Annotated in this window: 51 protein-coding genes (1 of these 51 cut by a window edge); 26 read left to right on the top strand and 25 right to left on the bottom strand. The window is 39.6% G+C overall.

What is annotated here, in order from left to right:
- Positions 1 to 81 precede the first annotated feature (81 nt).
- From AOG26_RS10580 to AOG26_RS10630, 12 genes are all read right to left on the bottom strand, one after another.
- Entirely contained in the window at positions 82 to 564 is a 483-nt protein-coding gene (locus tag AOG26_RS10580) for a hypothetical protein (protein WP_054562447.1), read from the bottom strand.
- Between the two features lie 396 nt (positions 565 to 960).
- On the bottom strand, positions 961 to 1,458 hold the full coding sequence (locus tag AOG26_RS10585) for a CC0125/CC1285 family lipoprotein (protein ID WP_054562448.1): 498 nt from the start codon (positions 1,456 to 1,458) through the stop codon (positions 961 to 963).
- 70 nt (positions 1,459 to 1,528) lie between these two features.
- Positions 1,529 to 2,368, bottom strand: coding sequence for a hypothetical protein (locus tag AOG26_RS10590; RefSeq protein WP_054562449.1), 840 nt, complete (start codon positions 2,366 to 2,368; stop codon positions 1,529 to 1,531).
- Positions 2,365 to 2,610, bottom strand: coding sequence for a hypothetical protein (locus AOG26_RS10595; protein ID WP_054562450.1), 246 nt, complete (start codon positions 2,608 to 2,610; stop codon positions 2,365 to 2,367). Before AOG26_RS10595 ends, AOG26_RS10590 begins: the two co-directional genes overlap by 4 nt.
- A 343-nt stretch (positions 2,611 to 2,953) precedes the next feature.
- Positions 2,954 to 3,457 (bottom strand): hypothetical protein, encoded by a 504-nt coding sequence (locus AOG26_RS10600; RefSeq protein ID WP_152966956.1) that lies wholly within the window; start codon positions 3,455 to 3,457, stop codon positions 2,954 to 2,956.
- Positions 3,458 to 3,831: 374 nt separating this feature from the next.
- Positions 3,832 to 4,752 (bottom strand): hypothetical protein, encoded by a 921-nt coding sequence (locus tag AOG26_RS10605; RefSeq protein WP_054562452.1) that lies wholly within the window; start codon positions 4,750 to 4,752, stop codon positions 3,832 to 3,834.
- A gap of 350 nt (positions 4,753 to 5,102) precedes the next feature.
- Positions 5,103 to 6,023: a hypothetical protein gene (locus tag AOG26_RS10610; RefSeq protein ID WP_054562453.1), complete on the bottom strand. Its 921-nt coding sequence runs from the start codon at positions 6,021 to 6,023 to the stop codon at positions 5,103 to 5,105.
- Positions 6,024 to 6,106: 83 nt separating this feature from the next.
- Positions 6,107 to 6,247 carry a hypothetical protein gene (locus tag AOG26_RS20785; RefSeq protein WP_235575481.1) on the bottom strand — a complete coding sequence of 47 codons (141 nt, stop codon included), beginning with the start codon at positions 6,245 to 6,247 and terminating at the stop codon, positions 6,107 to 6,109.
- A 129-nt stretch (positions 6,248 to 6,376) separates the two neighbouring features.
- Positions 6,377 to 6,880, bottom strand: a complete 504-nt coding sequence (locus tag AOG26_RS10615; protein WP_054562454.1) for a hypothetical protein — start codon at positions 6,878 to 6,880, stop codon at positions 6,377 to 6,379.
- Positions 6,881 to 7,330: 450 nt separating this feature from the next.
- A complete protein-coding gene (locus tag AOG26_RS10620) occupies positions 7,331 to 7,669 on the bottom strand; it encodes a hypothetical protein (protein WP_054562455.1) in 339 nt (112 codons plus the stop codon).
- Positions 7,670 to 7,864: 195 nt separating this feature from the next.
- A complete protein-coding gene (locus AOG26_RS10625; protein ID WP_054562456.1) occupies positions 7,865 to 8,290 on the bottom strand; it encodes a hypothetical protein in 426 nt (141 codons plus the stop codon).
- Positions 8,291 to 8,472: 182 nt separating this feature from the next.
- Positions 8,473 to 9,069, bottom strand: a complete 597-nt coding sequence (locus tag AOG26_RS10630; protein ID WP_054562457.1) for a hypothetical protein — start codon at positions 9,067 to 9,069, stop codon at positions 8,473 to 8,475.
- A 557-nt stretch (positions 9,070 to 9,626) separates the two neighbouring features.
- Here AOG26_RS10630 and AOG26_RS10640 point away from each other — a divergent pair.
- Positions 9,627 to 10,325 (top strand): hypothetical protein, encoded by a 699-nt coding sequence (locus AOG26_RS10640; protein ID WP_054562459.1) that lies wholly within the window; start codon positions 9,627 to 9,629, stop codon positions 10,323 to 10,325.
- A gap of 57 nt (positions 10,326 to 10,382) precedes the next feature.
- On the opposite strand, the gene AOG26_RS10645 is transcribed toward AOG26_RS10640, so the two are convergent.
- Positions 10,383 to 10,799 (bottom strand): hypothetical protein, encoded by a 417-nt coding sequence (locus AOG26_RS10645; RefSeq protein WP_054562460.1) that lies wholly within the window; start codon positions 10,797 to 10,799, stop codon positions 10,383 to 10,385.
- A 298-nt stretch (positions 10,800 to 11,097) separates the two neighbouring features.
- On the opposite strand from AOG26_RS10645, the gene AOG26_RS20520 reads away from it, so the two are divergent.
- Positions 11,098 to 13,371 carry a CHRD domain-containing protein gene (locus AOG26_RS20520; RefSeq protein ID WP_082401602.1) on the top strand — a complete coding sequence of 758 codons (2,274 nt, stop codon included), beginning with the start codon at positions 11,098 to 11,100 and terminating at the stop codon, positions 13,369 to 13,371.
- An 86-nt stretch (positions 13,372 to 13,457) separates the two neighbouring features.
- Here AOG26_RS20520 and AOG26_RS10655 read toward each other — a convergent pair whose 3' ends face one another.
- The 4 genes from AOG26_RS10655 to AOG26_RS10670 form a co-directional block, all read right to left on the bottom strand.
- Entirely contained in the window at positions 13,458 to 14,117 is a 660-nt protein-coding gene (locus AOG26_RS10655; RefSeq protein ID WP_054562461.1) for a hypothetical protein, read from the bottom strand.
- A 30-nt stretch (positions 14,118 to 14,147) separates the two neighbouring features.
- Positions 14,148 to 14,633 (bottom strand): DUF6436 domain-containing protein, encoded by a 486-nt coding sequence (locus AOG26_RS10660; protein WP_054562462.1) that lies wholly within the window; start codon positions 14,631 to 14,633, stop codon positions 14,148 to 14,150.
- A 13-nt stretch (positions 14,634 to 14,646) separates the two neighbouring features.
- A complete protein-coding gene (locus AOG26_RS10665) occupies positions 14,647 to 16,113 on the bottom strand; it encodes a methyl-accepting chemotaxis protein (protein ID WP_054562463.1) in 1,467 nt (488 codons plus the stop codon).
- Positions 16,114 to 16,189: 76 nt separating this feature from the next.
- Positions 16,190 to 16,744 carry an isochorismatase family protein gene (locus AOG26_RS10670; protein WP_054562464.1) on the bottom strand — a complete coding sequence of 185 codons (555 nt, stop codon included), beginning with the start codon at positions 16,742 to 16,744 and terminating at the stop codon, positions 16,190 to 16,192.
- A gap of 253 nt (positions 16,745 to 16,997) precedes the next feature.
- Between AOG26_RS10670 and AOG26_RS10675 the strand changes: the two genes are divergently transcribed.
- Positions 16,998 to 21,449, top strand: coding sequence for an EAL domain-containing protein (locus AOG26_RS10675; protein ID WP_082401603.1), 4,452 nt, complete (start codon positions 16,998 to 17,000; stop codon positions 21,447 to 21,449).
- On the opposite strand, the gene AOG26_RS10680 is transcribed toward AOG26_RS10675, so the two are convergent.
- The 4 genes from AOG26_RS10680 to AOG26_RS10695 form a co-directional block, all read right to left on the bottom strand.
- Entirely contained in the window at positions 21,424 to 24,210 is a 2,787-nt protein-coding gene (locus AOG26_RS10680; RefSeq protein WP_235575482.1) for a response regulator, read from the bottom strand. The two genes, AOG26_RS10675 and AOG26_RS10680, sit on opposite strands and share 26 nt — an antisense overlap.
- Positions 24,211 to 24,273: 63 nt before the next feature.
- Positions 24,274 to 25,167: a cation diffusion facilitator family transporter gene (locus AOG26_RS10685; RefSeq protein ID WP_054562467.1), complete on the bottom strand. Its 894-nt coding sequence runs from the start codon at positions 25,165 to 25,167 to the stop codon at positions 24,274 to 24,276.
- A 260-nt stretch (positions 25,168 to 25,427) separates the two neighbouring features.
- Positions 25,428 to 27,362 (bottom strand): methyl-accepting chemotaxis protein, encoded by a 1,935-nt coding sequence (locus AOG26_RS10690; protein WP_054562468.1) that lies wholly within the window; start codon positions 27,360 to 27,362, stop codon positions 25,428 to 25,430.
- Between the two features lie 229 nt (positions 27,363 to 27,591).
- The gene (locus tag AOG26_RS10695) at positions 27,592 to 28,557 is read right to left on the bottom strand and encodes an AraC family transcriptional regulator (protein ID WP_054562469.1); all 966 of its coding nucleotides are present in this window, start codon (positions 28,555 to 28,557) and stop codon (positions 27,592 to 27,594) included.
- A gap of 97 nt (positions 28,558 to 28,654) precedes the next feature.
- Here AOG26_RS10695 and AOG26_RS10700 point away from each other — a divergent pair, with 97 nt between their 5' ends.
- The 11 genes from AOG26_RS10700 (at position 28,655) to AOG26_RS10750 (ending at position 39,688) form a co-directional block, all read left to right on the top strand.
- Entirely contained in the window at positions 28,655 to 28,975 is a 321-nt protein-coding gene (locus tag AOG26_RS10700) for a DUF962 domain-containing protein (RefSeq protein WP_054562470.1), read from the top strand.
- Positions 28,976 to 28,984: 9 nt separating this feature from the next.
- On the top strand, positions 28,985 to 29,734 hold the full coding sequence (locus AOG26_RS10705) for a class II aldolase/adducin family protein (RefSeq protein WP_054562471.1): 750 nt from the start codon (positions 28,985 to 28,987) through the stop codon (positions 29,732 to 29,734).
- Positions 29,735 to 29,743: 9 nt separating this feature from the next.
- Positions 29,744 to 30,631: a bile acid:sodium symporter family protein gene (locus AOG26_RS10710; protein WP_082401604.1), complete on the top strand. Its 888-nt coding sequence runs from the start codon at positions 29,744 to 29,746 to the stop codon at positions 30,629 to 30,631.
- 256 nt (positions 30,632 to 30,887) lie between these two features.
- Positions 30,888 to 31,793, top strand: coding sequence for a sensor domain-containing diguanylate cyclase (locus AOG26_RS10715; RefSeq protein ID WP_054562472.1), 906 nt, complete (start codon positions 30,888 to 30,890; stop codon positions 31,791 to 31,793).
- A 122-nt stretch (positions 31,794 to 31,915) separates the two neighbouring features.
- The gene (locus AOG26_RS10720) at positions 31,916 to 32,869 is read left to right on the top strand and encodes an SPFH domain-containing protein (protein WP_054562473.1); all 954 of its coding nucleotides are present in this window, start codon (positions 31,916 to 31,918) and stop codon (positions 32,867 to 32,869) included.
- An 8-nt stretch (positions 32,870 to 32,877) separates the two neighbouring features.
- Entirely contained in the window at positions 32,878 to 33,330 is a 453-nt protein-coding gene (locus AOG26_RS10725; protein WP_054562474.1) for an NfeD family protein, read from the top strand.
- 103 nt (positions 33,331 to 33,433) lie between these two features.
- A complete protein-coding gene (locus AOG26_RS10730) occupies positions 33,434 to 34,270 on the top strand; it encodes a patatin-like phospholipase family protein (protein ID WP_054562475.1) in 837 nt (278 codons plus the stop codon).
- Positions 34,271 to 34,459: 189 nt separating this feature from the next.
- Positions 34,460 to 36,544 (top strand): carbohydrate-binding family V/XII, encoded by a 2,085-nt coding sequence (locus AOG26_RS10735; protein WP_235575483.1) that lies wholly within the window; start codon positions 34,460 to 34,462, stop codon positions 36,542 to 36,544.
- A gap of 199 nt (positions 36,545 to 36,743) precedes the next feature.
- Positions 36,744 to 38,369 carry a methyl-accepting chemotaxis protein gene (locus AOG26_RS10740; RefSeq protein WP_054562477.1) on the top strand — a complete coding sequence of 542 codons (1,626 nt, stop codon included), beginning with the start codon at positions 36,744 to 36,746 and terminating at the stop codon, positions 38,367 to 38,369.
- Between the two features lie 39 nt (positions 38,370 to 38,408).
- Positions 38,409 to 39,215 (top strand): substrate-binding periplasmic protein, encoded by an 807-nt coding sequence (locus AOG26_RS10745; RefSeq protein ID WP_054562478.1) that lies wholly within the window; start codon positions 38,409 to 38,411, stop codon positions 39,213 to 39,215.
- A 2-nt stretch (positions 39,216 to 39,217) separates the two neighbouring features.
- On the top strand, positions 39,218 to 39,688 hold the full coding sequence (locus AOG26_RS10750) for a DM13 domain-containing protein (RefSeq protein WP_054562479.1): 471 nt from the start codon (positions 39,218 to 39,220) through the stop codon (positions 39,686 to 39,688).
- A gap of 84 nt (positions 39,689 to 39,772) precedes the next feature.
- Here the strand turns inward: AOG26_RS10750 and ahpF are convergent, their stop codons facing one another.
- The 3 genes from ahpF to AOG26_RS10765 all read right to left on the bottom strand — a co-directional run bounded on the left by ahpF (position 39,773) and on the right by AOG26_RS10765 (position 42,790).
- Positions 39,773 to 41,353, bottom strand: coding sequence for an alkyl hydroperoxide reductase subunit F (ahpF, locus tag AOG26_RS10755; protein ID WP_054562480.1), 1,581 nt, complete (start codon positions 41,351 to 41,353; stop codon positions 39,773 to 39,775).
- 155 nt (positions 41,354 to 41,508) lie between these two features.
- Complete coding sequence (gene ahpC / locus AOG26_RS10760) at positions 41,509 to 42,078, bottom strand: alkyl hydroperoxide reductase subunit C (RefSeq protein ID WP_054553958.1); 570 nt, start codon at positions 42,076 to 42,078, stop codon at positions 41,509 to 41,511.
- 208 nt (positions 42,079 to 42,286) lie between these two features.
- Positions 42,287 to 42,790 carry a 2,4'-dihydroxyacetophenone dioxygenase family protein gene (locus AOG26_RS10765; protein ID WP_054562481.1) on the bottom strand — a complete coding sequence of 168 codons (504 nt, stop codon included), beginning with the start codon at positions 42,788 to 42,790 and terminating at the stop codon, positions 42,287 to 42,289.
- Between the two features lie 142 nt (positions 42,791 to 42,932).
- Between AOG26_RS10765 and AOG26_RS10770 the strand changes: the two genes are divergently transcribed.
- The 8 genes from AOG26_RS10770 (at position 42,933) to AOG26_RS10805 (ending at position 51,115) form a co-directional block, all read left to right on the top strand.
- Positions 42,933 to 43,952: an AraC family transcriptional regulator gene (locus AOG26_RS10770; RefSeq protein WP_054562482.1), complete on the top strand. Its 1,020-nt coding sequence runs from the start codon at positions 42,933 to 42,935 to the stop codon at positions 43,950 to 43,952.
- Between the two features lie 97 nt (positions 43,953 to 44,049).
- Positions 44,050 to 44,730 (top strand): SDR family NAD(P)-dependent oxidoreductase, encoded by a 681-nt coding sequence (locus AOG26_RS10775; protein WP_082401605.1) that lies wholly within the window; start codon positions 44,050 to 44,052, stop codon positions 44,728 to 44,730.
- 9 nt (positions 44,731 to 44,739) lie between these two features.
- Positions 44,740 to 46,275 (top strand): AMP-binding protein, encoded by a 1,536-nt coding sequence (locus AOG26_RS10780; RefSeq protein ID WP_054562484.1) that lies wholly within the window; start codon positions 44,740 to 44,742, stop codon positions 46,273 to 46,275.
- 363 nt (positions 46,276 to 46,638) lie between these two features.
- Entirely contained in the window at positions 46,639 to 47,058 is a 420-nt protein-coding gene (locus tag AOG26_RS10785) for a DUF3429 domain-containing protein (protein WP_054562485.1), read from the top strand.
- A gap of 54 nt (positions 47,059 to 47,112) precedes the next feature.
- Complete coding sequence (locus AOG26_RS10790) at positions 47,113 to 47,484, top strand: hypothetical protein (RefSeq protein ID WP_054562486.1); 372 nt, start codon at positions 47,113 to 47,115, stop codon at positions 47,482 to 47,484.
- Between the two features lie 4 nt (positions 47,485 to 47,488).
- On the top strand, positions 47,489 to 48,289 hold the full coding sequence (locus AOG26_RS10795; RefSeq protein WP_054562487.1) for a class I SAM-dependent methyltransferase: 801 nt from the start codon (positions 47,489 to 47,491) through the stop codon (positions 48,287 to 48,289).
- A 2-nt stretch (positions 48,290 to 48,291) separates the two neighbouring features.
- Positions 48,292 to 49,278 (top strand): Gfo/Idh/MocA family protein, encoded by a 987-nt coding sequence (locus tag AOG26_RS10800; protein WP_054562488.1) that lies wholly within the window; start codon positions 48,292 to 48,294, stop codon positions 49,276 to 49,278.
- Between the two features lie 160 nt (positions 49,279 to 49,438).
- Positions 49,439 to 51,115, top strand: coding sequence for a methyl-accepting chemotaxis protein (locus AOG26_RS10805; RefSeq protein WP_054562489.1), 1,677 nt, complete (start codon positions 49,439 to 49,441; stop codon positions 51,113 to 51,115).
- Between the two features lie 32 nt (positions 51,116 to 51,147).
- Here the strand turns inward: AOG26_RS10805 and AOG26_RS10810 are convergent, their stop codons facing one another.
- Positions 51,148 to 53,163 carry a TonB-dependent receptor gene (locus AOG26_RS10810; RefSeq protein WP_054562641.1) on the bottom strand — a complete coding sequence of 672 codons (2,016 nt, stop codon included), beginning with the start codon at positions 53,161 to 53,163 and terminating at the stop codon, positions 51,148 to 51,150.
- Positions 53,164 to 53,607: 444 nt separating this feature from the next.
- On the opposite strand from AOG26_RS10810, the gene AOG26_RS10815 reads away from it, so the two are divergent.
- From AOG26_RS10815 to AOG26_RS10830, 4 genes are all read left to right on the top strand, one after another.
- Complete coding sequence (locus AOG26_RS10815; protein ID WP_054562490.1) at positions 53,608 to 53,898, top strand: hypothetical protein; 291 nt, start codon at positions 53,608 to 53,610, stop codon at positions 53,896 to 53,898.
- The gene (locus AOG26_RS10820; RefSeq protein ID WP_054562491.1) at positions 53,895 to 55,466 is read left to right on the top strand and encodes a PepSY-associated TM helix domain-containing protein; all 1,572 of its coding nucleotides are present in this window, start codon (positions 53,895 to 53,897) and stop codon (positions 55,464 to 55,466) included. The genes AOG26_RS10815 and AOG26_RS10820 overlap by 4 nt, the downstream gene beginning before the upstream one ends.
- Positions 55,467 to 55,616: 150 nt before the next feature.
- Positions 55,617 to 56,474 carry an EamA family transporter gene (locus AOG26_RS10825; RefSeq protein ID WP_054562492.1) on the top strand — a complete coding sequence of 286 codons (858 nt, stop codon included), beginning with the start codon at positions 55,617 to 55,619 and terminating at the stop codon, positions 56,472 to 56,474.
- 230 nt (positions 56,475 to 56,704) lie between these two features.
- On the top strand, positions 56,705 to 57,671 hold the start of the coding sequence (locus tag AOG26_RS10830; RefSeq protein WP_054562493.1) for a TonB-dependent siderophore receptor. The gene runs 1,112 nt beyond the window's last position; the window shows 967 of its 2,079 coding nt (coding positions 1–967); it begins with the start codon at positions 56,705 to 56,707; its stop codon lies beyond the right edge, outside the window.

Raw genomic sequence — 57,671 nt, forward strand, 5'->3', positions numbered from 1 at the left:
GCGAACCGCTAAACGCCAGATAAAAGAAAACCAGCGGATGGTGGCTTTCTTAAGTTTAAAAGATGATTTCATCCTAAAACACTACTTTTTGACACTCAACTCAAAAATCAGGTTTTCATTTCCTTCTCTAAGGTAAGCAATTTTTACAACTCGCCCCTCTTGGATTGTATCTGAATCATACTTTCTATTCGCAAAAAAGGTGTTTTCTGTTCCGTAATCATTGTACTTAAAGCGTACTCCATCAACAGTAAAAGCCTCTTCTCTACTATTTCTTTCAACAATTTGAATATCTTCAATAGCTCCTTCAACTGTAGAATAATTTCCAGAATCTATGCCATTAGATTTTAATACTAGGCCATAAAATGACAGTGACTGCATTACAAAAAAGCCAAATACAAATAAGAAGCCAAACCAGAAGTTAACTTTCTTTTCAAACTGTAGTTTATTTTCGTACCAGTATTTTATCTTCGGGCAGCACAATATTAGTAGAACAGAACAAACAAGTGTTAAGTAAAAACCAATTTTGGTTCCCATAAAATCGGACTGAAAATAAAGTTCATACATTAACTAAATCTCCTATGGCTAATCTATGGGCCGAAGTTGCCGTATGAACCATGCTAGTTTCTTTTCCCCGAGCCGATATCGAACGAACACAAAATGGGTTCAGGTCTTTCTTTTTTTACCTAAATTAAAGACTGAACTGAAGTGGGTATTATAATTTAGAAGGAAAATGTAGCTCGACCTCTTTTGATAGATAAAAGCTACTTACCATTATTCTTTATTTTTAAAACTTAAATCATTATGACAAAAAGCATCTATTAAACCATCACTACCCGCTTTATTTATTTTTGCTTCTACTGAGCATACAGTTAATAAAAGCGCTAAACATAATAATAAATTTTTTATTAAAATATCCTTTTCTATTAAAACCACTATTTACAAGTTAAAAACTTCTTAAACTTAAATATATTTATCTGGTAATTTATATTTAGTCTTTAACCTCGAGATACACTCACTCGCTTTAAAGGCAAAGTCACGACTCTGGTTTTTTATCGTTACATAATACGCAATGAAATCACATGAAACTAAAACAGCAGCTAAATCTTCATCATTCTTGAGCGATAAAGTTAACCTCGCCGTGGGTTTATAAATGTAAGGTAAATTTAAGTCTATTTTTACAGTTTCTATTGTAAGCAGTATCTCGTTAGCAATAGCAAATTCCGCTTGATTATTCATGGCAATTACGCTTGCTCGCAACATTGCAAAATCAAGGGCTTGAGTTGAACTTATATCGCCATTGCCTTGGTACGTAACGCGGTACTCACCATTAGCCAACACTTTATCGCTATAACCACCACGAAGGCCATCAGGTTGATATGAAACTGTATTACAGCCTGTTAAAAGCAAGCTAGAATGAATCACTAAACCAAGGGTTAAGCAATGAAATAATCGTATCATATACTAAATACTGCCCCTTAGTTTCCTAACTTTGGTCACATATCCCGACGTATACAAAACGTTAAATAAATCACTCTTGTATGCCACTAACAGGGTTAAACTCTTGCAGCAATGTAAAATCAGCATCATCTGTATAGGTTGAGTGACTAAATAACAGTTTACGTAACTTAATTTGTAGCTCTCGTTGTTCACCTTGATCACTATTGAACTCTGTGTCATACGCCTTTAAATGCACTACGCCATTAGCTAATTCATTCACTTCTAACCAAGGCACACCGTTTAAAGCAGACTTTTCAAGATTAACCGCTTTAAAAAATGCATCCCCTAGCCACATTTGCGCGGCTACCCCTTCTATATAACCGTGTTTAAATCGCCAATGACCTGGGTTTACTCGGGTATCAATAATTGTTTCATCTAATGGCGGTGGCAGCCCATTACCTATTTTAGGTAAATGCTCATGAGGCCAACCGCTTAACTCATAACCCCATACTGAATCATCATTTTGTTTCGCGTCATAATCTTGGTCCATCAAACGCGCCATTAAGAAATTAGGATGATTTAACAATGGCTCCCACCAAGAGTTTCGGGCCTCAATTAAGTTATCAAAACCCGTTATGATTAATTGATCTATGTGCCAATCAAAAAGGTGTCCAAAATTAATATAATGCGTTGCTTGTATATTTATATCTGGGCTCGGATGCGTAATTGAAAAAATATCAGAATTTTTAATATCTTTTGCTTTGCTTTTAATAAAGTTTTCAACTTTTATGGTTGTACCCTTACTAATATTAACTAACTTAGTTAACTGCTCATGCTGAATGAGGCCGTTGCTTAAATCAGCCAACTCCCAAAGCGCTAACGCTTTGGGAAAGCTCTGGGGCAAAAAGTTGATATTTAAATATAAACTCATTGACCTGTGTACTCCTTAATCACTATTTTGACACCTGCATCACTTGCGTACTCTTTAAGTATTCCTGTAGCAGCAAGGCCCCCGGGTTGTACCCGAACGTCTAAAGTTCTGTTAGCTAATGGAACTTCATTTCCGCTGCTACCTTTAATGCTTCTTCGTGCTAAATCATCAATATGGTCTGTTGTGCGGTTATACCAACTAGCACCATTGGTATTAATCGATTTTAAAACTTCATTTTCCATTCAGAAATCGTGAGCTCATAAACCTTTTATTTCAACCGACTCTACCAACGAGCTTAAAAACACTCAAACAACAAATTCTGTCTCGATTCATTTAATTAATAACAAACACCCGCCACGTAAATACACTTCATTAAGGGCAACTGAAACAAGTACCGTGTTCATACAAATCAAGTAAGCTGTGTCACTTAAAAACAGCAGAGCTAGCTATTTGAGCCAGCGGCACTAGGTAGTAGCACCGACATAAATTGCACAGTCTGCTGTTAGCAAATGTGCAGTTCTACTGGGATTAACAGCGCATTTGATAGCTTTTTATTGAGAAAGAAGGCCGAGGCGCCAATACTGTTTATTTACTTAAACTTTCATTTATCACCTTAAGCATATCTGAACTTATTGGTAAAAAAATTCTTTCATTACCTTTAAATCTGATTTCAAGAGTTTCTTCAGGGTTTACTTTACTCTCTACACAGAAATCCCTGTTTTGACCAACGGTTTTAATAGTGCTCCAAGGTATAATATATACATGGAAATAAGGAATAGTCATCGGGTAAAATGCAATACCTTTTTCTACTACTTGAGTCTTATAAAGACGTGTAAAATGGTCAATATAACCATAACCATGAAACCAATTTTCTTTCAAAATACCAAAGTCTTTCACTTCATTCGAAAAAAATATACTATAGGTATCAATAGCAAGATCCCTTTTCTTTAACCTTACAATACTTCTTTTAACAGCAAGGCTTACAGGACCAAAAAAATTCCAATAAAAAAATATGTACAACAAAAGACCACCACTTATTGAATATACATAACTTCCTGTAAAAAAATAAATAATAGTCCCAATAGTCATACCTATAACTATAAAGGCTCGCTTTGACATTATGATATAGAATACTAACTTTATAAAATTCATATAAGAACCATAGGGATCAGGTCTTGCTTTTTGCCACTACCCGACTCAATTTTGAATAGTGTAATTGAAAATAATCACCCAACTCTTTTCTTTGCTCGACAATTACAGCTAACTTACGCCTTGATGTTGCTTTAGATTTTCCAAATAGGGGTAACACTTTGCCGATTTAAATCCATTCTGGAGTTTGTGCTTGCCCATCACAAAATGCTCAGCATTTTGATGACTTTTATTAAACATTGCTTATATATGACATTGGACTAGCTAAAAGGCAAAAAGAAAGACCTGACCATTTTAGTGACAGTTTTTAGATGCTACGCTAGTAACGCTTTTTCATCAAAGCCCTGCTCATGTAATTTGACTACAAGCTGTTCAAGCACGTCATCTTTTTCAGGGGCTACAGGCTGCGTTAATAGTAAAGAAGTCACATTACCAAAACCAGGGTGCTCAAAACCAGGGTTTTCAAGGCCATGTTGTGCTCTTAGCGTTAGCAGCATAAGTGCAGCATAAGGTGTAAATTGCCAGTTCATATTATCGAACTCAAAAAACATCTTACTCGGTGGTGATGCAACCTGAATGACTTGATCGTCACATAACTGGTTTAGATAAGAGGTAACTTTTGTTAAGTCTGTACTATCCCAGTTATCTATAATAGATTGGTAAGCAAAATCATCTACGATCGGTTTTAGGTTATTGTCACCTTTGGCCCTATCAAACAGCAAGATAATAAAATCACCAATATGACTTTTTGATCTATTCACCCAGTGCTTCATGTAACCTGCTTGAAATAACGTATAAATTTGGCGAGCATATTCATTATTATTCAATATCACTGCAATACTTAGCTGAAATACCGATGTTGGTGATACCAACCTTAAAGGTTCACGACTAAAGCGATATCTAAAGCGCTTGAACTTATAGCTTTGTATTGTAAGCATGTAATATCCATAACTTAAACATATATTTAATTTACCTAAATCTACTAAATTATCATCTACAAAACTAGCTTGTGCATCCATCTCATAATAATCACATGGAATTAACAGTTCCGTATTTAATACCTCCCAGTTAAAAAATGGTAATTTTTCATTTATAGGTATACCTCTTTTCGTTTCTCCTTGCTCAATATAAAAATTAAGCTCTTTTGTATTATTTATATAAACCTTTCTATACTTTTCAGGATTTTTTATCGCCAGCTTACGCTTTCGTAAAAATTTTTCTAATATTTTGTCCATTATTTACCAACTGGGGTCATTGAGATTGTAGCAGTGTCAGCAAGCATCTAGGGGTCAGGTCTTTACTTTTGCAACAATCTTACTAACACGAGAATAGTGTAATTGAAAATAATCTCCCAATTATTTTCCTTGCTCGACAATTACCGCTAACTTACGCCTTGATGTTGCTTTAGATTTGCCAAATTGGAGTAACATTTTGTCGATTTAAATCCATTTTGGAGTTTGTGCTTGCCCATCGTAAAATGCCCTACACGTTGAGAACTTCTATTAAACCATTGCTTATAAACAACATTGGACTAGCTAAAAGGCAAAAAGAAAGACCTGACCATTTTAGTGACACTTTTTAGATGCTATGCTAGTAACGCTTTTTCATCAAAGCCTTGCTCATGTAACTTGACTACAAGCTGTTCAAGCACATCATCTTTTTGAGGGGCTACAGGCTGTGTTAGTAGTAAAGAAGTCACATTCCCAAAACCAGGGTGCTCAAAATCAGGGTTTTCAAGGCCATGTTGTGCTCTTAGCGTTAGCAGCATAAGTGCAGCATAAGGTGTAAATTGCCAATTCATATTATCAAACTCAAAAAACATCTTACTCGGTGGTGATGCAACCTGAGCGACTTGATCATCACATAACTGATTTAGATAAGCGGTAACTTTTGTTAAGTCTGTACTATCCCAGTTATCTATAATAGATTGGTAAGCAAAGTCATCTACGATCGGTTTTAGGGTATTGCCATCTTTTACCTTATCAAACAGCAAGATAATAAAATCACCAATGTGACTTTTTGATCTATTCACCCAGTGCTTCATGTAACCTGCTTGAAATAACGTATAAATTTGGCGAGCATATTCATTATTATGCAATATCACTGCAATACTTAGCTGAAATACAGATGTTGGTGATACCAACCTTAAAGGTTCACGACTAAAGCGATGTGTGAAGTGTTTTAGGTTATAGTTTTCTATCATAAGCAGGTGATATCCATAAGTTAAGCATATGCTTAACTTACCTAAATCAAGTAAGTTATCATCTACAAAACTAGCTTGTGCATCCATCTCATAATAATCACATGGAATTGACAACTCTGTATTTAATATCTCCCAGTTAAAGAAAGGCAATTTATCATTGCTAGGTATACCTCTTTTCGTTTCTCCTTGCTCAATATAAAAATTAAGCTCTTTTGTATTATTTATATAAACCTTTCTATACTTTTCAGGATTTTTTATCGCCAGCTTACGCTTTCGTAAAAATTTTTCTAATATTTTGTCCATTATTTACCTGCTGGAGTCATTGAGATTGTAGCAGTGTCAGCAAGCATCTAGGGGTCAGGTCTTGCTTTTTACCACTATCTTACTTACACGCGAATAGCTTCACCTAACTCTTTTCCTTGCTCGACAAATAGCGCAAACTTAAGGTTTGATGTTGCTTTAGATTTTCCAAATAGGAGTAACATTTTATCGATATAAAGCCATTCTTGAGCTTGTGCTTTCCCCATTAGCAGCACCGACATAAATTGCACGACCTGCTGCTAGCAAGTGCGCAGTTCTACTGGGATTGGCTGCGAACTAAAAGCTTTTTGTTCCGCAATAAATAGGAAAAAGGCTAGACGCGGCCCTATTTTTTCTCATTCTTTACGATAAATGATAAGTGCATCAAGCTCTTTTCTTAGCTTCCTCAACATAGGGTCTGAATTCTCTTCATCTAAGACAACTCTTTTTTTACCATCGATATCGAAATACTGGCAGAATTCTTGGTTCTCTGTAATCGGACTACTAATTTTATGGCTTGTACTTTTTATCACATTATTCCGTAACCGAGCGTATTCAGCCTTTGCAATAGAGGTCGCCTTTTCCGCTAGTTCACTTCCTGCACTGACAATAACGTAGTCACCATTAACCTCTCCAATGAACAGATATAATTCAAATACCCAACCAGAAAAGTTATTCTGATAGTGGAAAACATACTCTTTTGATTTTGCTGTTAATGATTTATCCAACTTAACAATCAATGGAACCTTGCTTTCTTTTGGAGTACATGTGAGGTTCGTCGTTAAAGGATTTGCAAAGGAAGCAAACGATAGCAACACTAGGCATAATGTTAACGTTTTTTTAGCGTAATGGAATTTCATATGTCTTCCCTCGTCCAGTGTAAGTATTTCGCTCAACCATGGGGACAGGTCTTGCTTTTTGCCACCATCTTACTTACACGCGAATAGCGTAATTGAAAATAATCACCCAACTCTTTTCTTTGCTCGACAATTACCGCTAACTTACGCCTTGATGTTGCTTTAGATTTGCCAAATTGGAGTAACATTTTGTCGATTTAAATCCATTTTGGAGTTTGTGCTTTCCCATCACAAAATGCCCTACACGTTGAGAACTTCTATTAAGCCATTGCTTATAAACAACATTGGACTAGCTTAAAGGCAAAAAGAAAGACCTGACCCTGTTTGTTTATATGAAAATAGTGCTTTAAACCTAGAGTAAGTTTTAAGTCCTGACTGTCACTAATAACTAAAAAGTAACTTGCTCATCAAAATTTGTAAAACTGTAAGACTAACCCCTCTTAGTATGCATAATCATCCCATTTCTAAAAAATATTGTTGCAACTTTTTCAATTGGACTAGTGAAAGAAATCCAAGTATCAAAATGATAATAGTTTTCCAGTAATGAGGTTTAGAAAACATATCAACTGCTGCAAATAAAGCAATTACAACAATATACGATACAAAAACATGCTTATCTAATGTTCTGACATTACTACGAATATTTTTAATGTGGGGCAAAAGGCTATAGCTCCCCAGAAACAATAAGCACATCAAAATACCTAATTGCCAGCCATGTTTAGCTAAAAGTACAAGGGGTGCACCATACAAAATAAAGCAAGCTAACGCTTTGTTATTTGAAGATTGCTCCATTGAATTACCTATATTCCTTTATTAATTGTGCAAGTGTGCGATATGCACATATGAGGGCAGGACTTTTACTTTGCTCTCAACTAATAGCTTAATTTAAATGGTTTTCATAATTCAGTTAGGGAAAGTAAAGCTTAACCTTATTCTCAAATTTTGGTGTACATTTTTTATGATGATGGCAGAGATAACCATGTCTCTTTACTTATCAAAATTACACTTATAATCGACTTTCCCTCCAAATTCAGCACCGGCATATTCAGCGCTCGTCTTCAAAACTAATACCTTCTCACCTCTAAACTTTGCTGAAATAAGGCAATAATCAGAAAAACCCAAAAACTTTTTAAAAAGACTGACTTCTATAATTAAAAGTCCACCGTCAAAAAATAAAGTACCACTTTCAAATTCATCTCCGGCGCCAATCAATACTGATTTAAAACCTTGATCATAAGTGTACTCAGAGTAGGCAACACCTTCCTGTGTTCTTATTGAACTAAATTCTGTATCAAAGTGAAAATAAAAAGGCTCAAACTGATTTTTGATAAATACACCAGCATCTTTTGTTATGTACCAAAATAAAGTTAACACAAAAAAGACAACTAAAAATATTTTTCCGAAGACTCTCATAAAAACACTCATTAAATTTGAAAAATTAAATAGAGGTTATGGATTATCAATATAACGGCCAGTCTTCATAGCGAAAGGTCTTTCTTTTTTGACCTCAACTAAAGACTGGACTGAAGTGGGTATTATAATTTAGAAGGAAAAATGTAGCTCGACCTCTTTTGATAGATAAAAGCTACTTACCATTATTCTTTATTTTTAAAACTTAAATCATTATGACAAAAAGCATCTATTAAACCATCACTATCCGCTTTATTTATTTTTGCTTCTACTGAGAGGACTATAATAAGATAGTTATAGGTATACTTACCTTCATCAGTCATTCGATTAAGTTTATACCCAACCAAAAATTTATCGCCTCCTCTGTAATCCAAAAGTGATATGCTGCAACTTGTTGTATAGCTAATCGAAAATACTAATGAAGCTTTAGCATCTTCGAATTCATCATAGCTCGAAAATAGAGGCACTGAGAAACTATCTATCACTCCAGTGTATTCATCAAAAGCTTTTTGTTTATCTAAAAATGAATCTACTTCAGAATTGACAATATTGATAAACTTTTCTATTGAAGGTTTAATATCATCGAATTCAATACTTGTGTTTCTATTCTTAAAGAAAGTCATATCCTCAGCAGTGTAACCATATACTAGGCATTTGTTTGCTGCAAAAATATCACCTCCGATTCGGCTTGACAGATAAGAGTCTTCACAATATTCAGATATAGGCTGTAACGCCATGGAAATGCCGCTTTGGAATAAAAGGATAAAAATTAAATACCTCATAGTATCTCCACCATTTAATTTGAAACTCTACGATTAGCTCAGAAAAAACTGTTACGTTTTTTGGCATAGTGCTTAACCATAATCCACGAAAGGAAAACAAGAACCGACTCCTAGCTCTGTTGAACTCCATTCAATTTTATTAAAAAAACCATAATGAAAAACATTACTACAATTGCTATAGATGAGTATTTAATGGCTTTACAAACCCACACTTTGTCTTCCCGATAGGATTCAACTTTGAACAGCTTAAAACCATGATAAATTGCACCTGTTCCACTGTAGTAGTTTATGAAAAGCTCTTTTTTTGCGAATTTTGGAGCTAAGATAAACAAAACCATTACAAACAAAAATAAAACAGCCGAAAGTACCATCAAAATAATAAGAAAATAATCTATCATTTCACCAGTTCACATTTACATATTTATCAGTAACTTACTATACCAATAAAAAGCAAGTTATGCTCCAACCAAACTTAAACACAATCTGGTGTTTTAGTTGATAGTAAAGCACTGCATTTGCTATTTTACGCCCAACACTAAATCAGTAATCGAGGACACATGGAAGCGCCTACTTTAGAATTAACCCGTGATAACTTTAACTCAATCTTTTTTCAGACTTTCATAAAAACGAAAGTGCAAACTGAAATACCTATCTTGAGATGCGCAGTCCCTTTACCTAAAGCGCAGAAATTCAAAGCAAAATTAATCACTGGTGCTATATTCATCATTGCTTGCCACCTTGTTTGGAAAACACAATCCGGTGCAGGTGCAATTGCCGCTGTGATCATTACATATCTCAGTTACTTTTTAGTTCAAATGTTTATCGCCAATAAGCGTTACTTCATTCATGAATCCCCGTTGTGCGAAATTAAAATAAACCAAGAACAGGTTTACCTGCCTGCACTTTTATTCGATGACAGAAAACCACGAACAATTAAAAGAGAAGATTTACTTAATGTTGAGGCCGTATGGAATTTTACACGCACCAAAAGCGGCTACGATATTAACGATCCACAACCTAGGCGTGCCTATCTATTTTCTGTAATTTTTAAAACTCGCTATGGTGATTCAATTCCTTTAAATGACTGGAGCTTAGAACACCCTGAGCTCTTCAAGACACTTGTTGAGTATGATTACCCAGTCACTATGATCAGAACAGCCAAACGCGGGTCACCAATAACAGTTCACATAAAATGGTTCTTCCTATTTACCTTTATATGTACTCTCATCTACTCACTTATAAAGTATGTAATTTAGCGGACTTATAAATATGCAATTGGCAAAGCAACTGAGAGCAAGCGCTTTGCCTTAAACTTAGGCTTTATTGTTAAACAGCATACCAGAGTGATTACTAGAAGTAGGAGCAAACAAAGAGTTTATCATCGTAGAAACATTACTTTTTACGGCAAGCTGGACTGCATTTATTTCTTCATCAAGTTGTTTATTAAGCTCTAGTAACTCACTTTCTCGTTGTTCTGGAGCTAGGTCTTTGTTGCTTTTTAAACTATTAATCTTATTTTGTAATTCCTTTATTTTTACTACTAGCTCTTGCTGTGTTTGTGATGTCTTTGATTGAGCTTCTGCTTGTGGATCAGAATCAACGCCCGCTTCTTGTTGTTTAGAGCCTTGAAGGTTTATTGCTTTTTCACTTTCTGGGTTTAGCTCATTTTTATTTTGCTGATCTAATAATGGCTCTTTTAGGAATGAGGATGTGTACGAAGTTAGCTGCATAGTTTTCCTATCGTTAATTTTTTGACGTTTAGCTATAAACCTTTTGAAAACAAAATAGATGCACAATCCGTACCCATTTACCACCCAACACTTTTTATGTTGCTAAGCATGTATGTTCCTTTAAAGTTAGCGATATTAAACTTTAACTATTAATCCCCTCTTTCAACAAACCAATACTAAAGAACCAGTTTTTAACTTTTAAATAACCTTTTGTGATCTCTTTTTAAACACCTGCCGTAAGCCTTATTGAAATGGACACGTCGTAACGTCCGAACATTCAAAGATATAAGGAAGAACGATGAAATACATACTCCTGGCTAGCAGCTTACTTTTTCTCACCGCGTGTAGCGATGATGATGACGATAATACCGAAGTTGTTACCCCTCCCCCAGTTCAAGAATTCACTCCAAGTAAAACCTATTCTGTAACTTTAAGTGGCAAACAAGAAGTGCCAATGAATGACTCAATGCAAACAGCGACTGCAACGGTAGAGCTTGACGAAAGTTTAATGCAATTTCGTGCAACACTTGATGCAAGCTCAGTCGAAGGCTTTAGTGCAGCACACATACACGACGGCGATTTAGGCGCTAATGGTGATGTTGCTTTTGCATTTGAAGCCACTACCGATGGTATGTATGAAGTCGCAATTACCGACCTTGATGAAAGCTTGATCGCTGATTTAATGGATGGCGATTGGTACATTAACCTTCATACCGAACAATATGCAAACGGCGAACTTCGTGCGCAAATTGTGCCTGATACAACCAACATCATTACGTTTGTTTTAAATGGCGATCAGCAAGTGCCTATGAACGACAGTGACGCAATGGGTTATGGTTATGCATCTTATGATAGCGCCACGACAGAATTACGACTTCGTGCGGTGACTATGGGTGTTGATGACGCTACAGCAGCTCACATCCATACAGGAAAATTAGGTTCAAATGGTGATGTATTCGTGACTTTAGAACAAGACGACGAAGTCATGACTGACTGGGTTGTACCAGAAGGCACCATGATTGACAGCGACACTCTGGCAGTACTTTTAGACGGCGGTCACTATGTTAACGTTCACACACCTGAATTTGCCGGTGGCGAAATTCGCGGCCAAATCTTAACAGACAACTATGCAGTTGCGACCTTTGACTTGAGTGGTGCTCAAGAAGTGCCTATGGTCAGCACCATGGCTGATGGTGATGGTTATGCCCTTGTTGATACAACAGACTACAGCGTAGAGCTTACTGTTGTAACATCAGGCTTAGACGATGCAAGTGCTGCGCATATTCATACAGGTCGTATCGGTACTAATGGTGATGTATTAGTAGCTCTTGAACAATCAATGGACGACAGTAATGTCTGGATGACACCAAGCAACACGCAAATCAATGCGGATATTTTTGCAGTGCTGGCTTCTGGTGGTCACTATGTCAATGTTCATACACCTGCTAATGCTGGCGGCGAGCTTCGCGGGCAAATCCTAACCAGTAACTATGGCTTTACGAGCTTTAAACTAAGCGGTGATCAAGAAGTTCCTGCTGTCGAATCTGATGCAAGTGGTGAAGGTTATGCATTAATCAACATGGATAACTATGCCTTAGAGCTATTAGTAAACACAATGGGTGTTGATGATGCGACAGGTGCACACATTCACACTGGCCGAATTGGCACGAATGGCGACGTACTCGTTGCACTTGAGCAGTCAACAACTGACGCAGGCATGTGGATGACACCAGCAAATACCATGATCAACGCAGAGATATTTGAGGTACTTGCATCAGGTGGTCATTACGTTAACGTGCATACACCTGCTAACACGGGTGGTGAAATTAGAGGTCAGATCTTAACAGATAACTATCAACTCGTTACTTTCCCACTTAGTGGTATGCAAGAAGTTCCAGCCGTTGATACGATGGCATCAGGTAGTGGTTATGCCTTAGTTAACATGGATAATTACCATCTAGAATTAAGAGCGTTAACCGAAGGTGTGAGTGACGCCACTGCTGCTCACATTCATACAGGTCGTATAGGCACCAATGGCGACGTTCTTGCCGCGTTAGAGCAATCAAACGATAACATGAACCTGTGGCAAACACCTGAAAACACCATGATCAATGCAGATATTTTTGCAGTACTCGCATCAGGTGGTCACTACGTTAATGTGCATACTCCAGCTAACCCAGGTGGTGAACTACGTGGTCAAATCCTTACCGACAACTACGTGTTTGTAACCTTCCCGCTTTCTGGTGAACAAGAAGTACCCGCGGTCACAACGGATGCATCTGGTGATGGTTATGCGCTAGTGAATACCAATGATTACAGTGTTGAGCTGCAAGTACTAACATCAGGTGTAAGTGATGCAAGTGCAGCCCATATTCATACTGGCGTAGCAGGTGAAAATGGCCCTGTGTTAGCTCCTCTTGTACAAGACAGTGATGATATGAATCGCTGGATGAGCAGCACGGGCTTAATGATAGACGCCGATATCTTTTCAGTTTTAGCTTCAGGCGGTCATTATGTAAACATTCATACCCCTGCAAACCCAAGCGGTGAGATACGAGGCCAAATTCAATAACTTTATAGAGTCAGAGGCCAATATTTTTGGCCTCTTTTATGACTAAGCATGAGAACATTACGTCATAAAAAGTTATACCCTTAACTTTATTGGTTAATGATATCTTGAACTCTAATCCGCTCTGATTCACTCTTATCTTTATTCAAAACTGCGAGTGTTTCATTATCAATCCATCTAATATCGCCTAGTAAGCCATTAAACAGAAACTCATCTGGCTCAGCACTAAATAAACGTTTTGAAAACAGCACTTCCCCGATTTTATTTTTGATTTTTACAAAACAATCAAAGCTCGTCGATTCGTGATGGCACTCTAATTCTGCAATAAATTTTCTGTTACGGTTATGCTTTTTTCGAAAAGTATAATGGTTAACAAAACTATCTCTCAAAACCGCTGCATATGCTTGATTAAACGGCTCTATTGGCCATTCATACATTACTGTTAATTTAACTAATGCTTGCTGCAACGTATCTAATAGGCATAGTTTCTTTTCATTCTCACCCAATCCATTAAATGCTATAAAATCAAAAGGTTGATAAAATTTAAGCACAGAACTACTTAACTCAGTGGTCCCATCACGTTTATCCGATTCACTTAACTTAATAATTACTCGGTAAATTCCGTTAGTCTCTATCTGACAAAAATACCGTTCATAATGGGCGTATACACTTCGAGAAAACAAGGTAAATTTTCTACATTCGGCTAGCTCTTGTTTAAAGGCCCACAGCTCAAATTCTTTTAATTTCATGTTTATTTTTAGCGCTGCTATTTTAAGAGTTCAATTAATCTCACAATAGCATCCCTCGGCGTCTGAGTTAATAAACTGGCTATTAAAACCCGCACGTAAGTTTGCAATTACTAACTCAACAAAGCCATTCTGACTGGAACAGGCGAGTCCTTTTGATAATGGCCCTGCATACACAAGCTGTTGATTTTCTGAAACAAGTACTGCGGCAGGTTGAGCGGGTAATATTGCAGCAACCGCAGATGTTGGTTTAAGTTTTATTACTTTAATACCTTGCTCTGCTGCATAGCTGCTAAGGCTTGTTATGTGCGGTTGTGAACGCTCTGAGCATACACAGGTATTTTCATCAATAATGTACAAGGTATCTGTATTTGTGGTGCCAAGCCCCATACTTTGTTGAAAAGCAGATAACCAATTTGCTGTGGCTAGCTTTTTATCTGGATCAAAGGAGCTTGCTTGTTGAGAATAAGCAAACACCAAGGCTAATGTCACAGAGGCAACCCAAAGTAGAGTTGCCATTATCAGCCATTTGCTATTTGAATTTAGCAATACCTTGCTCCAGTACATCGATACTTACATCAATTAACTGTACGCGATCGGTGAGCTTTTCAATCATCAAGTTGTCGTTGGCTTGGTTAGCAATTAAGGCTTGTGAGTTCTCGGCAATAGCACGTGTATTACCCGCTTGATTTTGCACTACATGAGCAACCAATTGTGAGCTACTTGCGGCAACATTCACCTGCTCTGTCATCTCGGTAATTTGCAGTTTCATCTGCGAACTAATTGCAGATAACTGCTCTATAAGCGCAACACTACCCTGCATCGACTTAGTTGAAGAGGCGCTGTTTTGCATCAAACTTTCAAGCGTATTAGTTATTTTATCCGTCGTGTTTTTACTACGCGTTGCCAAGTTTCTAACTTCATCAGCTACTACCGCAAAGCCGCGGCCTTGTTCACCAGCTCGCGCAGCTTCAATTGCAGCGTTAAGCGCAAGTAAATTCGTTTGCTCAGCAATTGACGAAATTTCATTGAGTAATTCTGAGATATGCGAACATGCACTCACCAGTTGGCCTATATTTTGATCTGCTTCTTGAAGGTTATTAGCAAGCTCAGCCGTTTTGCTGTCTGTATTCGCCACTTCATTTAATGCCTCTGTAGCACTTAAATGGAGCTGCTCAAACTGTGTTTGTAGCTCATTACTTTCTTGTTCCACATGAGCAAAGCCTTCGGCGACTCGTTCACCTGACTGCGCGATATCCGTCGATAACTGCTCACGATTAAGTGCTTGCTCATGCAATTCGTCGTGTACTTCAAGTAATTGTTTAGACTGATTTTTTAAAACACTACTTTGGCTTTGAACATCACCAATCACACTCGATACAAAACCCAGTAAACGGTTAAAACCCGCTACAGCTTCACTGTGACTATCATCCGCTCTTAAACTAATATTAATGCTGTTTTCGTCGGCCATTATCTGCTCTGTTGTTGTGCTTAACGATAAGCCAGAACTACGTTCGCGATGTAGGGTTTTTGCAATGTAGCCGGCTACAATTGCTTCAACAATGGCATACACGGCATGAATAAGTACGGTGCTAAAATACAACCTGTCTGGGTCGAAAACGTATAAGCCCACTTCGTTTATCTGTAAAAAGTAAAAGCTCAAATGGTGAACGGCCACAAAAGCAAGTGCAGTAATAAACACGCGCCATTCAACAAACATGATCAACACGGCCATTAAAATAAATATTTCAAAGTGAACCTCAATAAGGCCGTAGCTTTGTTGGATGTGTAAAAACGAAAACATAATGCAACCGGCAGCTACAACATGAGCAGTTAATTTGCTCGTAGGGTATTGATGGAGCATCCAAAGCGGTAAAGACAGTAATAATAAACCCGTTACCAAACCTGTAATTAAGGTCGAATAAATAAAGCCTAAAACTAAAGATTCAACAAACAATAAAAGGAACAAATAAGTAAAAAGGCGGCGCACACTCGTCATAGATAAAGCCTTAATTATTAAATAATTTACAAAAATACAATTAATCGAGCTAATACGGTTTGATGCGCATCATGGTTCACTTTATTAATTGCAATAATGCTCTAAATTGATCGGTCCCTGCTTTTTCTAGCCATTGAAATATCACACTTTCTGTACAGCTAATAATAGCACCTGCTGCCAATAGCTGCTTAATTGCTAACTCTTTGTGTTTTTCGTTGCGTGATGCAATGGCATCTTCCACTACAAACACTTGGTAACCATTGGCAATTAAGTCTAAACATGTTTGCAGTACACAAACATGCGATTCTGTACCCGTTACCACTATTTGCTTACGGTTAGAGCCAGCCAATAGGTTGTTAAATTGAACCTCTAGGCATGCGCTAAAATGTATTTTGTGATAGCAGTTAGTGCCAGTTATAAAAGGTAAGAGCTGTTCACTACTTTTACCTAACTTGGTTGGGTTTTGTTCGGTAAATAAATAAGGAATATCTAAAGCTTTAGCTGCTTTTATTAACTTTTCGGTCTGATTAACAGCTAAGCCAAAGTCGTTAATTACCGGTTCAAGCCCTGCCTGAAGGTCAATAATTAATAACAAGGCATTACTTTTTTGGCTGATAAATGAATGGCGCATCACGTTCTCAAATTGCTGATAATTGAACTAGTTATAGCATAGGTTTCAGTTTCAGCACCAAGTAGACCTTATTACTATTTTTTCTTTTCAGAACCATTAATTACGGTCATAATTGTGCTATATTTTGTTAAAAATTATGCGCAAATAATAATTTAGGGTTAATCAGTCAGTGCCTAAACTTTTTCTTTTGATTTTCAGTTTGCTGTTCTTCACGCTTTCCTCTTCGGCGTTGGCACAAAACTATGCTTTGCAAATGCAGCGTATTTCGACCGATGAAGGACTTACGCAAGGCAGTGTAACTAAAATCGTGCAAGATGATTTAGGCTTTATTTGGATTGGTACCTACCAAGGCTTAAATAGGTATGATGGTTATCAGGTAGCGCCTTTTGCTGGGGAGTATATTCTTGATCAGCGACAAATTACCGCAATGCATAAAAATGACGACGGAAACATTTTCGTCAGCACTGAGTTTTCAGGTGCTTTTCTGATCGACCCAAAAACACTAAAAGTTGAAAAAATCTATTCTGGCAAACTAGACCCTGAAGATGTTTTCTTTTCGCCCATTTTAGCAATCACTGAAGACGATTACTTTTTTTACTTCGCTATTGCTCAGCACGTTTATTCATACAACAAGCAATCAAAAAAGTTTTTGCATGAGTTTTCTATCAATAAAGAAGAGCACATTGTGCGGGCACTCACCTTGCACGACAACTTTTTATATATAGGCACATCGAATGGGCTTTTTTCAAAAAACCTTGCAGATGATCATATCTCGCATATTCCGCTAACCGATAAATCTCAGGTCACCGAAGATAATAAAAACGTAAAATTTTTAAGGGTCGATGCGCAGCTCGGCTTATTTGTAGGCACTGTTGAGGGCATGTTTGATATCCCTTTTAACGCTAACCGTTTACTGGCGTTTGATAAGATAAGGCTGTTGATCCCTAACTTAAATATTTGGGATTATTCTGTTAGCTCATTCGGTGAATATATCGTCACAGAAAAAGGGTTGTTCGAATTTAATCGCCAAACCATGTCAGTTGAGTTCATCTTAAACTTTGAACAAAGTAAGTTTTTAATGTCTGACAATTCAATTCAAGATGTAATGATTGATAAAACTGGCTTGCTGTGGCTTGCATCCCGCTCACAGGGCGTTTTCACATGGTCAACACTAGCAAGACGTTTTAAACACATTGAATTAAAAAATAACCAAGCTCGCTTCAATAATAATGTCTGGTCGGTATTACAAGATCAAAATGATACCGTTTGGATAGGTACAGATAATGGCCTAATGAAGTACAACCAACTTACTAAAGATATTACACCCTACTTAGTTAGTAACGATGAAAAAGCCTTTCATGGTGAGCATGGTATTTATGGTATTACTGAAGCTAACATTGATGACAGCAACCGTTATCTGTGGCTAATGAAATACATAGGTCTTGCCTTGTTTGATAAACAGACAGGCAAATTAGTGCCTATAAAAGGCAATGCTGAGACCATGCACCTTATAAATTACGGCCCTAACTGGGGCTTTCGTGCTATGGGCAATGATCAATTTGCATTTTTAGATGACCAAAATTTTTATAAGTACAATGGTAAAACAGGCGAACTAACCACCATTAAAGGATTGAAAGAACAAGTTGACCTTGTTAATGCCCATGCTTTTTTAAAGCCATTGCCAGACCACCCCGACGAATACGTACTGAGTATGTCTGGCAAATTGTACCGCTACAATGAGCAGACTCAAAAGTTAACACTGATATACCAAACAGAAAATTATAACCCATTAGCGTTCACTACCATTGATGACTGGGTGATGGATTATAACAACACCCTGTGGCTTGGCTCAGCTGACGAAGGGCTTATTGGCATAGATGCTAAAACTTATGAAGTTAAACATCGTATTAATATACAGTCTGGCTTAAAAGCTAAATCTGTTTTTGCATTGCAAATAGATCGTTTTGGCTTTTTATGGTTAGGTACTCAAAATGGTCTTTACCGCCTTGATTTAAGCTCCTTAGAACTTGACCGTTACTTTATTCGCGATGGTTTAGCCGTTAATGAATTCAACATTGATGCCGACACCACCTTACATAACGGACAACTTGCATTTGGTAGTACCCGAGGCGTACTTTTACTTTCACCAGAGGACTTTTTATCGTCGCCTGTAGAGGCTGGTAATATAAATACCGAAATTACCAATGTATCTTTGCTTTCGCGAGAGCTTAACTACCATCCATATAAATATGTAAATACGCCTCTGCAGATCACTTATGATGATATGGGCTTAGCAGTCACCTTTTCTAACTTTGATACCATTAATAAAGATAAAACATCGTATCGAGTGACCCTTGATGGGCCAACCTCACTGCAATACGACAAGTTAACAACCAATGAGGTCTTTTTTACCAAATTACCGCCTGGTGATTATGTGTTATCAGTGTCGTCGTCTATCGAGTTAAGCGATGCAATATCAGCGTCTAGACAACTAAGATTTAATGTTGCACATGCACCTTGGTCATCCCCTGCTGCAAAAGCAAGTTATGTCATTATTGTTTTAGCTGTTTTGTTTTTCCTATTTTGGCAATACCGTGCTCGCCAGCAAATGATCGGTCGTGCTCATGCAGAAGCTGTAAAATCACAGCAACAAACCGAACTCGCTTTAAGTAGTACTAAAAGTGGTGTTTGGGAGATTAACCTAGTAGAACAGTTTTTAAGAACGACCCGCTTTTCTGCTGAACTGGGCTATGCCGAGTATAAAGATGGTATAAGCCTCAACAAGTTTGTGAGCTTAGTGCACCCGCACGATCGCAATAACGTAACTAGCCAGTGGCAACTATTTTGTAAGCAAACAAATAACCAACAATGGAATACCACTTACCGTTTAAAACATAAAAATGGTAACTGGCTTTGGTACGAAGACATTGGTCGTACTATTGCAACCGATGAAAAAAACCGCCCATTAAAAATAACCGGTATTTATACCAATATTACAGAGCAACGCGCTAATGCCCAGCAAGCCAGTGTCCTCGGCGAAGCATTTGGGCAAATAAACGACTGGTTGCTAATTTTAGACAATCAACTCAAACCATTTTCTGCTAATGCCAGTTTTGGTGAAGCATTCGCCACGCCAAACAATGTTGCAGAGCTTACTAGTCGCGACTTTATTGCAGCTATAGGCCGTGCAAAATACCTTGAATATATAGACGTATTAAAAACACTTAAACCAAAGCAAAACTGGAAAACAGAAGCTGTTATTCGCACGCTAAAAAGCCCTGCACACCCAGTTCATATTAGTGTCACGGCTGTAGCCAAGGAAAACCAATCAATTAGTCATTATGTAATTGTAATTTCAGACTTAACAGAGCAAAAACGCGCTGAAGACGATTTGCGTTATTTAGCAAATTATGACCCGTTAACGGGCTTGCCTAACCGCTCTTTAATGTATACAAAAATTAGCAACTGTATAAATAACGCCAAAAAATACAATAAACTAGCTGCATTATTATTTATTGATTTAGATAAATTTAAACCAGTAAATGATTCATTCGGGCACGCTGTCGGCGACCAATTACTTTGCGATATCACGCAAAGAGTAAGCCTAATGTTACCCGAAAACGCCGTAATAGGCCGTCAAAGTGGTGATGAGTTTTTGGTTCTTATTAAAGACCTTCACTCACCACAAACACTCAGTGATCTCGTTAAAAAACTCACTGAAGAACTGGCAAGCAAGGTTATAATTGACGACTTTTCAATCAACATTTCAGCAAGTGTTGGTGTCGCTCTTTACCCATTTGATGCGAAAACAGCAGATGATTTAATTAAAAATTCAGATATAGCCATGATGCATGCTAAGCAATCTGGCCGTAACAATTTTAAATATTTCACAGAGCAGATGAATAACCAGCTTACCAAAAAGCTGTTACTTGAAAATGCCTTGAAAGATGCGTTTAAAGACGATGAGTTATTTAATAACTATCAGCCTATTGTTAATGCTAAAACTAAAAAAATAAACGGCGTTGAGCTTTTAATGCGCTGGAAGAACGAGCAAGGTTTTGTATCACCTGCCGAATTCATTCCTATTGCTGAAGAGATAGGTCTAATCGATGCGTTGACTGAGCAAGCACTTGATAGAGCATTAACAGAGCTGCTGCCAATGCTACGTGCTAACCCACAGTTTTATTTATCATTAAACTTGTCGCCAACGCATATTTTAAAATCAAACTTAACTGAACGCTTATTACTTATTTTGAATAATCACATGGTTAAGCCTGTGCAACTGCGTCTTGAAATTACAGAAAATACGCTTTTAGAAGATAAAGAAAAAGCTTCTAAGCAGCTGCAAAAACTTAAAAATGCCGGCTTCAAACTATTACTTGATGACTTTGGCACAGGTTACTCGTCACTAACTTACCTAAGTCAATTCCCGATTGATGTGATCAAAATTGACCAAAGCTTCGTGCGAAACATTGGCCAAGATAAAAGTAATGAATCGATTATTAAAACCATCCATGCGTTGTCATCGAACTTAGGCTTATATTGTATTGCTGAAGGAGTTGAGACAAGTGAGCAAATCAGCTTCTTAACAGAGATGGGCTGCGAAGATTTACAAGGGTACTACTTCGCAAAACCCATGTTGGCCGATGATCTCATTGCAGAAAGCACGATTCAGGCAATCATTGATCGACTAAACGCGCTTTAAACCATTTATTTAAGCAGCGATAAAGCTCATCTTTATTAATGGGCTTCGAGATGAAGTCATCCATGCCAGCTACAAGGCAGCGCTTTTGGTCCTCTTCAAAGGCATTCGCCGTAATAGCAATAATGATAGCTTCGCCATACAGCGCAGGGTTCTGTTTAATTGCTTGTGTACATTGATAGCCATCCATGTGGGGCATTTGGCAGTCCATCAATATAATATCTGCCGTAAAACTTTTAAGCTCTTCAAGTGCCTGTAAGCCATCGTTTGCCTTTTTGATAGTACACTGGGTGTCTTGCATCATTTTTTGCAGCACGATTTGATTTACAGGGTTATCTTCAACAATTAATACATTTATGCCACTAAGTATTGGCTTGTCTGTACTTTGTTCTGCAGTTGCTTCTGCATCGCTTACCATCACTGGCACAATAATAGTAAATTCACTGCCCTCACCTTCTTGGCTCACTAAAGAGAGCTCTCCATCCATCAACTCTATAATTCGTTTACTAATGGTGAGCCCGAGCCCAGTACCACCATATTTTCGGGTGGTCGATATATCGGCTTGAGTGAACTCTGTAAACAATTTAGCCTGCTGATCTGCAGAAATACCTATACCTGTATCGCGAATTTTTATTGCTAGTGCACCATTAACCATTTGGCATTGCATGTTTATTTCACCAGACTCAGTAAATTTACCCGCGTTACTCAAAATGTTATTGATTACTTGGCTAAACCTCAGTGGATCTAGGCGGATATACTCAGGTATGTTGTCTGCAATGCTCAAGTTAAATTTAACGCCAGATTTGACACTGGTGCTACTAAAAACTTTGGCTAATTGTGCCAGTAAGGCTTTAATTTCAACAACACGGTCTTCAAGTTTAAGAGCGCCCGCTTCAATTTTCGAGAAATCTAAAATATCATTTAAAATCAACAATAAGTTATTAGCACTTTGATGGATCATCGCCAGCTCATCACGCTCAGTTTCGGGTAGTTTAGGGTTTTCTAATAGCAGTTGAGTCATGCCTAAAATACCATTGAGCGGGGTGCGGATTTCATGGCTCATGTTCGCTAAAAATTGCGACTTAGTACGGTTGGCTTGATTCGCTAAGCGAACAGCTTCGACTAGCTCATTCGTTTTATCATTAACTTGTTGCTCGAGCTGGGCATTAAAATCGGTCAGTTTGTTATTCAACACTTCGTTTTCGTGATTCGCTTGATGCAAGCGATTAAAATTAAGCGCTAGCTTATTAGCTAAACTCGAAAACTGCGACTGCAAACGACTCACTTCTAGCCAAGTTTGTGGTAAGTCGGTATCTGTGATTGCCCGCTCAGGTTCAAATTTGTCGATTTGTTCAGCTAACTTTTCGATAGGAGCAATTAACCAGCGACTCAATTGCGTGATAAACACACTGGTTAATAAAATAATAAACAATATCATCACCAAAGACTGACCCCATGCATTCACCGCAACATTATTGGCATGTTTGCGATTGAGCATGGTCATTACAATCCAGTTATGCTCTGTTGAGCGAGCTTCTCTGGCGTAAAACTGCTGTTCGTTCTCAGCATCAAACATCTTAAAACGAGCTTCGTCTGCAAACAAATCTATTTCTTCATCTGTTAATTGTTGTAGCTCTGTAAAGTCATCTAATGTGCTAAATACCACTTTGTTGCTGGCATCTAAAATCAACAACTCGCCTTGATGACTAAATAGACTGGGCCTGAGGCCTGCAAAATAATCAAACATCAGTGAGCCTTCAACGACGCCAGTAAAGGTATCTTCAATATAAATCGGTGCTGATACTGCAACTATAGGTAAAGAACCAAAACCACGACCTTTAAATATTGTAGAGATATAACCAAGCTCATTATTAGGTGCATTTATAAAGTAATCTCTATCTGCCACATTGGCGCGAATGTTTGACTGCTGCAAACTAATCGCTAACGATTGTGGATAAAAATGAGTGACATCAGCAAGAGCATCAGCAATTATCTGTGTTCTAAAATCAGGGTATAGGTTTGCCATATTTTCAAGAGCAATTTGACGAGGGACACCGTTGGCAATGCTTCTGGCAGTGAGTACCACCCCTTTTTTATTATGATCAAGGTGAGCATCAATGGTGCGTGCGATTTCTTTGGCTTTTTCTTTTAACTGCGAATTTATCTCATACTCAATGCGCGCATAATGGTTATTGGTTAGTACTACAGAGGTTAATATGACTACCAGTACAACCAGTAAAGTAACAACATAGTTAAGTATTTTATAGAGCGACGAATAATGTTTATGCCACGAATAACGGCTAAAGAAGAAGCTCAGTAAATCAATAACAGATAAGTAAATTGCCGCATTTAAGCAGTACTTAGCAAGTGCAATAGCAATCGTTAAAATTGGTAAACCTAAAAAGAAATGGCCAAAACTCCAAAGTAGTGGCAGGCCTATCACCAGCCAAAATAGCATGCCTCGTAAAAATACCGGCCGCGCTTTTGATAAGCAGTATACCTGTAAGCAAATAAGCTCAAGTGCAAATACTATGGACGGCCACGCATGCCCCCAGCGGTAAAAAATAAACCCTGTACTTAAAATAAAGGTGATTATTGCAAACCGCCAACCAAGTAGCAGCAAGCTTAGGATCACAAAAAACTGACCAAGAAGAAATTCTGAGCTGTCTAAAAACCAAATTGGTAGTAAATTAACAACTCCCGCAATACAACCAAGCAGTACTGCGGCTAAAAAGTTGAAAAATGAAGGCTTATTTTGAAGCAAAAAAGGTATCCTAACTTCATAGTGATACCTTTAAATTAAAAGAAAATTAAACTTTTTGCCACTTTAATTAACATGGTGGCATTCATGACTTTCTATTTGCAGCACACTTTTTCCAATTTTAAAGCGCGATTGCAATAGTTTTTCGACCTTTAAGCGACATGCTTCGTCATGCTTTTCAACGGTACAATGCTGTTTTAAAACAACGTGCGCACCAACAATAATGTCTTTGTCTTGGCGCATTACCGTGACATTATGAACATTTTGTACATGTTCAACCGAAGCGATACTTTGTTCAATATCAGCTACATTCGGCAGCTTACTTCTATTTTCAAGTAAGCCTTGAATACAACGAATGATCACTTTAACCCCAGTAAACAAGACAAAGGTAGCAATCAACATACTCGAAATAATATCAATTTCGGCCCAGCCAGTTAGGTGGATTAAAATACCAGCGAAGAAGGTTGAAACCGTTGAAATTAAATCAAAAAACGAGTGTAAAAACACCGCATACACATTAATGCTTGCTTTGCGCCCTTTGTATAGCACCCATGCTGCAGCACCATGAAACAAAAAACCAATAGCTGAAATGACCGACATTAAATAGCTATTAATTTGTAAATCATGACCATCGCTATGATGGAAGTAACGTTCACCTCCTTCATAAAGAATAATTAAGCTAATGCTTAAATATAAGATGCCATTGATCAAGCCACCCGTGAGCTCTGCTCGCTGGTAGCCATCATTAAAGTTTTTCGCGAAATATATCGCCATGCTTGAGGCAATAAGCGCGATGAATAAAGAACTGTTATGAACAAACAAATGCCCAGCATCAGCAAGTACAGCAAGCGAATTCGAATAATAGGCGCCAATAACCTGTATCACCATAAACGAGCACGTTATGGCTAAGGCAATCAACAAGCGGCGTCTAGATGCTTGGTGTGTTGTAATATCTGTCATGAAGAAGTGAAATACCTATCAGCTGGAAATGCGGTAATGATATAAAGTCTCAATTGTAATACGCAGCGCACTTAAACGCACTAAAAACTTAGTTAATAGTCCCTTTTTGAAAGTTTTTTGCACGATGTGTTACTAATAAGAAAGGAATTAGCAGCAAACAAGTAAACTGAAACACTCACTTGTAAGCTAAAAAACAGTAAGGCGTTAACAACACATGTTGTTAACGCCTTTTACTCGAAGCAGATTTAAAAAGCAGGCTATTAAACTTTAAACTGACTGACTAAATCTTTAAGGTGCTGAGCACGCGATAATAAGCTTTGCGTACCACGCTGTTGTTGCTCAGCGTTATCATGTATTTGCATTGCACTGTCTGAAATATCATGAGCCGACTGATTGATATGCTCAACCACCGTGCCCTGCTCTTCTGTGGCTGCTGCAACTTGGTGATTGCCTTGGCTGATAATCTCAAACTTCTGCTGAATAGACTGAAGTGCAGACACTGCAATATGCGTAAGCTCAGTCACTTTTTGACTACTTTGCGTACCTTCGGCAATCGCTTCTTGTGATTGCAATGATGAGCTTTGTAAACGCGAAATCTGTTCCCTAATTTCAGAAGTCGATGTTTGCGTACGCTGTGCAAGTGAGCGTACTTCATCAGCGACGACCGCAAAGCCACGACCTTGCTCACCCGCTCTTGCCGCTTCAATTGCCGCATTGAGTGCCAATAAATTAGTTTGTTCTGAAATTGCATTGATTACTTCAACAACCGAGTTGATCTCAGCCGCTTGATTTGCAAACTCACCGATACTTTTATCAACCGTGATCAAAATGTCATTCAGTTCATTCATGGTTTGTGCTGTGGCAGCCATACTTTGATTGGTTTGCACGGTTTCTCGTACCGCTTCTTCCGTGTCGCTTGCTGTGCGATGAGCAATATCAGACACCTCATTAATAGTTTGCCCCATTTCTGTAATAGCTGTGGCAACTTGATCGGTTTGCGCGCGCTGATCTTCGGTAGCAACAAAGGTTTTGTTGGCAAAGCTCGCAAGGTCGTCAATCCCCTCTCGCATCGCTTGCTCGGTGACACTGATTTCATCTACCAACTCAGCTACTTTACCTATGATGGCATTAAAGCCTTTAGCAAGATGCCCCAGTTCATTATCAACACTGTCATCTAAACGTTTTGTTAAGTCACCGCCGTGGCCTGCCATACCCAGTAGTTCGTCGCCCACACTGCGTATTTTCTTACTTAGCCAATTCGCAAAATAAAGTGTTAACACTAAAAATATACCTGCAAGCACGACACTTACGATAATCGACATCCAAACGACTGTATTAATCGCGCTTGATATCTCTTGCTTAGGCTGAACCGCCACAAGAGTAAGGCCAGTGCCTTCGATTGGCATAACCCCAGCATAAACATCTTCATCTGCGAGCTCCACTTGCGATAGAGTAAAGCCAGTATGTTTACTGCTCAAAAAGCTTTGTAATGCGCTTAGTGAAGCGACGCTTGTGACTTGTTTACCAATATAAGCATCATTTGCGTGTGCAATAATTCGCTTGCTCTCATCAATTAAGAATAAATACCCTTGCTCACCAATTTTACGCGACGTAACAATGCTAGAAATATCTGAAATATCATAACCAAGCCCTGCAACACCAAGGCGTTGCCCTGCAATTTCAACCAAGGTGTTAACGTATAAAGTGAGGTGTCCGCCCTGCTCACTTACATCTAAAGCGAGCGCTTGGCGTTTATCTGAGCTAATAAAGTCAAAAAACCAACTGTCTCTTGGCTCACTTTGTGAGATTGATTTGAAAAAGCCGTCTTGTGTGTAATAACTCATTGAGTTTTTGCTTACCCAAAACACCGATGACGCACCACTTTTTCTTTGTAAGTCAGCAAAGTACGCCATCACACGTTGATGAATTGGCGAGCTTTTCTCACCTTCGTTCATCCACGTATGCAGAATTTGGTTTTCAGCTAAAGACTGTGACACAGAGATGGGGTAACGCATTTGAGCGTCAATTTCGGCAGCAACTTTACCCACAGCGTCAGGCAATAATTGCTTTTCTGTTTGTTGGTAATAAAGCCGAGAGAATTGGCTGGTATTGATTAAGGCGCTAACCACAGTGACAACAAACAATGCAATTAACACAAAACTAATAAAAATAGTGCGCAGCGATAGATTTCGCATTCAGCAAGCCTCATACTTAATGGTGGAGTTTTGGTTTTAGATCATCCTTGCGTCCTATCAATAATTTTAGGTAACAAGTCTGTGTTAAGCAATTGCTATTTAAGCTTTTACTGTTGTTTTTTTACTAATAATTATCAAACTCAAACAGAATAGGAACAAACGCCAACTTGTACCTTTTTACTAGTTAAAACGCTAGATACAAACACCTCACTGAATAAAACCGTGCTTATTATGACTCTGCTATTATTGCCATTTTTTGCTTGTAGGTTTTTGGCGACATGCCATACCAGCGATGAAATGCATGATGAAATGCACTAATTTCAGAGTAGCCACATAAAAAGGCTATCTCAGTAACTGAAAGATCTGTTTCGTTTAACAATGACACACTTTTTTGCTGTCTTAAACTTGCTAATTCTTTACTAAAACTTGTGCCCTCTTTTGCAAGACGGCGCTGCAGCGTTTTTTCACTCATATTAAGTGCTTTTGCCATTGCTTTACTGGTGGTTTGGCCTTGAATTAAATGCTCTTCAAGCAAAATTCTCAATACCTGCGTCACATTCGTTTGCGTCACTAGTTTCATCTGGCTTGATAAAACTGGTTCACTATCGGTATTTTCGCTAAAAAACAGGCTGTGGGTCGTTGCGCCGTATTCAATTTTGCAATTAAAGTGCGCATTAATCTCACTGTGAGGCTCTTTACGCTGCAAGCAAATTCGCGTTGGGTGCCAATCTTTTCCCTTTACAGTGCGCGCTATTTTTACACAAAACGCCATGGGCGCTTCGTAGCTTAGCAGTGACATATCACGCTCACCATCACTAAAGTTAAAGCGAAGTTCATACTCACTTCCATGATCGATAAGCGACACATTATGTGTATCGCCCATCAATTTTTGATAACGCAATATCAGCCGAAAAGCACTCAATAACTGTGTTGACTGAATAATCGCCATGCCTACCACCGGAATAGCGCGTACATTCATGTTACTGCCAACATAAAGACCTAAATGGGTGTTTGGTAACATGGCTTGCGCCTGCTTCCAAAGCATACTGACACTGGCTTGTGGGTATCGGGCTGTTTGGCTACTTAATTCTGCTAAAGGAATATTTGCCGCTGCAAACAATTCATTAATTGGTAAACCCTGCCACTTAAACGACTCAGCCATAGCACGAAGCCACCAGCTTGATAAGGTTCTCATGCACGTCCTAAACAAACAATTTAATGACCTATATTATCAAGTAAATAAAAGAATAAAAGCCTATTGTTAACCTGTAATTAACAACGGAGACAACAATATGGGCACTGTAGCAAGTAAACGCGAGTTCGCGAGCTTTAAAGAGTTTTACCCCTATTACTTACAAGAACACAAAAATAAAGTCTGTCGACGCTTACATTTCATTGGCAGTTGGATTGTTTTGGCTATTTTGTTTGCCGCTATTTATCAGCAGCAATATAGCTGGCTAATTTTATGCCCAGTTGTGGGCTATGGCTTTGCTTGGGTTGGTCATTTCTTTTTTGAAAAAAATCGCCCCGCTACTTTTACACACCCTTTTTATAGCTTTATTGGTGATTGGGTCATGTTTAAAGACATTATTATTCGCAAAGTACCATTTTAGGAAAACACCATGACGATGAAACACACAGTATCAGAGCAAGAATGGCAAGCCCGTGTTGAGCTCGCTGCCGCGTATCGCCTAGTTGCTTTATATGGCTGGGATGATTTAATTTTTACCCATATTTCAATGCGCGTTCCCGGCACAGACAACGAATTTTTGATAAACCCGTATGGCATGATGTTTCACGAAATTACCGCATCAAGTCTTATCAAAGTAGATCAACAATGTAATAAGCTGCATGACAGTGAATACCCAGTTAACCCTGCGGGGTTTAATATTCATAGCTGTATTCATATGGCCCGTAATGATGCCCACTGCGTTATTCACACCCACTCACTCAATGGCACAGCAGTGTCTGCTAACAAAGACGGCTTATTGCCTATCTCTCAGCAAGCTGTTGTTGTGCACTCAGGTTTGGGTTATCACGACTACGAAGGCATTGCCCTTAATCCTGCAGAACAAGACCGTTTAGTGAATGACCTAGGTTCTAATAACTTTTTAATGCTACGTAATCATGGCCTATTAACTGTGGGTAAAACGGTCGCTGATGCATTTTTGTTTATGTATATTTTTGAAGCTGCATGTGCTGTACAAACTCGTACTTCACAAAATACCGAGCAACTCGTACAAGTACCTAGCGCGATTATTGAGGGTATCAAAGGGCAAACTGAAGTTGCTACTAAGGGACTGGGCGGCGCAATTGCTTGGCCTGCCTTACTGCGCTTACTCGACAATAAAAGTCCGGGTTACGATCAATAAGGATATACCATGCAAATTGATATCATGACTAAAATAGTGCTGCCTTTAGCACTATTTATCATCATGTTTGGCATGGGGTTAGGGCTTAAAAAGCAAGACTTTAGGGCATTATTTATTAGCCCCAAAGCACTTTCAATAGGCTTAAGCTGCCAACTACTGTTATTGCCAAGCGTTGCGTTTTTATTAGCAATGAGTTTTACCCTATCCCCAGAGCTCGCTATTGGCCTGATTTTAGTGGCTTGCTGCCCGGGTGGTGTGACCTCAAACCTTTATACCTATTTATTCAAAGGGGATGTTGCGCTTTCAATAAGTCTAACAACGCTAGCAACATTTATCTCACCGTTTACCTTGCCACTGATTATGCATTTTGCCATGCATACATTGAGTGTGCCGGGCCACGAATTCGCTTTGCCAGTGATTAAAACCATAGTGCAAATGCTGATGATAACGGTACTTCCTGTTTGTTTAGGAATGGTATTTAATCACTTTAAACCCCATTTGAGCTTGAAAATAGAACCCTTTATACGTCGTTTTTCGAGTGTATTCTTAATTGTGATAGTGCTTAGCATTATTCATAAAAATGCTGACCAAATGCTGAGCTTTTTTGCGACCAGTGGCATTGCAACGCTGACATTAAACCTCAGCACGCTGTTACTAGGGCTGTTTTTTGCAAAAATATCGGGCTTAGATCACAAGCAACAAATGAGCATTGCGGTTGAAGTTGGGCTACAAAATGGCACCCTTGCCATTTTAATTGCGAGTACCTTAATCAATAATGCCGCCATGGCAATTCCTGGAGCAACCTATAGCTTATCAATGTTTGTAACGGGTTATATTTTTTGTCGCTTATTTAGCGCGCATCATACAAAACACCTTGCCATTCTCAACAAAGCATAAAAGCCAAAGTGATGACTAAAAACAAGGAAGTTTTTAATCACACAGTAATAAAAAATAGTTAAAATTTGAGATAACCAAACGAGTCTAAAATACACCTAATAACAAAGTTCATCACCCATCCTAACTATTAATTTTTTATTTATTTTTCATAACTATACCTAAATCATTAGTTATAATTTTTGCTCTGTGGTCAGTCTTGTTTAATAAGATATTTTCGTTCACTATCAATTTATGGCTTGTTATATAGGGACATATTGTGGCCGAACTTAATAACTCTAAATTGCCCGTTCATGTTGCTGAATTAAAGTTTGCGCTTGATAACGTACCCGCATACGTTTACATAAAAAATGAGCTCGGGCATTACGTTTATGCTAATAAGCTTACCTTGGGTTTATTTGCTTGCTCTGAGCAAGAATTACAACATAAAAGTGATGTGGACTTTTTCCCAATTCCTGACGTAAAAAAGCTAGCAAAAATAGACAAGCGGGTGCTCAGCGGTGAGCGTACCCGTGAAGAAGTTGAGCTTACCTTTCCCGACGGACACCAATATATTTTCTGGGAAGTGAAAACCCCTATTATTTGCGACACAGAGCCCAACAAAGTCATCGGCATTTTAGGTATTGCAACAGACATTACCGAACGAAAACACCTTGAAGAACAACTCCTCTACGCTGCCTCCACCGACCCGCTAACTGAACTTTTAAACCGCCGCTATTTTTATATTCGCTTATCGCTTGCGTTACAAATGAGCAAGCGCGACCAAAACTATGGTGCAGTAATATTTATCGACCTTAATAAGTTTAAAAAATTAAACGATCAATATGGCCACAATACCGGCGACGCTTATCTTGTTGAGATTGCACAAAGAATGAAAACAGTTGTGCGCGAAAAAGACTGTTTAGCCCGCATTGGTGGCGATGAGTTTGTTGTATTACTTGAAGGGCTAAGCCGAAATGAGCAAACAGCCAAACAAAATGCCTATCGCGTTGCCGATAAACTACAAACAGCCATCGAAGTTGAGTTTATTCACCAAGATCTTAACTATAAGGGCTCAGCCAGTGTCGGCGTCACCATGTTTTTAGGTACACAAAAAACTGCTGAAGAGATTGTCGCACAAGCAGATCAACATATGTATTTGATAAAACATGCACTGAATTATTAATACAAGGCATAAAGAATAAAACTGCACTTAAACAGGTAACGATTACAAATCAATAGCGCGCTTTGCTTTGTGGTGGTAATCTGAGCAGTGAAAAATAATATTAATTGTATTAAGGAAAGTACATGGACCCCGTTTCTAGCATTTTAGACCTGTTGTTAAATGTAGAAGTCTTTCTTCTAATTTTTGTTTTAGTGCTACTAAAAAGTAGCGTTAAATTTGTGCCGCAAAATCGTGCCTGGTTAATCGAGCGTTTTGGTAAGTACCATTCGACCAAAGAAGCCGGCTTAAACTTTATTGTGCCATTTATCGACCGTATTGCCGCTGACCGCAGTTTAAAAGAACAAGCGCAAGATGTGCCTTCGCAGTCTGCTATCACCAAAGATAACATCTCGCTTATCGTCGATGGTGTGCTGTATTTCCGCGTGCTTGACCCGTATAAAGCCACTTATGGTGTTGATGACTATGTATTTGCGGTTACTCAGCTATCGCAAACAACGATGCGTTCTGAACTTGGTAAAATGGAACTAGATAAAACCTTTGAAGAGCGCGACATGTTAAACACCAACATAGTTACAGCGATTAACCAAGCATCTGAGCCTTGGGGTATTCAGGTTTTACGTTACGAAATTAAAGATATTGTGCCACCTAATTCTGTAATGGAAGCCATGGAAGCACAAATGAAAGCTGAGCGTGTAAAACGTGCGCAAATTTTAGAATCGGAAGGTGACCGTCAATCTGCTATCAACGTGGCAGAAGGTAAAAAGCAAGCGCAAGTCCTTGCTGCCGAAGCTGAAAAAGCCGAGCAAATTTTACGCGCTGAAGGTGAGGCGAAAGCGATTATCGCCGTTGCTGAAGCACAAGCAGATGCACTACGTAAAGTGGGTGAAGCCGCCGATACAGAGCAAGGCCAAAAAGCAATTCAACTCGACCTAGCCACTAAAGCCATTGCCGCTAAAGAAGCCATTGCTCGTGAGTCATCTGTGGTATTACTTCCTGAAAGTGGTACTGACGCAAGCTCGCTTGTAGCTCAAGGTATGTCTATTATTAACTCTTTGAATAAAAAGCAACAAAGTTAGGTGGGCTGATGGCATTTTTAGATACCCATTTAGCCGAAGCACTGATGATTATAGGTGTTATCGCGCTAATTGTTGAAGTTGCAGTACTGGGTATGAGTACCTATGTATTACTGTTTTTAGGCTTATCTTTATTTGCCAGTGGCTTACTAATGAATATAGGTCTACTTGATACGAGTTACACTACCGCGCTTTGGAGCAATATCGTGTTTACTCTTGGTTTTGCTCTCGTGCTTTGGAAACCTCTCAAACGCATGCAGGATAAAACCGATACTAAGCCGATACATAGCGATTTTGCTGAGCTTACCTTTGTCGTTAATGCCGATGTTGATGATAAAGGGTTAACCACACATCAGTATTCGGGTATTACATGGCAATTAAAAAGTCAGTCTCCCATTGCTGCTGGTAGCACAGTAAAAGTAACCGACAAACAAGTTGGTGTACTTTGGGTAGAGGCGGTATAACTCAGCAATAGTTAAACCTCATTTAGAGCCAAAACTCTATTTAGTTTTGTAACCGTGTTTGCTATGGTTAGAAGCACTCACGGTTACAAGCAAGGTTGCGAAAATGAACAATAATAAGGCACTCGTTGTAGAAGGTGGTGCAATGCGTGGCATTTTTGCCACTGGCGTACTGGATGCTTTTATTCAAGCCAATTACCAACCTTTTAATCAATGCTATGGTGTTTCTGCCGGAGCCACTAACATTGCAGCTTATTTGTGCGCCCAATACAAACGTAACCATGCAGTGATTACCGATTACTCTTGCCGACCAGAGTTCATCGATTTTGTTCGATTTATTAAAGGTGGCCATCTGTTTGATTTAGACTGGCTGTGGCAAGAAACCATCCGTGATATTCGTCTAGATCTCGACACCTTCGAAAAACAAGCCAGTGAATTTTATATAGTCACAACCAATATTCAAACTGGACAGGCAGAGTACTTAAAAGCAAATGCGGTTCATCTTGAACAGCAATTAAAAGCCTCATGTGCGCTGCCGATTGCTTATCGAGAATTTCCTGTTATCGACAATTTGCAACTTACTGATGGTGGCGTGGCAGATTCTATTCCTATTCGTAAAGCATACGAGATGGGTAATAAAGAAATCACCGTTATTTTATCTCAGCCTCTTGGCTATAAGAAAAAGCCTTCAAAAGCGCCTTGGTTCGTTAAACGTCTTTATAAAAACACCCCTGCATTAGCAGAAGCCACCTTAAGACGCGCAGAAAATTACAATCAAAGCATTGATTTTATTACCAACCCACCAAGCGATTGTAAAATTAATATTATTGCACCGCCACCCAACTTTGCTGTTGGTCGAACAACTAAATCATTTGAAAAACTCAGTGCGGGTTATGAAATGGGCTTAAATGCGGGCTCACATTTTTTAACTCAAGTTGCCTAAGCTAACGCTTTAAAATAGGAACAATTTTTAAGCGTTTTCGATGTCATTGGCTATACTTTAAAGAGTTATGTTAGCCAAGGATTGACCATGAAACTCCCCCTACCTTTTATTACTGCCATCAGGCTTTTAATACTCTCTTTTCTATGTTTTTTTTCATTTTTTAGCCAAGCTATTGAATGGCCTCAACAAGTGCAAACATCACAAGGCACACTCATTGTTTACCAGCCACAACCCGAGAAACTAAATGGTAATACTTTAACAGCCCGTGCAGCAATGTCATTTTCGGTTTCTGGCAATGACGCAGTGTTTGGCGTATTTTGGTTTAGAGCTAAATTAGATACTGATCGCGAAAACGATACCGTCACCGTTCGCAATATGACTGTCACCGATGTACGCTGGCCTGAGTCAAAAGATGCAGGCGAACAAAAATTTACTGCTGTCGTTAATGAAGCAATAAAAACCAGTCAATTCGAAACCTCGCTTTCGCAACTTACCGCCAGCCTTGAAAGTGCAGAAGCAGCAGAACAAAGTTTAACGCAGTTAAAAACCGACCCTCCAACGATTATTTTCACAGAGCAACTGTCGGTATTATTGAGTTTTGATGGTGAGCCTAAGTTTAGTAAAATTGAAAACAGCCAATATGAGCGCGCTTTAAACACTGCCATGACAGTGATTAAAGATAGCAAAAGCAAACTATGTTATCTCACCGATGGGCAATTTTGGTATCAGGCAAAACAAGCCAAAGGGCCTTATGACTATACTCAGTCGCCACCGGCTGAACTTGTAAAAATGCTTCCTAAAGATACCGAAAGCTCAGATCTAAGTGCGCCACCAGCCATTGTTGTTACAACTAAACCCACCGAACTTATTGCAACTGATGGCGCAGCTAAATGGAAAAGCTTAACCGGTGGCGAGCTCATGTATGTGTTTAACACTGAAACCCCGTGGCTACGTGAAATGCAAACGAATAACATGTATGTCTTATTATCTGGACGCTGGTATCGCGCAAAACAACAAACAGGCCCATGGACCTTTGTACGTGGCGACGAACTACCAGAAAGCTTTGCCAATATTCCACCTGAATCAGATTTAGGGGGCCTCAGAGTTTCAGTTGCTGGCACTGAAGAAGCTGACGAAGCAATATTAGATGCAAAAGTGCCGCAAACAGCGGCTATCAGCCGTAAAGACACTAGTTTAACTGTGTATTATGATGGTAAACCTAAGTTTGAACGTATCCCGGGCACGCAAGTTTCTTATGCCATAAATACTGATGCACAAGTGCTGCAAATTAAAGGCAAATATTATGCAGTCGATAATGCAGTGTGGTTTAAGGCAGACTCCGCACAAGGCCCTTGGCTTGTTGCTGATAGCATTCCAAAAGATGACATCGCAAAAATTCCTCCAAGTTCACCCGTTTACAACGTCACTTATGTTGATATTTACGAGTCAACTCCTGAGGTGGTGTATGTTGGTTATTACCCAGGTTACATGTGGTCATACCCTTATTATGGCGTACCAGTGTATGGAACGGGTTGGTATTACCCGCCATACTGGGGCGGTGGCTACTACTACCCTCGCCCACCGACTTGGGGTTTTAATATTGGCTATAACAACTGGACGGGTTGGTCGTTTGGCTTAAGTTGGAGCAATGGATTTTTAAATCTAGGTATGAATTGGAATGTTGGATGGCCAACCCATTATCGACCTTATCATTGCTGTAATGGCTGGTATGGCGGTGGTTACCGCGGCCCAGTTATTATTAATAATGGCAATATCAATATTGGTAACAAAATTAATGTCGGTCATAAACCTGGCCACCATAATAAGCAACCAAGGCATAATATTTATAAACGCGATCAGAGTAAGTCTCGTCTTGCTTCAAAGCAGCAAGTGAAACGCGATTTAAAAACAGCCATCAGCCAACGCGATAAAGCAAACAACGTGTTCGCCGACCAAAAAGGTAACGTGCTCAAGCATGATGCCGATAAATGGCAGCAACGTGTTGAGGGTAAATGGCAAACATTACCTACCGATAAACAGCAACAAATCAAAGATCGGGCACAAAATATTGACCGCCAACAAGTGCAAAATAAATTGCAAAGCATAGATAAAAGTAAAGCGAAGCAAACATTACAGCAACGCCAGCACACTCAAAATAGGCAACAAAATCGTATGCAGCAATTAAATAGGGCAAATAGAGCACGTCAGCAAGGTATGCAGCGTCAACAAATGCGCCGTAATACACAAAGACAAATGCCTAATCGCGGTCATTAATGTAAAAACAGGAACAAAACAAAGCCAGTGTAAATACTAGCTTTGTTATCTTAGCGAAAGGTAACGCCCTCTGTGGCTACTTTTAAGTCGTAATAGATATGTCTCTTAAGAAAAAGCCTGCAAAACAATTGCAAAAACTTGCTTAAAACTATTTCTCTATTAGTTTTAATACTAAGTCCTTACAAAAATTTGCACGCTCATGTTAAATAACTATACCGTTCGTACGCGATTAGCCGTCTTGGCTTTGTTACCGGTTACAGTTTTTGTGATCACCTCTATTTTTACAATGTCTATTATGTCGGGCATGGTTAAAGGCATCGACAGTTTGTATGACGATAGAGTCATCCCCCTTGAGCAGATAAAAACAGTATCGGACAATTACGCAGTTAGCATTGTTGATCTATTCCATAAATACCGCGCTGAGCAAATTTCAAAAACTGACTTTCTAGCCGCCGTTGAAAATGCAAAAAATGTTGCTGATAGCAAATGGAAAAGCTACTTAGGGACCAAGCTAACCACAGAAGAGCAGCGCTTAGTTAATATCGTGGAAAAGAATCTCGCTGTAGTAGAAAGCGAACTAAGCACATTTTTAAACCAAGTAAAAAGTGACCAACTTAAAGCAGTACCTAACGAGGTATTCGTAAAAAATCTTTACGATGTGTTTGACCCTCTCAGTGAAAGCTATCAAGGGCTAATAAACTTACAAATCAATGAGGCTAACAAGTTTAAAAACGCCGCAGATAAAGATTTTGCTCAAGTCAGTATCGCTATGACTGCCTCTATCACTGTATTAATAATTTTATTATTGGCTATTGCCTTTATTATATACCGCTCTATCCATAACCCATTGTTATCGCTTAGTGAAACGATAGGCTCTATCTCAGAAAATGCCGACTTACGTCTGCGTGCAACAACCCATGGTAATGACGAAATAGCCCAAGCGGCACATCACTTTAATGCCATGATGGAGCGCATTCATGCCTTAGTAAATGATGTAACCAGTGCAACACTCACCCTTTCATCTGCTGCTGAGCAAATGAACTCAATTAGCGACCAAGTTGCAAGCACAGCCACAGAGCAAGAACATCAATCAGCAATGATTGCCACTGCCATTACACAGATGAGCAGTGCCATAGAGCAAGTGGCCGCAAATGCATTATCAACATCAGTAAAAGCCACTCACACTGATAAAACTGCTAAACAGGGTCAGCAGTCTGTGCAAGAAAATATCGACGCAATAAACCGTCTATCACATATCGTTAATGCGAATACAAAATTAATCAATGAGTTAAATACACAATCAACAGATATCAATCAAGTGGTGATGATGATCCAAGGCGTTGCAGAACAAACCAATTTACTCGCTTTAAATGCGGCCATTGAAGCAGCACGCGCTGGTGAGTCGGGTCGCGGTTTCGCAGTAGTAGCCGATGAAGTAAGGCAGCTTGCACACAACACGCAAAAAGCCACAGCCAGTATTAACGAAATGATCAGTAAACTACAAACAATGGCGCAGCAAGCCGTTACCGCCATGGGTAATGCCGACGAAAGTGCTAAACAAAGTGTTGAATACGCAGAGCGCTCATCACAATTACTGACTGAAATTACTCAAGAAATGACACTTATTGCCGATATGAACAACCAAGTATCCACCGCAACGGATGAGCAAACCACTGTTGCAAACGAACTAAGTTGTAATATTAATGAATTTAGTAGTAGCATTTCACTGGTTAGCGAAAGTTCGCAACAAAATGCGCAAGCCAGCCAAGAATTGGCTTCATTGGCTTCGCGTTTACAACAGCAGGTGCATGTTTTCAAAGTATAGTCGTATAAAACTGCGCTCAAAAAGCAGAGACTCGAAATAATGAACAGAGCAATACTGATATTACAAATGACGTTTACTCTGTTGAGTCTACAGGCCTTAGCTCATGAACAAATCGTTATTCAGCTTGCTAAACCCAGCTATACCGATGCGGTAAAAAACCAGTATATTCACGATATTCTCGACAAAAGTTTTGCCGCAATGGATGTGGATGTTGTGCTGCTTTATAACGTTAGACCTATGAACGATAAAAGAATTATCGAACAGCTCAGCCATAATAAAACGATAACCTTAGCGTGGCTTTCTTTACCTCATAAGCAGCTTGATTCATTAGTCAGAACGACAATCCCACTCTATAAAGGGTTACACGGCAAGCGTTTGCTTATTATCCGTCATGAAGACCAAGAAAAGTTTAGCAATATTAAAAGCCTTGCTGAATTAACCCCCTTAGTTGGCCTGCAACAACAAAGTTGGTCAGATTATACCGTGCTGAAAAACAATGGTTTAACAGTTAATGGCGAGCTTGATTACCCAGGGATGATAAAAGCCCTTGAAACAGGGCTCGGTGATTACTTTCCACGCTCAGTACTGGCAATTGGCACCGAACTGAATAGACTAAAACAGTTCAATTTTGTCATTGCGCCAAACATTATGTTGCAATATCCCAGCGACTATTACTTTTACTTAAGCAAAGAGAATCAACACATTAGAGATATACTAGAACAAGGTATGCAAAAATTGCATCAATCAGGTGAACTTGAGAAGCTCTATTTGCAATACTTTGGTGATGTTGAAAAACAATTTTCTTTAAAACAACGTCACATCATAACGCTAAAAAATAAGGAGTAAGCATGCTAAAAGCGCTGCTAATTATCATTATGACATTGGCGATTTTTGCTGCGGGTTTTATAGCTGGAGTGTACAGTTTACCTATTTTAACTGAACAACCAGCACCCGATATTGCTATTTTGAAGCAGCACCAAGGTCGATCGCAGTTTAGTGCAACGTTTAAGCCCGACCTCAAAGGCTCAGATCGCTTACATTATGGTGATGGCAAGGTGTATCTAACGAATGATGCTATTTCTATGCAGGGCACGTTATCACCTGGGCCTGACTATCAACTTTATCTATCGCGAAACTTTATTGATACCGAAGCCGATTTCTTAGCACAAAAAGGCACAATGCAGCGTGTTGCAGGAGTGCGTTCGTTCAATGGCTTTAAATTAGTTGTACCACAAGGTATCGATGTCAGTGATTACAATACAGTAGTTATTTGGTGTGAAAGTTTTGAGGAGTTTATTACTGCAGCGCAGTATCAATAGCTGTATTAATAAAAACAAAGCCGCCTTTGGAGAGGGCGGCTTTAAAGCGGCAGCTATGGGTGTGAGCTGCCTAATCAAGAGTCATTAAGCTGCATCTTCTGTGCTTTGAGTTTCATCGCTGTGGCGAATTAAGTAATCAAATGCACCTAAGCTTGCCGTTGCACCACTGCCCATAGCAATAATGATTTGCTTAAACGGCGTTGTTGTTGCATCACCTGCCGCGTAAACACCCGGTAATGATGTTGCACCTTTGCTATCAATTTCGATTTCGCCAAAGCGAGTCAGTGATAACGCTGAATCTTTTAACCATTCAGTGTTTGGCACCAAGCCGATTTGCACAAAGATACCTGCAAGCTCAAGTGATTTTTCATCGCCAGAGATGCGGTCAATATAGCTTAAGCCTGTTACTCGTTTACCATCACCAACAACTTCGGTCGTTTGCGCGTTTTTGATAATAGTAATGTTGTTTAAGCTATTTGCTTTACGAATAAGTACTTCATCAGCACGTAAGGTATCAGCAAATTCAAGAACGGTGACATGCTCAACAATGTTTGCAAGGTCAATTGCAGCTTCAATACCTGAGTTACCACCGCCGATTACTGCTACTGCTTTGCCTTTAAATAACGGACCATCACAGTGAGGACAGTAAGCAACGCCATGACCGCGATACTCTTTCTCCCCTGGAACATTCATTTCACGCCAGCGTGCACCGGTTGCTAATACCACTGATTTAGCATTTAAAACCGCGCCATTTTCTAGCGTGATTTGATAATTATCTTGCTTAGTAAGCGATGCCGCACGTTGGTTTTGCATAACATCAACGTCGTATTCTTTTACGTGCTCTTCAAGTTGTGCAACCAATTTAGGACCTTCGGTCGCTTTAACTGATATAAAGTTTTCAATTGCTAATGTGTCTGATACCTGACCACCAAAACGCTCTGCAACCACACCCGTATTTAAGCCTTTACGTGCTGAATAAATTGCCGCAGAAGCCCCTGCTGGGCCACCACCAACAACAAGTACATCGAATAGCTCTTTATCGTTCAGTGCTTCGGCTTGGCGTGCAGCCGCTTTTGTATCTACTTTATTTAAGATATCAGTCAGGTTTACAGCGCCTTGGCTGAATAACTCACCGTTTAAGTACACAGCCGGTACTGCTAACACATTACGCTCGTTCACTTCGTCTTGGAACAAGGCGCCATCAATCATAGTAGCCGTAATATTTTCATTGTGTGCCGCCATCAAGTTAACTGCTTGCACTACTTGCGGACATGTTTGACAACTTAATGAAATATACACTTCAAAGTTAAGCGGCCCTGGTAATGATTTAATTTGTTCAATTTCAGTCTCTGATGCCTTACTTGGATGACCGCCTGTATGCAGTAGAGCAAGGATCAAGCTTGTGAATTCGTGGCCCATAGGCACACCCGCAAATGTGATTTGCGTATTGTTAATAGGTGAAGATACCACCATAGATGGACGACGCACATCTTGGCTAGGGTTATCTCGCACCGAGAATTTGTCGCTTAACGAAGCTAAATCGTTTGCTAAGTTTTTAAGTTCTGTTGATTTATTGCTGTCATCCAAGGCGATAAGCAGCTCAACAGGGCTGGTAATAGAAGCAAAGTGGCTTGTTAATTGGTTTTTGATATTCGTATCTAACATGGCTTAGCCCTTGAGTTCAGAATAAATAATCTAGAAAAATTTTAAATATAACTGCCCACCACCCGCTAATGTGCTTAATGTGAGTTGTGATGGGCAATTAGGGTTGCATTGAGATAGCAAAGCCAAGCTTTGCTATCGTTTAATGCAGTGGCAAATTAGATTTTGCCAACTAGGTCTAGTGAAGGAGCAAGTGTCTCTTCACCTGGCTGCCATGATGCAGGACATACTTCACCGTCGTGGTTAGCAATGTACTGTGCAGCTTGTACTTTACGTACTAACTCTTTCGCGCTACGGCCGATACCTAAATCGTGAGTTTCGATTACTTTGATTTCGCCTTCAGGGTTCATTACGAATGTACCGCGAAGAGCAAGGCCTTCGTCTTCAATCATCACACCGAAGTTACGAGTAATACGGCCTGTCGGGTCACCAATCATTGGGAATTTGATTTTACCAATTGTGTCAGACGTATCGTGCCATGCTTTGTGAGTGAAGTGTGTGTCAGTAGATACTGAGTAAACTTCAACGCCCATTTCTTGAAGTTGCTCGTAGTAATCAGCAACATCACCTAGCTCTGTAGGACATACGAAAGTGAAATCTGCTGGGTAGAAGAAGAAGATTGACCACTTACCTAGCACGTCTTTTTCTGTTAGTTCTACAAAGTCACCGTTGTGGTAAGCTGTTGCATTGAATGGTTGTAGTTTTGTGTTAATTAATGAAGTGCTCATAGTATTCCTCATTGATGTATTTAAAAATGTTTAATTAACGCAGCCTTGCGTCTGCTTGATTAATACAATAGAGGTCTGAGCGATCAAAATAAAATTGATTGTTTAGATTAAATCGATTTGTTTTTTAGATTGAAAGAATGGAAATACCAAAAACTACAAAGCCCTCAATTACTTATGTAACAAAGGGCTTTCACTTCAGGGAACAAAATTACTTACTAAAACCGTATAAACTCTTTGGTTTAATGTAGTTAGGCTCAATTCCTTGCTCTTTTGCAGCTGCTAACATCACTTGCTCAATCCAACCTGCATCCATAATGTTCATATAGTTACCATCTGGGTCAAAGTTAATGTTAGACCCCATAACAACCATAAAGGTATCTGTCACTTCAGTGTTGTCTGCTGGTACTTGAAATTGATGAATCGAACCGCCTGGCTCAAACAAATAGCTACCAGCCACTTGTAAATCGTCTGGGTATTCTGTGTAGTGCCAGCTGCCCGCCAAGGTATATAAATGTACAACACCAGTATGAAAGTGCTTTGGCAAAACCGTACCTGGCTCAAATAAAACACGTAATACCCATACCCCATTCTCTGAATCCAGCATGAGTGGATAAATGTGTACCCCTGGTAAGGCGTTTTTAATCAGCTTTTCATCATTTGTATGAATAGTCAGTAAGAAATCTTGATGATTAATAATATCTGGTAATGCCATGTGTGTGCCCTCTTTTCTAAGTATTTGTAAAACGACTCATTGCTCCAGTTAATATATTGTTAAACTTTAATGACTTGTATTACTTTACTTTTCACGCAATTTTTTTTACTTTTTACGCCAGCGCACTAAAAAAGAGCACACTATGCCCCGTTTAACACAAGCACCTGATCTTATTAGAGTATCTGCTCTACACGGCTATATTGAACTGATCGAAAGTAAATTGGTGAACCCTGACGCACTATTATCGCGCGTTGGTTTAGACAGAAAACAATTACAAGATGCCAATAACTTTGTGCAGTATCAGCAACTCATTCAGCTTTTAGAACTCACCGCGAAAGAATTAAACCTGCCCTATTTCGGGCTAGAGTTAGGGCGGTGGCAAAGCTTAAATATCTTAGGATCTCTTGGTTATTTGATGGGTAATTGCGACACCCTTGAAATGGCACTAAAGAACTTAACTAAGTACTATCATGTACATCAAAATAGTGCTGATTTACTCCTTGAAGTAGACCAAGACTATATAAAGCTATCTTTTTTAGTTCGCACTAGCTTAAAGGTGAGTGTTTACCATGCTGCTGACTTAGCCTTAAGCGTTGGGGTCAATTTGTTAAAGCAGTTAACCGATGATCAAATAAAGTTGTCTCGTTTGGAGCTGCCCCATAGCTGCGATGACAACCAAAGTGTTTATCGCCAAGCGCTAGGCCAAATTCCAGTATTTAACTGTGCACAAACCGCAATTGTATTTGAGAGAAAATACCTAAAACTCCCTATTAAGAACTCAGATAAGCAATTGTTTTCTATACTTAGCCAGCAGCTTGGGCAGCTTCAAGACACAAAACGTGAAAACATTGCAGATCATGTTGAAGTACTGATCAAGCAATACTTACTCCACGAAGAGTTTGGCGTAAACCTCATAGCCGAAAAATTATCAATGAGTGCTCGTAGCTTGCAGCGTCACTTAACAAAGCATGACACAACCTTTCGTGAATTAGTCGATGATGTACGCTGTAATCTAGCACACCAATATTTAACAGAATCTAGCCTCAGTTTATCGAACATCTCAGATATCTTAAGCTTTTCTAATTACAGCGAGTTTACTCGCGCTTTTAAGCGCTGGTATGGCATTCCACCAAAAGATTATCGTAAGACACACTCGAGTTAATGGCGCAAAAAGTTAAAAACAGGTCGTTTAAAGCTAAGTTTTCTGTTAACAATTTATATATATTGACTAGCTAGTTTCGCTAATTAGTGGTCGTGCAATGTTAAGAAGAGTGTTTATTACCGGTGCCAACAGTGGCATTGGGTTCGAATTGGCAAAGCAATATATTAGCCGTGGTGACGATGTTGCGTTATTCGATTTACATTTCAACGAACAAACAAAACAATCGTTAAGTGATCTTGCTGATGATTACCAATACATTGAGTTTTTTGCTACGCATATCTGCGATACTGAAACGCTGCAAACTCAAGTAAATAATGCAATCGCAGCGATAGGCAAACCAGATTTAGCCATTTTTAGCTGCATTACCAATGTGCAACTAAGTAAAGAAAATAGTATTGCTTGTCAGCACTTTGCAACACTAATAACGCCACACTTAAGCATGAACGGCCACCTAGTAATTACATCCCCCCTTATTGATGCAACTAAATTTACGCCAGAGCCAAACGCTTTGATTTTAGCCAAAAAGCTACGCAAGAAATTTAAGCCAAATAACATAAAAATCAGCTTAATTTGCGCAAGCAAAACATCTAAAGCCATAACAAACCCAGCCAATACTGCACAACACATTTTGCGCAGCTTGGATAAACAAAAATTAATGGTGATCCTAGGCTTACAATCTAAACTAACCTATATCATGAGTCGTTACTTACCGAATTGGATAATGGGTTCTGTGATGGATCGCCTCATCAAACAACAATTAATAAGAACAACACGCTAAGGAATCCCCATGAACACACATGATAACCTCACGCAATTAATAGAGCATACTTGTCAGACTTATGCCGACCTTCCTGCCTATAACAGTGCAGGTAAAACACTCAGCTATGCCCAAGTTGAACAACAGTCTCGCTATTTGGCACAGTGGTTTCAACAACAAAGTGGTCTTGTTGCTGGAGACAGAATAGCCATTCAACTACCTAATGTTGTTGATTACCCTGTCGTTACCTATGCAGCAATTCGTGCTGGTTTAATCGTAGTCAATACCAACCCGCTTTATACTGCTCGTGAAATGCTACACCAGTTTAATGATGCAGATGTGAAAGCCATTGTTATTCTTGATGCTCTTACCGATAAGTTAGCAACGGTTATCAATGATACCTCGATCAATACCGTTATTGTTGCAGCGGCTGTTGCTGAGCCAACATTGCAAGAGGGTCAATTTTCGTTAAACGAACTCATTCGCCAAGGTGAAAGACTCGCTCCTCTTGACGCTCATCAAGCAAGTCGTGACGATATTGCTGTTTTACAATACACCGGCGGTACCACAGGGATTGCCAAAGCTGCGATGCTTAGTCATGGCAACATTTTAGCCAATGCCGAGCAAATGAATGAGCGCTTTGACGATATTTTAAAGCCCGGTCAAGAAACGGGTATTTGCCCGCTTCCGCTTTATCATATTTACGCCTTTACAGTGAATATGGTTGGCCTATTTGCCATGGGGCAGTTTAACGTACTGATCCCAAATCCTCGTGATTTAGATGCGTTAGTCAAGCAAATCGAACCATTTGAGATTAATTACTTTTCAGGGATTAACACCTTATTTATTGGCTTGTGTATGCACCCAGGGTTTAAGTTACTTAATTTTTCAAACTTAAAAATGACCGTCTCAGGGGGCGCAGCTTTAACACATGCTGCAGCTGATGCGTGGATGACCACCACAGGTTGTACAATTACAGAAGGCTATGGCTTATCAGAAACCTCGCCTGTTGCAACCTTAAACGACTTTAAAAAAGAAGAAATTGGTAGTATTGGCCGCCCACTCTCAAACACCACTGTGGAAATTTGGGATGAAAACGACGAGCCTGTTGCTGACGGTGAGTCTGGCGAAATTGTTGTTAAAGGCCCGCAGGTGATGATGGGTTATTGGCAACGCCAAGATGAAACCGACAAATGTATGAAGCGAGGTTTTTTCAAAACCGGTGATGTGGGTCTAAAACTACCAAGTGGTAATTACAAAATTGTAGACCGTTTAAAAGACATGATTATTGTTTCTGGCTTTAACGTGTACCCTAACGAAGTTGAAAACGTACTTTGTCAGCACCCAGCTATCTGCGAAGCAGCTGTTATTGGTGCAAAAGATGAAAAAACCGGTGAGCGTGTCTGTGCCTACATTACTTTAAAAGAGCAGATTGATGAGCAACAGGTGAGTGACTATTGCCGCGAAAACTTAAGTGCTTATAAAGTGCCTAAATCAATCATTTTTATGGAACAATTGCCTAAATCGACGGTTGGCAAAATTCTACGTCGAGAGTTACGCCAATAATAAAGCGATCGTTTTAGCCGCCTAACTGGTATAAAATAGTTAAAAGATAAAAGCATGCCGTTAGGGCGTGTTAACCTTTTATGATTAATTTTGCAGCAGTGTGTTTGGTATTTAGGCAAGGCAGAGCCTATGTAGTGTGGTTGTTCCACATAAATAGGCGATAACGCAGCATCAATGCCAAACACGCGCTGCCCTTCGGGTTCTTCCTAGGGGCGATTAACTCTTTGTTGCTCAGTTTTTACTTAGCCCACTAGGTTACAAATCTCGCGCCGCGATTAAATCGCCCCTAGAGTGAACAAATTTCAATCTACAAAGGTCAACACGCCCTATTTGCTTTTTAATTTAAGCGGTTTAAAGGTCATTATGGAAAAGTTTATTAATCACATTCAACTTGGTTACTTAGGTTTACTACCATTTTTAGGCTGCGTAGGTTGGCCACTTATTGCAGGAAGTAATGCCGTCAATTTAGACTTTTTCACTTTTTATAGCATCGCTATTTTAGCCTTTATGGCTGGCAATTTATGGCATGCAGGACAGCAAACGCATGCTGATGCTATAAAAGCGATTATTCCTATCTTACCGATTGGCTTTTTAAGCTTTTTACCAGCAACTTGGACACTGGCTTGGCTCGCAGCAAGTTTTTGGTTAGTGCTGTTATTTGAAAAAAGCTCACCGCAGTGGCAAACCTATCACGTTGATTATCAAAAAATGCGTTTTGTTTTAACGTCAGTGGTGTTTGTATGCCACATATTTGTAATTGGCATGAATATCTATCCTGAGTAGCCCTTTTCTTGCGTTTGCGGTAACATCCGCGGCTCAGTTTTTTAAGGACTTGCTATGATAGATCAACTGCGCGCTAAACTAGACCACCTTGGCGAAAATTACGTAGAAAAAAACGCTCACTTTAAAATAAAAGTGATCCCGTTTTTTTGTGCGATTCACATTAAAAAAGATCATAAAAACCAAGGCAATTTAAAGCTATATTCTAATCAGTTGATTGAAATATTTTTAGCTACCATGTTCTTGTTATTCGGCTTAATGCTTTTTGACACAGACGCGGGTTTTACCCATGGTCCTATTCATATCGTTATTGCCGTATTGATTAGTTTTAACTTAATCTTTAAGCAAATAGCCATTGAAGGGCTTAAAACTCGCTTAGCCCTTTGCCCTGAAATCGCGCAAGAAACAACGCCAGCACAAGGCAAATAGCAACATGTTTTTAGACCCTAGTTGGCGCATATTAACGGTTGGCGATGGTGATTTATCATTTTCACACTCTGTTGCTCGTTATATAAAACCTGCCAAGCTTGTTGCTTCAACTTATGATGATGCAAACACCATAGAACAAAAATATGCCGACAATGCACTTAGCGTCTTGCAACAACTTAACATTGAAACACTCACCGAGTTTGATGTCACAAAGCCAGACTCGTGGCAGCGCTTAGATGGCGCCTATTTCGATGTGGTTATTTTTCAATTTCCACTTATACCAGCGTTTAAAGGTGAAGCTGCATTTAAAGCACATACCCAACAAGGTGGTATGAATGTTTTAAACCGTGCTTTGTTGCATCGCTACCTAGACTACGCAAGCCAGTTCGCATTAGATAAAAACGGCCCGATGCTCTGCTACATCACCTCTAAAGATGTAAAACCATACCGCGAATGGAATATTGAAGGCAGCTTAAATCAAGGGCTGACTTGCCAATATCTAGGGCAAATGCCATTCGATATTAATTTATTCCCAGGCTATAAAATTCGCAATGTTGATCGCGATAAACACGTTAAAGACACCAGTGGCATTACCTATGTATTTAGCGAAAAAACTGACAATAGCATTACTGAAAAGCTGACTTTACCCGCTTATTTAGGTGATAAACACTGTGCATTATGCCGAGTAGGCCCTTATATGGCACAAGAAGATGAAGACAAACATTTGTTAAGCAAAAAACATAAACAAATGGAAAAGTTTGAACAGGATTGGCAAGCATGGCTTGCACAAAACAACGAGGAGTAACCATGAACTTTGTGATTGTAGGTACCAATTTTATAAGCGATACACTACTGAGTGCAGCTAAACAAATTGAACAATTCTCCTTATATGGTGTGTGCTCTCGAGAGCAGCAAACAGGCGAGGCTTTCCTTGCAAAGCACGATGCTCAAAAGGCTAAGGTGTTTACCAATATTGAGCAAGTATGCGAAGACCCATTAGTCGATGCCGTCTACATTGCTGCGCCAAATAGCTTACACAAAGACTATGCTGTAATGTGTTTAAAAGCCGGTAAACATGTTTTAGGTGAAAAGCCTTCGGCTGCTAATAGTAAAGAACTAGAGGCCATCATTCAGGCGGCCAAAACACATCAACGCTTATACATGGAAGCGATGATGACCACCCATTTACCAAACTTCGCACGCTTAAAAAATGCAATTGCAAAGATTGGCACACCCCGCAAATATATTGGTCAATATAGTCAGTACTCATCACGTTACGATAAATATAAAAATGGCGAGCGACCAAATACTTTCTTGCCAGAATTTGCTAACGGTGCATTAGTCGATTTAGGTATCTATCCGCTGTATATTTTGCTCGGATTATGGGGCGCGCCTCAGAGTGTAAAAGCCAGCGGCGTGTTACTTGAGACCGGCGTTGATGGCGCTGGCGATGTATTATTAAATTACGCAGATAAGCAAGCGGTGATCAGCTATTCGAAAATCTCGCAAGGCGATAATTTTACTGAGATCCAAGGTGAAAAAGGCCGTATTCGTATCGAAGCAGTCTCTTTATTAAAGCGTATGCAATATATCGGTAACGATGGCACGGTTGAAGAACTCTCTGAGCCATTTGATGAACACTTTATGCGCCATGAAGTAAACCACTTTATTCAAGCAGCGAATGCCGGACAAATTGAGTCATCAGTTAATACTCATACACTGTCAAAACAAGTTATGGCAGTGCTCGATGAGGCGCGAAGCCAACTTGGCGTTGTGTACCCCGCCGACCAATAAATTTAATATTCAAGGGCAGTTGACATTGCCCTTGTTATTTTTAGCCCCCTTCATACAAGCTTAAATGACGACCTCTAATTAACTTACTTGTAATTTTTATTGAAATTAGATTTTTGTACTATGGTTAATAATATTTACTTTCAATGAGAAGGGTAATATTTTGACTATTCGCTTTTTACTCAGATCCGTTTTTGCAGCAACTATTACCCTTGCAGCAGGTCTACTCCTCATTATTCTATTTTTGCAATCAGGCCAAGATGAAAGTATGGAGTCGGCTCAACAGCGCTATGAGCTAAGTCACCTTGCTAAGTTTTCATCTTCAAATTCGATTCACCTTACAGAACTTGCTCGTCAACATGTTGTAACCTTAGAAAACCGCTATAAAGAAGAATACCAAGAGCTTGTTAACCAAATTCAAGGTAAAGCAGCTTGGCTAAATGGCGAAAAGAAAAGCTATGTGCAGCGTTTAAAGGCCTTTAATGTGGCTGCTGATGATTTAGCTCTCTTGCAAAAATCCAACGACTTATCACTCAAACTAGTTGAAACAGAAGAAAGAGCGTTTAGCTTAGTCAATGATTTACTTGGCCGTGATACAAATAACTTAACCACAAGCGAGCACAAAAGATGGGTACAAGCTATTACGCTTTTAACCAACGATGCTTACATGGCCGAAGTTGAGAAAATTCAGCAACCCGTAAAAGCATTTTTAAGTTCAATCGAGGAAAAAAGTGCTGCGGATGTTAAAAGCAATCATGATCATGTTGTCACTCTAAGTTTAATTAGCACAGCTTTAGTCCTGACAATTATTGCTACCTTGATAGTGTGTTACTGGCAATTAGAGAAAAAAGTGATTAAAGCAACTCATGCCTTAATTGATGAAGCAAAGCGTATCTCTGAAGGTGATTTATCTTGTTATATTGATCACAAAGCTGATGACGAAATAGGCCAGCTTGCGAGCAGCTTTAATATTATGGTTGATAAGCTATCTCAGCTACTTAAAGAAATACATGATCAATCAGAGCAAGCGCAAGTGGCAGCAAAAAGCCTAGATGAAATTTCACAGCAAGCTAAAACGCTAAATGATATTCAAAGCCAAGCGATTGAGGTGATTTCAAGCTCAGTCTATGAAAACTCAACGGCCGTTAAAGAAGTCTCTCAAAACTGTGCAGAAGCGGCAAGCAGTGCCACCGCAGCTAATCAGAAAACCCAAGAAGGTCTACAGGTTGTACAACAAGGAGTTAGCTCTGTTGAGTCAGTGGCCGATACACTCACCAAATCACTAACAGACCTTAACCAATTAGAAGCATCAGTAAATGAAGTCACGGTTATTTTAAGTGTTATCAGTAATATAGCCGAACAAACTAATTTATTGGCACTCAATGCCGCAATCGAAGCTGCAAGAGCAGGTGAACAAGGCCGAGGTTTTGCCGTTGTAGCTGATGAGGTAAGAACTTTAGCTAGTCGCACACAAAGCTCTACTCTTGAGATCCAAGATAAAATTGACTCATTGCAATCTGCAACCAATGCTGTAACGCAGAGGATACGCTCTAGCGATAATCAAATTAAAGAAGCGGTGATAAACTCAGAAAAAGTGGGCCTTATGCTCGATGAAATTAGCGTACAAGCAAAAGCCATTTCTGATGCCAATATGACCATAGCTTCTGCATCTGAGCAGCAATCTCAAGTGACCGAAGAAATCGCCCAGCGCTTAAACGAAGTACAAGATACCAGTCGAAAGTCGCAGCAACAAACGCAAAGCATTTCGGACTCATCGAGTAAGCTGGCTAACTTGGCGAATAACTTAAACGGGCAAATTAATCGCTTTAAATTAAGCTAGTCGCTGATCCAGCTCAGCGACTAGCGATTAGTTTAAAATCGATAAGTAACAGATGCACCGATAGTTTGCGGGTTAACCACTGCCACATAGCCTTGTGGGTAACGACCACTGACAGGTTCTTGTGAGGTATATGCTTCTTCATCTAAGGCGTTGTTGATGAAGGCACTTATCAACCATTGTTCAGTATCATAAGTTATCGATAAACGCGTAATAGTGTAATCACCCGCAACACGCTCTTCTGTGTTTGTTAAGTCACCATAAAATTCATCAACATAATTGGCACTTAAATTCACTTTTAAACTATCGGTAAACCAATGCGACAGACCTAAACTTGCCGTTAACTCCGGTGCAGAGTTTAAATCATTGCCTACGGCATCAGGAAAGGCTGATGATTCATCAATTTTAGTTTTCAATAAACCGAAACCGCCATGTAACTGCCACTGATCGCCCAGCATGCTGTAGGCTTCTACTTCTAAACCATAGCTATGAGCATCTTCAATATTAGTGATTTTACGCTCAGAGCTTAGCGCTTGATAACCGTTGAAGTTATTGTAAAACACATTAGCACTAATATTCATGTCGCCATTATTTAAAACGCTGCGCGAACCTACTTCATAGGTATTAACGGTTTCTTCGTCGTAATAGTAATAATCTTCAGCGGTAAAATCGAGTGCGCCACCACCCGCGTTGTAGCCACGACGTGCACTGGCAAATAAAGTCGTTTCGTCACTAATATCATATTGAATCGCAAGCTTTGGTAAACGTAGTGTGTGTGAATTATCAAGTTGCTCAACGAGCATATCACCACGAAATGCCATATTGAAATTACGTAATTGTTCTTCACGCTCAATACGCAGACCCGCTGTTAATGTTAATTCGCGGCTTAGGTTAAAGCTTGTTTCACCATAAACAGCGGTCGATTTACTGCTATCGTCGCCGTAATAGTTGGTTGCTCCCACACTTTCAAAGTCTTGGTCACGATCAAAGTAAGCAAGACCAACAAAGCCTGAGTAAAAATCATTGCTTAAACCAAAGTTAAGTTTGGAATCTACAGTGATATTACTCTCATCCATTGATACGTCAGATTCTGCGCTTTCAAGTGGCTCGTATGCCTCAAAGCCCCATTTGTAATCCATGTAAGCAACTAAAACATCTAACGAGAAATCATCGTTAATTTTGTAATCAACATTCACTTGCGTGGTATCAGATTCAGTATCCATAATACGTTGATAAAGCGGCTCATAATCAAATGGCTCATCCGCTAAAAAGTATTTGCGACCCGAATTACCTTCTTCACTGTAAGTTGAATAAGTTAGCTGTACAGCAAGATCTTCATTTGGTGTGTAAAGTAATTTAGCGCGTGTGCTGCTGGTATTTAACTTGTTTAATTCACGATCAGTTGGATTCGTTTCGTATACCGGTGGATTCGAAAACGTTTCGCCATCAACATACTGAGTTGATAACCGAAATGCTAATACATCTTCAACTAACGCCCCTGATACCACTGCGGCAGTATCTAGGTAGCTATCTTGGTTCCGATAACCGACGCGCACTGCCCCTTCAAATTCTTGAGTAGGTGCTTTGGTTGTCATGTAGACAGCACCCGCAATACTGTTACGACCATTACTGGTTGATTGCGGCCCTCGGTAAATTTCAATTTGTTCTACATCCCACAGACCCGTATCACCGGTTAAATCGGCTACAAACGGTTGGCTAACACCATCAATCAAGGTTGAAACACGAGCCTTTGAGCCACCACTAAATGAGTTAAAACCCGTTGCACCACCATTACCTGATACGCCTCGCATATCTGGCACCGAGCCCGTTAACACAACGACGTTCGCCATTTCTGACAGTGCTTCAGATATCGAAGCAAGTTGGCCGTTTTCTAGTAAAGACTTATCAACAACCGCCACTGACGACATGGTCTCTTTAAGTGATTTCTCTGTTTTTTCACCTGTAACAACAATGGTATCCATGGATTTTCGACTGTTTTGGTCGTCGTCAGCCCATGCTGAGCCTTGCGTAACAAGTAATGATGCAAGCATAACTTTGGTGAGTGAATTAAGTTTAAATGCAGTAGCCAATGTCCTTTCCCCGTAAGAGATTATTAGAATTAAACAAATTGAGTTTGATAGAAAAGCGCTAGGAAATTAACACAAGCTTAATGATATTGCAATTGAGTTTAGTTATCATTTACAATGAGATTTAACATCAACTACAACTATAATCTTATGCTCATTTTTACCGTTACCCTGCTTGTCGTTTTCGCTGTCAGTATTTTCTACTGCACCAGAAAGCAGCAGCGATTCTTAAAAAAAACAATTAAAAAACAATGGCGATTACTTTCAATTACGTTAACCGTTTGCGCACTAATACTTGCCCTTCAACAGTTTTCAACCACGGCAACCGTGTTCTTCATCATCTTTAGCATCATGCTAATGTTGATGCTGATCCCTTTTACTAGCCTGCTGCAAAGAAAAGGATAATTCATGACAAGCTCATCTAAACGCCAGCCGACTTGGTTAGGAAAAACCCTAGCAGGTGTATTTTTAGGGCTGGCACTCTCATTTATTTTCGTTGCTTTTTTTGCTTGGTATGGCCCAGGAGGCATTGATGCTCGCGATAAAGTGCAATTTAACATGTGGATGATCACGCCTGTTTGGCTAACCATTTTTAGTTTTAGTTATTTATTCAACTCAGCAAAACAAGCGTGGCTTGTCCTTGGCAGCTTAACTGTGCTGCTTTATGGCGTGTTTTTTATGCTAAGGAGTGCATCATGAAAGTAAGATCGGATATTCTTCGCACCTATCAAGGTGTACACACATGGACAGGCATCATTGCAGGTTTAGTGCTGTTTATTGGTTTTTATGCGGGCAGTTTGACCATGTTCAAGCATGAAATCCAGCAATGGGCAGCACCTATTCAAGCTCCTAAAATCACCAGCTCTAATTATGACTACCAAACGCTGGTAGATACTGCGATTAATGAGCGAGGCGAGCAACTTGCCAAAGGCTTTAACCTTGATTTACATACCCAAGATGCACCTCTTTCGTGGTATATCAAAGGCAATGCCCGAGGCATGGAGCTTGATAAACAACTTAACTTCGCACACCTAAATGCTGATGGCACATTAAACGTCAGCGCACAAACCGAAAACGAACTTGCCGATTTAATTGATTATTTACACCGTACAGCAGGCTTTATAGGCGAAATTGGCCATGACCAATCTGGTGTTTATATTCTTGGCATTGCCTGTGTTTTGTACTTTTTAGCTTTGGTCTCTGGGGTAATTATTTTACTGCCGACATTAGTTAAAACCTTTTTTGCACTGCGTAAGGAAAAAGGGCCTAGTCGATTCTGGCTCGATAGCCATAACCTTATCGGTATCGCCAGTTTACCATTTCACTTAGTCATTGCATTTACTGTGGTAGTGTTTGCGTTTCATGATTTTATTTATGGTGGTTTAGCGCAATTTTATGATGGTAAGCCATTGTTTCAGCGCCCTACACCTGCCGCGCAAAGTTTTCATATTGAGAACTTACCACGTATTGATGAGCAATTACTCGCAGCGAAAAGCTATGCCCCCGGCTATGAGCCAATCCACATTCGCTATAGTAATTTAAATTCAGCATCACCTTCTGCGGTGTTTATGATGAGTAACAATAATGCGGTAGTACGTGGCCCGGATACCGATTACTTATTTATGAACCCATACACGCTAGAAGTGGTTAACTCAAGCTACCCGCAAGGCGAAGATGCGGTGTGGGGTAACATGGTTGCCAGTATTTTCTCACTCCATTTTGGCACCTATGGTGGAGATTGGGGTCGTTGGGGCTACTTTATTATGGGGTTACTAGGCGCCTTCTTATTCTATTCAGGTAACTTATTATGGATAGATAAACGCTTTAAAAAAGACCCCAATAAACGCAGTACCTTGTTTATGGCTAGGCTCACTATTGGTGTTTGTTTAGGGTCTATGATAGCTGTCGCTTTCACACTCGTTGCTGCAAAATGGCTACCTACTCTTGTGAGCAACACAAACTACGCAACCCTATACAGTTATTACGCAGCTTTTTTTGTTTTTGTGATATATAGCTTCTTAAACCCTGTACAAAAGGCAACCACTGCTGGTTTTTACATACTAGCGAGCCTGTGTGCGTTAATGGTGTTATCTACACTTTTAAAACTTGCCTCAAGTGACGTTAACACTCTCTTTTACTCAAGTTATATGGTCGACATTGTCGCTGCTGTATTTGCTGCTATTTTCTTTAAAATGGGCAAACGCCAGCAACAAAAACAGACCACGCAAAACATCATGCCAGCCTTTGAACAAGCAAGTCGAGCTTAAGCATTCTGAGTATGGGTATCAAAGCAATTTGATACCCATAATTTTGCTTTATCGAAAATCTGTGTCCGTTTAACGAAAAACATTTCTTCTCCAATAAAACATCAGTAGAATCGCCGCAAACTTGAGCTATTAACTTTCATAAGGACAGTGATGCAGCGCACCATTCCACCGTTTTTTATTGCTGTTATTTGCGTGCTCCTCGCAATGGTTACCATTCAATCTGGAGCCTCTGTTGCAAAGCAATTATTCCCTTTAATTGGCCCTGAAGGCACCACAGCACTGCGCTTAGGCTTTTCAGCAGCTATTTTGTGCCTTGTGTTTAAACCTTGGCGCGCATTTCCGCCTATTGGGCAACGTATGCCGATCATCGTTTATGGCTTGAGTTTAGGAGGCATGAATATTCTGTTTTATTACGCGATTGAACGTATTCCTTTAGGGATAGGTGTAGCACTAGAGTTTACTGGCCCCCTTGCGGTTGCTCTTCTTTCGTCACGTAAAAAACGCGACCTGTTTTGGGTAGCCTGCGCCATTGCTGGCATAATTTTATTGCTCCCAGATATGAAAGGCGAAGACAGCCTTGACCCTGTAGGTGTTATTTTAGCCCTTGCGGCGGGAGCGTGTTGGGCGTTTTATATATTGTTTGGCAAAAAGACTGGAAACCAAGGCTCAGGCGGAATGACCGTTGCCATGGGTATGAGCGTCGCCGCGATTGTACTTGTGCCTTACGGCGCAGCTTCTCAAGGCGCTGCACTATTGAGTTGGGAAGTATTACCGCTCGGTATTTTAGTGGCAGTCATGTCAAGTGCACTACCCTATACCTTAGAAATGATGGCACTACGTAATATGCCAGCGCAAGGCTTTAGCATTATGATGAGTTTAGAGCCAGCGATTGCAGCATTAGCTGGCTTTATAATCCTAGGTGAGTTTTTAAGCGTGTGGCAATGGTTAGCTATTTTACTAGTAATAACCGCGTCCGTTGGCAGCTCGATGTCGAGTAATAATAAATAAAATTATCTAGGCGCCTCAGGGCGCCTTTTTCATACCCAATTAGTAAACTCGCCTTTTCATACAGACAAAACTCTTTGAAACAATTTGTTACATTTATTTGTATTAACATATCACCTTTGCGATGAATGGTGATGATAACTATTATCACTTGTGATAACTTACCCGCCGATTGTTTCCTTATTAAAAACAATAACCCTATAAAAATTTGCTAATAACACGCGGAGATAAAAATGAAATTCACTCAGTTGCCTATTGCAACCGCTATTCTTTGTGCACTTTACCCTCAAATCAGTTTTGCAGAGCAAACGACTGACGTAGAGGCTAATCTCGAAAAAATCGAAATTGTGGGTATTCGACAAAACCGTATTAGTGAAGGAGCGACAGGTTTAGCGCTAGAAATTGATGAAACTCCGCAATCAATCAGTGTGATTTCTGCTGAGCAACTAAAGAATTATTCCGCTTTTAACATTAATGATGCTTTACGCTTAGCACCTGGTATCAATGTTGAAGAATGGGAAACTAACCGTACCAACTACACATCACGTGGTTTTGAAATTAAGAATACACAAATCGATGGCGTTGGCTTACCGAATGACTGGGGTATCGTTACCGGCGCAATGGAAGCATACGGCTACGAAAAAATTGAAGTTATTCGTGGTGCCAATGGCTTACTCACTGGTGTAGGTAATGCATCGGGTACGCTTAACTATGTGCGCAAACGCCCTAAAAACGAAAACGGCGGCGAGATCGGCGTCTCTGTTGGTTCATGGGATTTTAAACGTTTACAAGCTGACTATTCTCTTTTACTGACCGAATCAGGTAGTTGGGCTGCTCGTTTTGTGGCTGCTGCAGAAGATAAAGAGTCATACCTAGATGGCCTTGAGAACAACCGCGAGTTTTTCTCTGCAGTGGTAGATGGTCAGCTTACAGATAACTCAACGGTTACTATTGGTTATTCATATCAAGATGCAGATACCGATGGCAATACTTGGGGCGGCCTTGTTTATAACTACACAGATGGTACGCAAGCTAAATGGGATGTCAGCGACACAACCACCCAAGAGTGGACAATGTGGGACACCATTAACACCTCTGCATTTGTTGAATACAACTATGTTTTTGCAAACGCGTGGCAACTTCAAGCGAGCTACAACTTCCGCAGTTTTGAAGAGCAAGATAAACTTTTTTATGCATATG

Origin of the sequence: Pseudoalteromonas sp. UCD-33C (assembly GCF_001306895.1) — a bacterium.
Lineage (GTDB): Bacteria > Pseudomonadota > Gammaproteobacteria > Enterobacterales > Alteromonadaceae > Pseudoalteromonas.

Coding starts and splice junctions, on each gene's coding strand:
- AOG26_RS10580 (WP_054562447.1), bottom strand. CDS start 564: ATGTATGAACTTTATTTTCAGTCCGATTTTATGGGAACCAAAATTGGT.
- AOG26_RS10585 (WP_054562448.1), bottom strand. CDS start 1,458: ATGATACGATTATTTCATTGCTTAACCCTTGGTTTAGTGATTCATTCT.
- AOG26_RS10590 (WP_054562449.1), bottom strand. CDS start 2,368: ATGAGTTTATATTTAAATATCAACTTTTTGCCCCAGAGCTTTCCCAAA.
- AOG26_RS10595 (WP_054562450.1), bottom strand. CDS start 2,610: ATGGAAAATGAAGTTTTAAAATCGATTAATACCAATGGTGCTAGTTGG.
- AOG26_RS10600 (WP_152966956.1), bottom strand. CDS start 3,457: ATGACTATTGGGACTATTATTTATTTTTTTACAGGAAGTTATGTATAT.
- AOG26_RS10605 (WP_054562452.1), bottom strand. CDS start 4,752: ATGGACAAAATATTAGAAAAATTTTTACGAAAGCGTAAGCTGGCGATA.
- AOG26_RS10610 (WP_054562453.1), bottom strand. CDS start 6,023: ATGGACAAAATATTAGAAAAATTTTTACGAAAGCGTAAGCTGGCGATA.
- AOG26_RS20785 (WP_235575481.1), bottom strand. CDS start 6,247: ATGGGGAAAGCACAAGCTCAAGAATGGCTTTATATCGATAAAATGTTA.
- AOG26_RS10615 (WP_054562454.1), bottom strand. CDS start 6,880: ATGAAATTCCATTACGCTAAAAAAACGTTAACATTATGCCTAGTGTTG.
- AOG26_RS10620 (WP_054562455.1), bottom strand. CDS start 7,669: ATGGAGCAATCTTCAAATAACAAAGCGTTAGCTTGCTTTATTTTGTAT.
- AOG26_RS10625 (WP_054562456.1), bottom strand. CDS start 8,290: ATGAGAGTCTTCGGAAAAATATTTTTAGTTGTCTTTTTTGTGTTAACT.
- AOG26_RS10630 (WP_054562457.1), bottom strand. CDS start 9,069: ATGAGGTATTTAATTTTTATCCTTTTATTCCAAAGCGGCATTTCCATG.
- AOG26_RS10640 (WP_054562459.1), top strand. CDS start 9,627: ATGGAAGCGCCTACTTTAGAATTAACCCGTGATAACTTTAACTCAATC.
- AOG26_RS10645 (WP_054562460.1), bottom strand. CDS start 10,799: ATGCAGCTAACTTCGTACACATCCTCATTCCTAAAAGAGCCATTATTA.
- AOG26_RS20520 (WP_082401602.1), top strand. CDS start 11,098: ATGAAATACATACTCCTGGCTAGCAGCTTACTTTTTCTCACCGCGTGT.
- AOG26_RS10655 (WP_054562461.1), bottom strand. CDS start 14,117: ATGAAATTAAAAGAATTTGAGCTGTGGGCCTTTAAACAAGAGCTAGCC.
- AOG26_RS10660 (WP_054562462.1), bottom strand. CDS start 14,633: ATGGCAACTCTACTTTGGGTTGCCTCTGTGACATTAGCCTTGGTGTTT.
- AOG26_RS10665 (WP_054562463.1), bottom strand. CDS start 16,113: ATGACGAGTGTGCGCCGCCTTTTTACTTATTTGTTCCTTTTATTGTTT.
- AOG26_RS10670 (WP_054562464.1), bottom strand. CDS start 16,744: ATGCGCCATTCATTTATCAGCCAAAAAAGTAATGCCTTGTTATTAATT.
- AOG26_RS10675 (WP_082401603.1), top strand. CDS start 16,998: ATGCAGCGTATTTCGACCGATGAAGGACTTACGCAAGGCAGTGTAACT.
- AOG26_RS10685 (WP_054562467.1), bottom strand. CDS start 25,167: ATGACAGATATTACAACACACCAAGCATCTAGACGCCGCTTGTTGATT.
- AOG26_RS10690 (WP_054562468.1), bottom strand. CDS start 27,362: ATGCGAAATCTATCGCTGCGCACTATTTTTATTAGTTTTGTGTTAATT.
- AOG26_RS10695 (WP_054562469.1), bottom strand. CDS start 28,557: ATGAGAACCTTATCAAGCTGGTGGCTTCGTGCTATGGCTGAGTCGTTT.
- AOG26_RS10700 (WP_054562470.1), top strand. CDS start 28,655: ATGGGCACTGTAGCAAGTAAACGCGAGTTCGCGAGCTTTAAAGAGTTT.
- AOG26_RS10705 (WP_054562471.1), top strand. CDS start 28,985: ATGACGATGAAACACACAGTATCAGAGCAAGAATGGCAAGCCCGTGTT.
- AOG26_RS10710 (WP_082401604.1), top strand. CDS start 29,744: ATGCAAATTGATATCATGACTAAAATAGTGCTGCCTTTAGCACTATTT.
- AOG26_RS10720 (WP_054562473.1), top strand. CDS start 31,916: ATGGACCCCGTTTCTAGCATTTTAGACCTGTTGTTAAATGTAGAAGTC.
- AOG26_RS10725 (WP_054562474.1), top strand. CDS start 32,878: ATGGCATTTTTAGATACCCATTTAGCCGAAGCACTGATGATTATAGGT.
- AOG26_RS10730 (WP_054562475.1), top strand. CDS start 33,434: ATGAACAATAATAAGGCACTCGTTGTAGAAGGTGGTGCAATGCGTGGC.
- AOG26_RS10740 (WP_054562477.1), top strand. CDS start 36,744: ATGTTAAATAACTATACCGTTCGTACGCGATTAGCCGTCTTGGCTTTG.
- AOG26_RS10745 (WP_054562478.1), top strand. CDS start 38,409: ATGAACAGAGCAATACTGATATTACAAATGACGTTTACTCTGTTGAGT.
- AOG26_RS10750 (WP_054562479.1), top strand. CDS start 39,218: ATGCTAAAAGCGCTGCTAATTATCATTATGACATTGGCGATTTTTGCT.
- ahpF (WP_054562480.1), bottom strand. CDS start 41,353: ATGTTAGATACGAATATCAAAAACCAATTAACAAGCCACTTTGCTTCT.
- ahpC (WP_054553958.1), bottom strand. CDS start 42,078: ATGAGCACTTCATTAATTAACACAAAACTACAACCATTCAATGCAACA.
- AOG26_RS10765 (WP_054562481.1), bottom strand. CDS start 42,790: ATGGCATTACCAGATATTATTAATCATCAAGATTTCTTACTGACTATT.
- AOG26_RS10770 (WP_054562482.1), top strand. CDS start 42,933: ATGCCCCGTTTAACACAAGCACCTGATCTTATTAGAGTATCTGCTCTA.
- AOG26_RS10775 (WP_082401605.1), top strand. CDS start 44,050: ATGTTAAGAAGAGTGTTTATTACCGGTGCCAACAGTGGCATTGGGTTC.
- AOG26_RS10780 (WP_054562484.1), top strand. CDS start 44,740: ATGAACACACATGATAACCTCACGCAATTAATAGAGCATACTTGTCAG.
- AOG26_RS10785 (WP_054562485.1), top strand. CDS start 46,639: ATGGAAAAGTTTATTAATCACATTCAACTTGGTTACTTAGGTTTACTA.
- AOG26_RS10790 (WP_054562486.1), top strand. CDS start 47,113: ATGATAGATCAACTGCGCGCTAAACTAGACCACCTTGGCGAAAATTAC.
- AOG26_RS10795 (WP_054562487.1), top strand. CDS start 47,489: ATGTTTTTAGACCCTAGTTGGCGCATATTAACGGTTGGCGATGGTGAT.
- AOG26_RS10800 (WP_054562488.1), top strand. CDS start 48,292: ATGAACTTTGTGATTGTAGGTACCAATTTTATAAGCGATACACTACTG.
- AOG26_RS10810 (WP_054562641.1), bottom strand. CDS start 53,163: ATGCTTGCATCATTACTTGTTACGCAAGGCTCAGCATGGGCTGACGAC.
- AOG26_RS10815 (WP_054562490.1), top strand. CDS start 53,608: ATGACAAGCTCATCTAAACGCCAGCCGACTTGGTTAGGAAAAACCCTA.
- AOG26_RS10820 (WP_054562491.1), top strand. CDS start 53,895: ATGAAAGTAAGATCGGATATTCTTCGCACCTATCAAGGTGTACACACA.
- AOG26_RS10825 (WP_054562492.1), top strand. CDS start 55,617: ATGCAGCGCACCATTCCACCGTTTTTTATTGCTGTTATTTGCGTGCTC.